We start from the raw sequence: 56,508 nt of genomic DNA on the forward strand, positions 1-56,508 counted from the left end.
GTGTGCACGTGCGGCAACGCACTGAGCTAACCGGTACTAATCGCTCGATAGAGCTCTATTGATCCCCGTCGCGCCCAGAACCGGGCCCGCGGGCCACACAGCTTGCATCACAGACACAAAATCAGACGATCTCGCGCACATACCCGACCGGGTGCCCCTGAACAGGGGCAAATCCCCGGGCGGTCGTCTTGTGCGGTTTCATGACCTGGTGGCTATGGCGGACGTGAACCACCCGATCCCATCCCGAACTCGGACGTGAAACCGTTCTGCGCCGATGGTACTTCGTCTTAAGACGCGGGAGAGTAGGTCGCTGCCAGGTCTTGTAACCGCACAACACGCCGGCCCAGCCGGGCAACACGAAAATACATGCGCGAGACATCTCATCTCAACAACACTGCCCAACGCACCACACCCGACGCGGGGTGGAGCAGCCCGGTAGCTCGTCAGGCTCATAACCTGAAGGTCGCAGGTTCAAATCCTGCCCCCGCAACCACGAAAAGCGCCGCTAGCTCAATCAGTTAGCGGCGCTTCGCTTTTTGCAAACCAACACGACGAAACACCCAAAGCTACCATATAGCTACCATCAGAAGTCCGATTTGCGGCGGTTTGCGCGCGTGCCATCCATCCGGACTTGCCGTCGCAAGTGGCTGATAGCGGTTCACGAGACTGGCCACACCGAATCGCCAAAAGTGGCTGTTGCACCTGATCAAACGACGATCTCGCCCCAGGTCTTTGCCTGCAACGCGCGCGTCGCGGCAGCCCTGATGGCTGTGCGCTCGGCGGCCGAGAGGTCGTCGGAGATCACGTTATTTGTGTTGGCAGGGTCCTGGATGCGCGCGGAAGAAAAGTCGGCACCAAGGTACTGGAACACCTTCCAGACATCCGCCGCCAGACCACTTTTATAGAATCCGGGCGCAAGCGCCTTGATGACCGCCAGTTCAAGGTAGAAAGACGGAAACTCCAGCCCTTTCTGGTTCCGCCAGAGCTTGAGAATGCGGGTCTCGGAAAGCCAGTTGGCCGCGACGACGTGATCGATGTGCGTCCTGACGTTCGTTTTCGTCCAGGTATCCGCGCGCCGGCGGTAAAGGCTGTGATCGTCGCCGGGATAGCCCTGGTGCTTTCCCGGCACGAGGTCAACGTCATAGGCTCCGACCCGGATGTTGATCGACACATTCTGGCGCTTCGGTGTGTAGCCGATCTCCTGCATGCGCGTGAACAGGCTCTCATAGATTTCCTTGAGCGTCTCGCGCGTCTCGGAGGAAAGCGAAATGAATAGGTCGATATCGGTCCCGCTCCTGTTGGCGGTGCCCTTGGCGAAGGAGCCGCTCGCGCTGACGCCGATCAGAAAGCGGTTCGCCCACTGCCGGATGGCAGGCTCCAGCGCCGCCTGCACGGCGCGGACCGGGGAGAAGATTCCGGTATCGACGGCTTCACGGTTCAGGATCTGTTGCAGGTAGGCGTCCGCGCTCATGGCCGGCGCGCCCGCGGCGCGGCGTCAGGCCAGACAAGGACGGATCGGTCACGCGCTGCGCTGGCCATGGCGCTTATCCCCCGACGGACAGGCCGAGGCTGTACCCGCCGCCTCTTTGCCCGTCGAAGTCCCATTCATAGGATGAGACAGGACCGAGCGCCTGCTGGTGCTGACCAAGGAAAAACGTGAAGGCATTCGGGCCGGCGACGAACAGGTGCGCCGGGCCCTTGGCGGCGCCGCTCTCGCGCAGGCGCCGGACCTGCTGCACCGCCGACTCGACGAGCATCCAGGCGTGGCGGCCGCAGACAACGGACTGCTGGCTGGCGCCGCCCCGGGGCCGGCAGTGCAGTATCCGGCCTATCGCGGGCGCATGGGCATTTGCGAAGGCCCGGACCCCGCCGGCCACATCGTGCGTCAGCCCTATTGCAAGCGCGGTTTCGTCGCCGCGGGAGTCAACGATTTCCTCGTCAAATTCAAATGGTGGCCAACCCTGATCGGCAGGCTGATCGTCCATCGACCAAAAGCGGCGCCCGCCGAAGCGTTGCTCGATCTCGATGCGCTTGCCCGATTTGACATTGAGAAGCGCTCCTGTCGCGAGGGCGAGCGACGCGTGGGCGTCGATAATCAAGCGCAAATGCTCCGATGCGCGGGCGGCGCCGAGCACGAACGCGGCAAGCGCAGGATGGACCTGCTCCTGCCAGTCCGCGTCGTTGCGGATATAGCGCCCGTCGAAATACGGGACAAGGTTGAGCATCTGCGCGCACCGATCCTCTATAGGATCGATCGGATGCATGAACGAGCGGATGCCGATAGCGAGCGCATCGGCCGGCCTGGCGGCGGGGTCGATTAGATTTTCACGCTCCGCCATTTTGCGGAAGCCGTCGCGGTCGAACTCGACGCGGCCCTGGGCAAGGAGCTTGGCGGCCAGGTCATCATAGAAAAAGCCGGCTTCGCCTGCCGGAACGCGCTTCATGCCGACGGCGGCGAACCTGTCGTCCAGGCGCTCCCGCAAGCTGGAGAGCGATTCCGGGAATTCCCCGACCGCGAGCGTCCGGGCAACCAGGGCAAGGCCGGCATGGTCCACACCGAGGTGATCGCACCAGAGTTTGCGGACCCGGCCCATGCGGCTGCCGTCCGTCTTGCCCTCGAACAGCCGGGCCAAGTCGAGCGCATCGCTTTCCTTTCGGACCAGTTCCAGCAATGGGTCGTCGGCCTTGATCCGCCAGTTGGTCAGAAGCTCGAAGCGGCAGCCGGTACCGTCCGGGGCGTGCTGCGCCTGCGCCCGATGCGCGCGCTGAAGCAGCGAGTATCGCTCGGCGTTGATGAACGTGGGATCGATGAGGTCCGCATGGCCGAACACGCCCGCCGTCGTATGCCATTTGCACTGGCTGTGCCTGCGCAAGATCGGTCTGCCCTCATGATCCTGCGGCGCCGCCTTCGGGTCGTACTCGACCATAACGTCGTCGAAGCTCTTCGGCCCGGTCTCGTAGGCGACCTTGATCACGTTGCTATGCGGATCCAGCAACGAGGCGGCCCGCAGCCAGAAGAGCCGTGCCTGAAAATCGTCACCGTGGCGGCGTGCTGCAATCGACCGTGCCATGCGCGTCAGCTCGTCGGAAAGTATTTGCCCATGATCTCCCGCCAGAGCGCGAGCGCCTCGCCGGTCTTGCCCTGCTGCTCCAGCCGGACGGCGCGGGTCGCCTTGACCTCGGCAGCGCGCAGCGCTTCGGCGGCTTTGGCCCGCTTGTCCGCCGTCATCTGATCGGAGACAGGCGGTCCGAAGCCAGCGGGGTCCGGCCAGTCCTTCATGATGCCGCTGAGCGCGGCGGCGAAGAAGCGCCGCACCTCGCCGGGATAGGTGGTGAACGGCGGATCGACAAGGTCCAGCGCCATCACCTCGATGAGAAAGGACGGCGCGATCGGCTTGTCCGCCGAGCGGTTCCACCGCTTGAGCATCTTGACGAGCGGCACCCACTTGCCGCCGCAATCCTTGTTCTTGGCGGTGGATTTCTCCTTATGGATGTCGGGATCGGTCTTGATCCACTTGCCAAGGTCGCGGTCGGGAATCTCGTAGCAGTCCTCCAGTTCGTAGGCCGGCACGGCGTCGTTGCTGAGCACCTTGCCTTCCTCGTCGGCCGTCGGGTTGCGCTTTTCGAACTCGACGGTCACGCAGCGCCGGCCCGGCTCCACGTTGTCCGCGTCGTATTTTTCGGCAAGGCACTTCTCGAAGGCGTTCAGGACCTCTGCGGGCGGTTTGCCCCGCCAGTGGCGATCCTTTTCGCCGAGGCAGAAGAATATATCGACGTCCTTGAGCGGCTTGGTCTTGGTGTGCCGGGCATAGGAGCCGGTCAGGAAGTCGCGCTCGATGTCGAAGCCGGCCCGGATGCACTCGCGCACGTCGTTGTGACGGCGGATCGCATCCTGCTTCTCCGTCTCGCTGAGCTCGAGGCGCTGGCGGAACTTCTCAAAGGCTTCTTCGACGGTGATCATCGGCGGTAGTACCTCGCGGAGGCCATGATGTCGGGGGTCGCAATGACGGTGCCGATCTCGCGGGAGGAGAGACCATTTATCGAACGCATCGTCGTTGAAGAGACGCCGGAAACATACGGCTCACCGGGTTTGTGGAAGAGCACGATCCGGTACAGGCACCCGGCCGGCGGTGCTTCAGCCTTGGCGAACGACTCTTCAAAGAAGAGGCGATCGACCCACATTTCGTCGACGCCGTTGCCGTCGTAGCGGATCGGGAAATCCCAGCGGGCGTCAGCGGTGTCATAGCCGGGGCGGTAGAACTCGATGACGATGGACTCAAGGTGGCCGGATTCGAGCCAGGTGCGGGCTGCGTGGTCCACCCAGTCGGACCAGGCGTCGACAACGCCTTGCGGATCGAGGCCGTAATGCCGGACCAGGAGCTTGAGGAAGTTGCGCAGCTTGTCCGACACATACACGGACGTGTGGCTGCGGGCATAGGCATGGACGGACACGGCGCTCATGGCTTGATCAGCGCTCCCCAGTCGATTTCGAAGGCCTCAGCGACCTGCCCGGATTCATCGGACTCTTCGTCCGCCGGCGGCTTGTCGGCGTTATGGACGCTGATGCGCTGCGCCCTGCTCTTGAGCGACTTGTTCATCCAGCCCACGTCCTCGGCTTCGCATGGCGCCGTCGCGCGCCAGTCGCCCGCCGTGGGGTTGGAGGCCAGCGCGTCGATATCGCGCCCCGCCTCCATGGCCTCTTCGTTGTAGAGGCAGTAGATGAGAACGCGCGGGCCAGCTCCTTTGAAGACGATCGGCACCTTGGCCGGGATCTCATCGGCGATGATGGACTCCAGAATGCTGGAGGCGGCATCGAGCTGCTGACGGTCTACGGAACCCTCGCCGGTCACCAGATCGATGATGGCGCGCCAGGTTTCCTTTGCCGAACGCACCGGCACGGAGGCGATGTCGCGGCGAACCCTCATGCCGCCTTCTCCGAGGGCATCGCCTTCGCCACAGCCTTGAGGGTAGCAAGGACGTGCTCGGCCTTGAGCTTGTTGATGTCGTGCGCCGTCTCGACAGAAGAGGCTGCGGCAGAGACAATGGTCTTGCGCAGCCTGCGGCCGTCCAGCCTCTCGGACGCGGTCACAAAAGCGCCGATATGCTTCTTCAGCTCGGCGACCCGCGGCCACGCGGATGCGAGCTGACCGAGCGTATCGGCGATGATTTCCGCGCGGGCCTCCGGACCCGGCAGCCCGATATCCTCGACCCAGTCGGCGCGGGACATGAGCGCCCGGTCCACGGCCTGCGGGAAGTTGGTCGTCGCTATGAGCAGGACGTTACGGTTCTTGCGCGTCAGCAAATCGATTCCGGCCAGTGCAGCATCAGTGGCCCGGTGCACGTCGATCGGGTTCGCCTCCAGGCTCATGCGCTGGCGGTCCGGGGCAAGTGTTTCCACCTCGTCGAGCAGGACGATGCACGGCCTGCCTCCGGCGAACTCCGGAATGGTCTGATGGAAAAGCTTGGCGACTTCCTTCTGGCTGCGCCCCAAGGCCGAACTCGTCAGGGCGTGAGGATCGATCTGGATGAAGCACGGCTTCGCGTCCTTGATGACTCCCGCGACCCGATTCGCAAGCCCCCGCGCGAGGGTGGTCTTGCCTGTTCCGGGCGGGCCGGACAGCACAATGAGGCCGTGAACGGGCATGATCTCAAAGGCGAAGCGCTGCCGTAGCTGAAGCGCCAACACCGCGTGGGCGAGAATCCGCTCGCGGACGGGTTCGGGGAGCTTGATCGCCGCCCACGCGGCCGCAAGGTCCGCGCGCGGCAGGTCAGCCTGATCGATAATCGTGTCCATAGTTCAAACTCCCCGTTCCGTTTTCAGTGTTTCTTGTCGCGCGGCGGGAACGGGTCCCGGCCCGGCGCTACGGTGTCCGAATCGCGCCACTTGCCATCCCGGCCCTGGATGCGGACCTCGCCGCCGCCGAGATCGCGGACCGTGCTCTTGGCGGCCCCCTGGGCCTGGCTCTGCTTGTGGTGCACGCTCTCCGGCGCGGCGGCCCCGCCCTTCTTCACGGCCCAGTCCTTCCCGTGCTTGACGACGTAGCGATCATTCTTGGCCATGATGCCCTCCGTTTCAGGTTGACCGCGATCCCTAGATGAGTTAAGAAACTATACGCGTCGCGTTACGATGTCAATATAGTTTCTATCCGTATCTGGAGCAACAGGAAGCATGGACAAAGGAGCGGCTGGTCTCCGTTGGGGTGTCGAGCAGCGGCTGGAATTCATCGAGTTCCGCCTCCTGTGGGAAGGCGGGGTCAATCGCTCGGACATCACGAAGCATTTCGGGGTTTCGGTGCCGCAGGCCTCGAAGGACCTGACGCAGTATCAGGCGATCGCCCCGGAGAACATCACCTATGACCGCAGCGAGAAGCGGTATTTCGCGGCACAGGCTTTCCAGCCGCGCTTCATGAGGCCGGATTCCGACCGCTATCTCTCTCAACTGCGCTCGGTCGCGGACGGCGCGCTGGCGCAAGAAGAGACGTGGCTCTCAAAGCCGCCACCCTTCGAATCCGTGCCCATGCCGAATCGGCATGTCGATCCCGGCATTCTACGCGCAGCGCTCGACGCGATTCGCGAGGGCCAGGCGCTGGAAATCCGCTACCAGTCGCTCAGCGGGAGCCGGCCTCTGCCGACATGGCGCTGGATATCGCCGCATGCCTTCGCCTTCGACGGCAACCGCTGGCATGTGCGGGCCTTCTGCCATATCGACTGGGGCTTCAAGGATTTCCTGCTGCCGCGCATCCTCAAGACCCGCGCCACGGCGAATGCCGAAGCCGGCCCGCGGGACGATTCGGACTGGAACGAGATCGTGAGCGTAGCCCTGAAGCCCCATCCCGGCCTGACGGATGATCAGAAGCGAGTCATCGCCCGGGATTTCGGCATGAAAGGCGAGCGGCTGGAAGTGAAGGTCCGGCTGGCGCTTCTCTATTACCTTCTGCGGCGCCTGGACCTGCATGATTTCAAGGGAGAGGAGCGCCCAGCGCGTGAGCAGCATGTCATTCTGGCGAGTCCTGAGGAGGTCAGGTGGGCGCTAAAACGGGCGCAGCGCGGATTAGGCAGTGAGGACGACAACAACGCGGTAGTAGCCAGCGCAGGACAAGACAGAAAAGCAGATTAAAAGCCAGGAACGATGATGACAAAATACGGCCCTCATAATCCCCACCCTCTTTCAACGATGCGCACCGAGCTGGTGTGGGAAGGGAAGTACGACGAGTTCGGCAATCGACGCGAGGTGGATAACGCCCGGCTTGCGATGCCGCTACAAAAGATCGAGACGATCGACGAGCCGCGCTCTCGGGCGGAAGCGCAGGGCACGCTGTTTGACGAGAAGCGGGAGCACCGGGACGATTTCCGGAACCGCCTGATCTGGGGAGATAACAAGCTCGTGCTGGCGTCCCTTCTGGAGGAATTCAGAGGCCGGCTCGAATTGATCTATATTGATCCGCCGTTCGATGTGGGGGCCGACTTCACGCTTGAAGTGCCGATTGGCGACACCAACGAAATGCTCGAAAAGGCACAATCGATTCTGGAGATGGTGGCCTATCGAGACATGTGGGGAACGGGAACCGACTCGTACCTGCACATACTCTATGAGCGGTTACTTCTGATGAAGGAGCTTTTGTCGGAGACAGGCAGCATTTACGTCCACTGCGACTCGCGGGTGAACAGCTATCTGCGGCTCATTCTGAATGATATTTTCGGCAGGGATAACTTCGTTAATCAGATTACTTGGCGGCGGACCGGGGCGCATAATGATCCGGGCCGGTACGGGATGATATCCGACACCATTCTGTTCTTCAGAAAGGGCGATGACTATACGTGGAATCAGCCTTACAGCGAGCGCTCGAACGATACTGTCGATAAGGTTTTTCGGTACGCGGAGAAGCCGGACGGGACATGGGTCACAGTTCGGCCCGGCGAGGAGATTCCTCGCAACTGGCGGCGTTTTCAGTCAGTCACCCTGCGCAGTCCGCATCCGCGGCCGAATCTTACATATGATTATAAGGGCTACAAACCCCATAAGAATGGCTGGTCAGTCAACATCGAGAGGATGAAGCGCTACGACGCGGAAAACCGTCTGCTATTCCCGAAGGACAACGACGGTGCCATCCGGCTGAAGATGTATCTGGACGAGTCGCCGGGGGTACCCGTTCAGGACTTATGGACCGACATCAACAAGGTCGAAGCGGCCTCATTAGAGAACCTGAACTACCAGACGCAAAAGCCCGAAGCGCTTCTTGCTCGGATCGTAAGCACATCATCCAGCGACGGCGATATCGTCGGCGACTTTTTCTGCGGCAGCGGGACAACCGGTATTGTGGCCGAGCGCCTCGGCCGGCGGTGGATCATGGCCGATCTTGGTCGTTTTGCAATCCATACGACGCGCAAGCGCCTGATCGGTCTGCAACGCGAGCTACACGAGGAGGCAAAGCCATATCGGTCGTTCGATGTTTACAACCTTGGGCGCTACGAACGTCAGTGGTGGCAGAAAGAAACGCTAAAGGGCGCCGACGACGAGCACCGGAAGATCGTACTCCGGTTCTTCCGCGCGGAAGAGCTGACGCAGACGCCCTCGCCCCTGCTTCACGGACGCAAAGGAAACGCCTTCGTGCACGTGGATGGCATCGACAGTATCTTCAGCCGCGGTGAGGTCGTCGCGGTGGCGGAGGCTGTCAAAGCCGCCGGAGGGGGCGAGATTCACTGCCTTGCCTGGGACTTCGAGATGGATATCCGGCAGGTTGTTGCCGCGGTCGACGCCGAGCATGGCGTGAAGGTGCGGCTGCACCGCATCCCGCGCGAAATCATGGAGCGCAATAGGACGGAGGTGCCGCCGTTCTTCGAGGTGGCACTGCTTGAAGCAGCCCCGGTCTACCGGACCAATGGCAAGGGCGGGAAGTGCGTCGATATTAAGCTCTTGAATTTCCTGCCCTCTCTGACCGAGGTACCTTCGAAAGAGCTTGAAGCATTGCAGGAGCGGGCAGTGGAGAGTGGGTTCGACTTCATCGATTTCTGGGCAGTCGATTTCAACTGGAAGCCGGGCCAGCCGTTCAATCACCATTGGCAGGAATACCGGACGCGCAAGGCCCGAAGCCTCAAGACAGTCAGCGACGCAAAATTCATCTATGAGCGCGTGGGCAAGCACACCGCATGCGTCAAGCTCGTCGATGTGTTCGGCTGCGATACGAGCATCATTGTAGAGGTCGAGACATGAGCGCGGAAGCTCCCTCCACGGAAGGGCTGGTTATCAATACGGCAGCCTTGGAGCCGCTGTTCGCGCCGTGGGAGGAGCCGGACAAGCACCGGGTCCGTGCGGCTAAGGCGGGACAGCCGCCCGAAATCAAGACCTACAGGCGGCGCTCGCCGGTCAGGCTCGTTAATTCCCTGCGCGAGGCGGTCAAGGAATGGCGCGAGCTGGGCTATCCCGGCGCCAGCGACACGACGCAGCAGCTTCTGGGCTATTGGTTCGAGCGCCCTCACCGGCAAGCTAACGGCAGCGGCGGCGAGATCGAGTTCCGCTACTACTTCTGCCAGCGCGAGGCGATCGAGACCTTCATCTATCTGATCGAAGTCCGGCAGATTCGCACGTTGTCCGGGATGCTCGCGGATTTCGGCGGCCCGACGGGGGAGCTGGAAGCCAGCGGCATCAATCCCGAAGACGAACTGTGGGCGCGTTACGCCTTCAAGCTCGCGACCGGGGCGGGCAAGACGAAGTGCATGAGCCTTGCCATCGTGTGGAGCTATTTCCATGCGCTGCGCGAGGGCTCCGACATGCCGCGCCATTTCGTCGTCATCGCGCCAAACCTCACGGTATTCGAGCGGCTCAAGGAGGACTTCCGGCCCGAAGGCGGCGGTCCCGACATCTTCGTGCGAGACCCGCTCATCCCGGCCGAATGGAAGGGCGACTGGAATTTCTCCGTCGTGCTCCAGGACGAGGCGAGCGGAGCAAGCTCGGGCGGCGTCCTCTACCTCACCAACATCCATCGTCTGTTTGATGCGCGCGAAGGCCGTGGCAAGGAAGCCGAAACCTTCGTATGGGCCGGACCGGCCGTCTCGAAAGCCAAAGCTCTCAATACCGGCGAAGAGCTGCGAGACCGGATCACGGCGCACCGGCGCGTGCTCATTCTGAACGATGAAGCGCACCATGTCTGGGACCCCGGTTCCGCGTGGAACCAGGCGATCCGTTCGCTTCACGAAACGCTCAAAAAGCGCGGAGGGGACGGCGTTGTCGCCCAACTGGATTTCTCGGCCACGCCCAAGAACGACAAGGGCGTGGTTTTTCCACATGTGGTCTGCGATACGCCGCTCGGCGAAGCCGTCGATGCGGGAATCATCAAGACCCCTGTGCTTGGCAAGAGCCGCCAGATCGTCGAACAGCCCCACGACGACGCGGCCTACCGATTCGAGGCTCATCTGCGCGTCGGCTACGAACGCTGGCGGCGCAGCCGCGATGAGTGGAGCAGGAGCGGCATGAAGCCTCTGCTGTTCGTCATGTGCGAGAACACGGACGCGGCGGACCAGATCACGGCGCGCCTGAACAGCGACGCAGTGTTCAAGGACTTGAATGGGAAGACGATCAACCTTCACACAAACCTAAAGGGCAAGATCAAGAAGCAGAAGATTGACGGCCGGACGATCGAGGTCTTTGTCGAGGATGAGAAGGCAATCTCGGACGAGGACCTGAAGGCGCTTCGGCGGATCAGCCGCGATCTCGACAGCGGCGCAAGCCAGTACACATGCATCGTCTCGGTGCTAATGCTGCGAGAAGGATGGGACGTGCGCAACGTCACGACCATCGTCCCTCTACGTCCCCTCACGGCACAGTCGAACATTCTTCCCGAGCAGACGCTCGGCCGCGGCCTGCGGCGCATGACGCCGCCGGGCCAAGCCAACGAGTTGGTGACCGTCGTCGAGCATCCGTCCTTCATCAATCTCTATGAGCAGGAACTTGAACAGGAAGGGCTGCCTATCACCATCGAGGAAGTCGAGAAGGTGCCGGCAACGACGGTCACCATCTTCCCCGACGAGACGAAGGACTTTGAGAAGCTCGATATCGTGCTGCCGGCGCTGACGGCTGCGCACGAAATCCAGCCCCGGCTCGAAGGGCTCACGATCGAGGACGTGCGCGCCGCCTTCAGGCCGTACAAGCCGCTGCCGCTCGGCAAGGCGAGCGCCGCCGACATTGAATATGAAGGCCGGGCGCTGATCACGGATGAGCTTGTCGAGTCGATGAGGATCAGCCTGCCGCTCTTGCAGAACGGAATCACGGCGATCTCATTCTTTGTGCGCGAACTCGAATCGGCATGCCGTGTCCAGAGCACGCACACCGTGCTCGCGCCCCTGCTGCAAGCTTTTCTCGGCGAGCTTCTGTTCGGCGAGAAAATCTCCCTCGTCGATCCGCGGCTCACAGGGCGCCTTTCGGATCAGGATGTGCGCGAGCATATCCGCGCGGTGTTCATCCCGCTGATCCGGGAGAGGACCGTCACGACAGAGAAGCGCCGGGTGAAAGGCTCCCCGCAAAGCCTGCGGCACTGGAAGCCGTATCAGGCGACGTTCTCGGAGAACCGGCCCGTCGAGAAGGCGGCAAGAACGCTCTTCAACCTGGTGCCCTGCAACCGCTCGCTCGAAGTCGCGACGACCAAGTTTCTGGACAAAGCGCCAGATGTCGCCGCCTTCGCGAAGAACGCGGGACCGCAGGCGGTGCGCATCGACTACCTGACGGCGGATCACCGACTCGCATTTTACACGCCTGATTTCTTCGCCCGCGACCCGGAGGGCGCTTACTCCCTGATCGAGACGAAGGGCCGGCAGGATCAGGACGTGCCGCGCAAGGCGAGCGCGGCAATCGAGTGGTGCAAGACGGCGTCGAAATCAGGAACGCGCTGGCATTACGTGTTCGTACCGCAGGCCATCATGGAAGGGCTGACGAGCAGCCGATTTGCCGATCTCACGCGAGCCTGCGCGCCAGCGCTGCAAAACCTGCTGAGTGAGACGACGGGGGCGCCCGAGCTGCCGCTCTTCGGCGAGCAGGCGCGCGAGAAGGCGCAGGCCTTCTACTCCGAAGAGACGCTTGGCAAGCTTACGGCCCGCGAGCGCAAGGCCGCGGAAGATGCGGCGGAGCTTTACAGGTATTTTGAGAAGAAAGGCGACGGGACGAACTTTGCGCCGGCCTTTAATGCCCTGCTCGGCCCGTTCGATGAAGCGGCAAGGGCCGTCATTCTGAAGCTGCTGCAGGGCAAGATGCCGGCAACCCGCGGCGATCAGGAGAACTGGTTCGAGCCGTATATGGGAAAGGTGGACCCCCATCTGCGCGACCGGTACCAGAAGGTGGCGAAGAATCTCAAGCGCGGCCTGGTGTTCGGGAACCCGCATTCGGTCATTGGCCTCCTGTGCGCGTGTTTCGACTTCGCGCTGAACGACAAAAGCGGCCTCGACGGCGTGTTCAAGGCGGTCCACGACTCGTTCCGCCTGCCGGGCTCGCGCAAACTTCTTGAGCGCCTGACGACGGTCAATGACTTCCGCAACACCTATGTCGCTCACCATGAGAAAGAGCTGAATGACAAGGCGCTTGCCGAACGCAATCTGAAGCACTGGGTCGAGACGCTGGTGCTGCTGCGGGTCTGATCGCACGGCAGGGCGACCCGCGCGGGAAGCGGTTTCCTCTGTCCACACCGCTATTATACCTTATTGGCGTTTCAGCGCTGGGGGTTGCGCGTCTGTCAACAGTTGCCGATAGCCCCGCTCCGTCATCCATTTGGCCCGCTTCAGGTGCGCCTCCCAGCAGCGTCGTGTCCGGTCGGGCTCGGTCGCCGGATTACGGTGCAGGACGATCCGCGCCACCTCTCGCCAGTCGGCCCCCTCGTTGTCTGCATCCAGCAGCCGCAGGTAGGTGACGAAGTGCTGCTCGTCGTAAGGAGTGACGCTGTCTGACCATGGCACGTCATCGGCAACGTCAGGGTCAAGCTCAGTCATAGTGGGTCTTCCTGAAGGTGTCCGTCTCCGCCGGGTGCAGACGGAAGCGCCGTCGTCGAAGTATATCCTGATATGGGATAATCCGAAATCAGGATTAGTGGAAGAACCGGCCTCACCATTTAGCCGGTCTTCATGTCCAAATCGCTCCGCACACCGCGGCAACAACGACTGCAAGCATTGTTAGCGGAAGTCCGGAAGGCCAGGAAGCTCACGCAATCCGATGTTGCCGAACGGCTCGATCGCCCGCAGTCCTTTGTCGCCAAGTATGAAGGCGGGGAGCGTAGGCTGGATGTCGTTGAATTCGTTGAGGTCGCCGAAGCGCTTGATACAGACCCCTGCGCATTGCTCTCGAACCTTCTTCACGCCGACGAGCCCTTGCCTCCACCGATTCAGGGTCGCCGCCCAAGGCGTGCCAGAGGATAGACCAGTTCGTCGTCCAGGCGAACCTCACAGGTCGGCGTAGGCGCGTCTCTCCACCACGCACTTACATCATTAACATATCACGTCGGGTGCGCATGAGGGATCGCTATCGTGACTGTCATGCAGTTCAGCTCCGGTCTATCCGGAAGCGGGACGGCGTCGTGCCTGTTAGCCTGCGGAAATTGTCGGTGAAGTGGCTGTGGCTGGCGAATCCAACGGAGATCGCGATCTCGGCAATCGACTGTTCGGCACCGAGCAACAGTTCCTTGGCCTGGCGGATGCGCCGTTCGACCAGATAGCGATGCGGCGATGTTCCGGTGGAGGCCTTGAAGGCCTCGCCGAAATGATGCGTGCTCAAGCCTGCCAGCGCCGCCAGATCGCGCAGGCTGATGTCCTCGGCGAGGTGCACTTCGATGTAGTCGACGACGCGCCGCAGGCGCAGCGCGCCGAGTCCGCCGATCACCGGCGGCGAACGGCTGAGCCCATCGCCATAGGCACGGAAGACGTGCACGGCGAGCGCCGCCCCCAGCCCCTCCGCATAGAGCCGGCCGCCCGCGCCGCGTTCGATCAGTTCGCGGCGCCACGCGGCAGCCATGCCCTCGATGACCGGATCGCGGACACCGATGTGGGTCCTCAACGCCGGTTCGTTCCCATCGAAGGCCTCGCTTACGATCTGCTTGATGAAGGCCTGTTCTATCGCGATGACGAGAATGCGCGGCGTGCTCGTCCAGCGTTGAAAGATCGGGCGGTCCCCGGGGTTGATGTGGAGATCGCCAGAGACGATCCGGCGACGCTCCGTTTCACGCATTTCCGGCAGGCGCCACTCCATTTGGAACGGCGTGTCATCGTGGATGGCGACCGTGAACTGCGTGGCGCCGATCTCCGTTCCCGGGTTTGGCTGCAATGTGCAGCGGCTGACACCGACACCGTCATGGACCACCCGCTCGGCGTAGGACAACCGAGGCGGAGGAGTTTCGGAGCCGAAGTCGATCAGCTCTATTTGCCTCTTGGGCTGCGAATCCGGCATCCTGCGAAGCCTCCATCCAATGATGGCGAGGTTGGCATCCGAATGCCGAGCATCCATATACTGTCTCGATCACTTCGAGCGCAGCCCCACGCAACAGAGGGATAAATAATACAAGACTAGGTCATGCACATGACAGGAATGTCAAAGACAACTCCGATAAAAGTTAATACGAAATTGACTATATTTGTTTGCATTTATCATCTGGTAGATTTCGACGCTGAGCGCAGGAAACGGAGGGATACCCGATGAGTCCGAACCGTAACCTGGTCATCTGGACCGCAGCGCTGTCGCTCTTGGCGGCATGCGATGATCCGCCGAAGGCGGATGACAGTAACTTCGAAACGACGCTGCAAGGCTATTACGACTCGCACCCCGTCTGCGCCGCGATTCCGCTGACGTTCCCCGTCGAGCTGCGCAGCGATGGAGACGCCGCCAGGAAGCAACAGCTGGAGCCGCTGGTCGCGGCCGGTCTGATCGCGGTCACGACGATTCAGAAGAACGAGTCCGCGGCGTCGGGACAAGGACAGGCGACCGACAATCTCCGCTACGCGCCGACCGCCGCCGGTGAGAAGGTCTTACGAAAGGGCGCGGATAGTTTTCTCGGCGGCACGGACATCTGCTTCGCTCGGCGGAAGGTCGTGAAGATCGAGTCCTTCACCGAGCCCGCCGACGCTGCCGGGGTCAAGGTCTCACGCGTCACTTACGATTATGAGCTGAAAGACGTCGAGCCCTGGGCCACGGGACCCGATATCGCGGGCGCCTTTCCGAAGATTGCAGCTCTGCTGGCCAAGCCTGGCAACCAAGCGACCGACGTTCTGGTTCAGACCGATAACGGCTGGAAGCACGAACGCGACGTACGCTGACGAAGAGTCTGTCGAAATCGAGGCCGAATTCGTGCTACATTGCCGTAGGCTGCAACCGTCCCCTGCGCTGCGGCACTATGCCAGTTCCGTTTCCTGACGATTGCCCCGATTTCTCGACAATCTCCGGTTGAACGCGGAAGCCATTCGTCTTCCACGCAGCGATATCAAAGGGTGTCGCTGGTGACTTCTTCCCGAGGTCCGTGCTGCATTCGAGCAACGGGCCACTCTCCCTAGCGACAGATCGTCGAACCGCGCCGCTCCGCGGCTTAATGCCAAGAGCGGCGCGACGGGAGGAGGCAGCGCCATGTCCAAGGAGAACTCTCAAGAACCCGGCGAACCGTCGCGCGCCAGTTGGCGCGATCCCACGCACTACAAATCGTTGCTGACTCTCGACCGCGCCGGCTGGGCTTGGAAATGGCTCCGCCGGAATCCCGACTACATCGCCCGATCGACCCAACTTCTTACGCCTACGCGACTCGAACGGCCCGGGACGAAACTGCGCGTCATCACCACATCGGATGCAGAGGAGGCGCGCGACTGGGGCTTGCACTTTCGCGGAGGCGGCAATCCGCCCGGTCACCGAGGCCTGCATCTTCTGGCGATCCGATTGGGATGCCTCGGTGCTGGCCGCAGAGACGCTACCGGCTCGTCGTGGCGATGGCGATGCTTTCGACCTCCACCACTTCGAGAGTCTGGCGACGGTCCTCCGGAGCCCTGACGGCCACGAGCATCTGCTCCTGAGTGATGGTGCACATCATCTCCATATAGACGTGACGGCGGGCAGCCTGCTCGATGGCCCCGTTCGCTTCCGCTACGAACTGTCCGGGTTCAAGCATATCGAGGCGAAGACGCTGACGCTGCGCCGCCTCATGCTGCTCCGCCGGCTCGGTCGATTTCCACGCGGACTCTATCCCCCGGAACGCCGCGCCCGCCGCTGGGCGATGGCGCTTCAGGCCTATGACGCGGTCCAGGCTGGTGCCAGTCATCGCGAGATTGCCGCGGCGCTCTTCGGCGAGAAGACCGTGCGGGAGGACTGGTGCGGTCGGTCCGATTATCTGCGCCTGCGGGTGCAACGGCTGGTCCGTATGGCGGAAAAGCTGGTGAACGGCGGCTACCGCGATCTCTTGCGATGAGCAGGACCGCAAATGGTGAAGCGGCCGGGAGCGGCCTAGTTCTGAGTGTCAGACGCCTGGTACCCGGTTCTCGGGGCTCGCACTTGACCCGATGCAGCCGTTGCGGTCCCGTCAGCCTTAAGTCCACTAAGAGTTCGGAGCGGCCCTTGGCTGCAGCGTTACGCAGTCTCCCTCTTGTCCGGCGCGGTATAGGTTGTCCCTACCAGGGCATGGGAAGTAATTCTCCTACGTTAGAGGGATGAGATCGCGTCAGCGCGTAGAAGCATACACGGCCTCAATCGAGCCTGCTATTTGTCCACGCGCCCGGATCGATTCAGAATGCGAATGTCTAGGGGTACCGAGTTCTGAATTCTTCCAGCGGAAGATCTCTTCCGACTTGAAATTTCCGCGCTAGTATTGGGGCATGAGCGATCCCATCGCCGCAAATGCCCGTGGTAAGTGGTCTCAACACGGTGTTCCGCATCGGGATTGGCAGTGCATCGCCACCCGCGACCTGCGCGAAGAGGGCGAGGAATACATGATCTGCGAAATGTGCGAGGTGCAGACCATCCGATTCGTGCATACCATGGTGCATCCCGACTACCCCGAGACGCTGGATTGCGGCTGCGACTGTGCGGGCTACATGGAAGGGAATAAGAGGCGCGCCAAAGAGCGCGACTCCGATATGCGGCGCAGGGCTGCTCGCCGCCAGAAGTTTCCCGACCGGAAGGGCTGGAAGGTTTCTGCCAAGGGGAATCCGCACGTCAAGGTTGATGGATATCACTGTATAGTGGCTCGCCGCTCCAATGGGTATTCGGTCGGCATAACCCCACCCTTGGCAGAGCGACCGACATGGGGAAGCAGGACTTACCGCACCTTGAGAGAGGCACAGGAAGGGTGCTTTGATGCTATAGAGCACATGAGGCCTGGAAAGCGCAGAACATGAGCGACGAAAGCGAATACGACTACTTCAAGCTGCGCAAACAGGCCAAGACCTATATCTCAAAGGTCTTCACCTTCAATCAGCGGAACCCGGAGCGCGTTCGCCAAGTCAGAATGGTAATCGAAGGGAGCGACCAAGTTCATCTTGGCGAGATGGAAGGCGCAATGTGCCTTCGCCTGACGGGGAACAGCCGCAAGACACAGATTTCCGCCCTTATCACCCAAGATGACAAGAAGATTAAGCGACTGGCCCTTCAAACCTTCAAGACTCGTGCAGGCGACTGGATTGAGTCGGTCGAGAAGGACGAATTCACCTTCCGCGACGACGAGTTCACCCGCCTTCTTGGTTTCCTGTCTCAGATTGAATTCATCAACCTGTCGAATGAAGAGAATTTCCAGATCGAAGACATATCCACGAAGGCCGGGCCGAAAGCGGTCATTGATGCCTCGGATCGCGGAATTATCGACCGCATCAAGAGTATGACAGAGGGACAAAGGAACGGCCTTCTGCACGCACTGCAACAGTCATTGACCGACGAGGAAATCAACATCCTTCTTGGACGCAGGCAGGGGCTGGAAGAGTATGAAGAGCACATGCGCCTCGGGGATTGGAGCGAAGCGCAGTGGCAGGACTTCTTTGAGCGCGAGCAGTGGGTTTTCGGGTATGGTCTCGATTATCGCGTGATGCGGCAGTTTGGCCGAGAAATGACGGTCGGGGGTGGAGGCACCGACAACCAGAACAAGCCTGCGATCGACTTCCTTATGAGTTTCACGGACTACACAGTGCTTGTTGAAATCAAGAGGCCTGACACCCCGATTTTCAGAGCAAGCCGTGGCGGACGGGCTGGAACATGGGAGTTCAGCCCGGAGTTCATGAGCGCCATTTCCCAGATCATCGAACAGAAGGCGGAATGGTTATCCTTCGCTCAAACTGGCGAGCACTATAACAAGGCAGGCACCGAGGTTCTGACGGCGCGCACCAGAAACGCAAAGTGCATCCTAGTCATCGGGTCACGGGACGAGTTCTCTCGTTCCGAGAACCCCAGAGCTGCGAACGTGATGCACGACACCTTTGAACTGTTCCGGCGCGAGACCCGCAGCATTGACATCGTGACGTTCGATGAACTGCTTGAACGCGCCCAGTTCATCACGCGGAGTCAATAGTGCCGTAGGCGTATTACTCGCGGTACAGACTTCAAGGCGGTCAAGCATTCGACCTACAGCGAACCAGTTTTGCCAAGCCTAGGGTTGTCCGCTGGGCTCTGCACGAACGTCGGCTTTCCCCACCACATCGCGGCAGCCGATTGCACCCGGGAATGTCGGCTCCTGACGCAACCCTGTCCTTCAGCTGTCTTGTCATAGCGACATATCCTGGCATGGGGTCGGGGGTGAAGCCTGCAGCAACCGCCGGGGGTCTCCACCAGGAGTGAGAGGGCGGTTGGGTTTTCCGTGACGGGTTGAGGAGGTGAGAGAGAGGCTCTCGCCGACCCGTCGCGGAGATCCGCGATGTCACGTTCAACCGCTCGCGCTCGCTCCGGTAGGGACCGGGCGAGCCTCTATCAGGAAATCACCGACAAAATCATCGCCGAGCTGGAGGCAGGCCGCGTGCCCTGGGTCCAGCCCTGGGGCACGGCGGCCGCGAGGGCATCCCTCGCCATGCCGCAGAATGCCGCGACCAGCCGCTGCTACTCTGGGATCAATGTGCTGATCCTGTGGAGTGCAGTCGTAGAGCGCGGCTTCTCCGGCCAGCGCTGGCTCACGTTTCGCCAGGCGCTTGGGCTCGGCGGCCATGTCCGCAAGGGCGAGACCGGCACGACCGTCGTCTATGCCGACCGCTTCGTTCCAGACGAGGAGCGCCGGCGGGCCGAACGCGATGGGGACGAGCCGGGGGCCATCCCCTTCCTGAAGCGCTTCACGGTGTTCAACACCGACCAATGCGAGGACCTGCCGGCGAAGCTCTCGACCGCGCCGCCGCCCGTGGCGGAGGGCATGATCCTGCCACAGGCCGAGGCCTTGATCGCGGCAACGGGTGCGGACTTCCGCATTGGCGGCGACCGCGCCTTCTACAGCCCCTCGCATGATTTTGTGCAGGTCCCTCGGCCCGATGCCTATTTCGAGCCGATCAACTGGCATCGCACGGCTCTGCACGAGCTCGGCCATTGGAGTGGCCATCCCTCGCGGCTCGGCCGTGACCTGTCGGGCGGGTTCGGTTCCGCGCTTTATGCTAAAGAAGAGCTCTGTGCCGAGATGACCAGCGCCTTCGTCTGCGCCACGCTCGGCATCGTGCCGACGGTACGGCACGCCGACTACATCGGATCCTGGCTCGAGGTGCTGCGCGAAGATGACCGCGCCATCGTTCGCGCGGCGAGCGCCGCGTCGAAAGCGGCCGACTATCTGCTCGCGTTCCGGTCCCATCCCGACGGGCCCGTCGAAATGACGGCCGACGAAGACGAGCGGGAGGTGGCGTGATGCGCTTCCGTCGCTGGTCGCGCGTGTCGGCCTATGAGGACACGCCCCGTAAACGCGCCGCCCTGGCTCGCGCCCAGAGGACTCAGCGCGACAAGTTCCCGCTGCTTGCCCCCCTTATCGCGCAAAGACAGTCGAGCGCCGACGCCGAGATGGCGCGCCGCGCCACATGGTGGCCAAGGGTGCAGCAGCGCGATCGCGACCGCCGCGCACGCGATTGGCAACGCGCCCGTATACGGCTCGCTGGCTATGGGGACAATCTGCGCCCGCTGCTGATCCAGCTCTGGCGTGACTGCCCGTATCCGGCTGATCCCGTCTATCTGCTCGACATGCTGCACAGCATCGCCACGGGACGGATCAACCCGGAGCGTCCGCCGTGGATTCCTCGACGCCCTGATTCCTCAGCCACGCTGGACCCGGCGGCGGCTCCAGAGGGAGAGGCGGGAGGGGGACTCTGTGACGGGTTTGGAGGTCGAGAGAGAGGCTCCCGGCCGGCCCGTCATGGAGAACCGACATGGCAACCGCCAATCCCAAGATCGTCCTGAGCCGGTCTCAGGACATTCCCTTCAACAAGCTGGTGCTGTCCCAGGCGAACGTCCGCCGGGTGAAGGCCGGCATCTCGGTCGAGGACCTGGCCGAGGATATCGCCCGCCGCACGCTCCTGCAGAGCCTGAGCGTGCGGCCGGTGCTGGACGCCGAGGGCGCCGAGACCGGCATGTACGAGGTCCCGGCCGGCGGGCGGCGCTTCCGGGCGCTCGAACTGCTCGTGAAGCAGAAGCGCATGGCCAAGACTCAGCCCGTGCCGTGCGTCGTGCGCGAGGGTGGGACGCCCGAGGAGGACAGCCTGGCCGAGAACGTCCAGCGCGTCGCCCTCCATCCGCTCGACCAGTTCCGCGCCTTTCAGACCCTTCGCGACTCCGGCCTGGGCGAGCAGGAGATCGCCGCGCGCTTCTTCGTCGGCCCCAGCGTCGTGAAGCAGCGCCTGAAGCTCGCTTCGGTCTCGCCGAAGCTCCTCGACCTCTATGCCGAAGACGAGATGACGCTCGAGCAGCTCATGGCCTTCACCGTCACCAATGACCATGAACGCCAGGAGCAGGTATGGGAGCAGCTCGCCCGCTCCTACAACAAGGAGCCCTATTACATCCGCCGCCAGCTTACCGAAGGCGCCATCCGTGCTTCCGACAAGCGGGCGCAGTTCGTCGGCATCGACGTCTACGAGGCGGCCGGCGGCGCCGTCATGCGCGATCTCTTCCAGCAGGACGACGGCGGGTGGCTGCAGGATCCGGTGCTGCTCGACCGGCTCGTCGTCGAGAAGCTGACCAGCGAGGCGGAGGCGCTCCGCGGCGAGGGCTGGAAATGGATCGAGGTCGCGGCGGAGTTTCCCTATGGCCATACCTCCGATCTGCGCCGCCTTGCCGGAGAGACGGCGTCGCTTAGCGACGAGGAGCAGACGAGCTATGACGCGCTGCGCGCCGAGTACGACAAGCTGGAGGCGGAGTACGCCGAGGCCGAAGAGCTCCCCGACGAGGTCGACCAGCGCCTCGGCGAGATCGAGACGGCGCTGGAGGCGTTCGACGATCGCCCTGTGATCTACGATCCGGCCGACATCGCCCGTGCCGGCGCCTTCGTCAGCATCGATGGCGACGGCGATCTGCGCATCGAACGCGGCTATGTCCGTCCCGAGGACGAAGCACCGGCCGAGCCGGACGCCGACGGCGAAGCGCCCGAAGGTTCCGAGGACGACGGCGATGTCCAGCGCACGGTGATCACCATCGGCAGCGATGGGTCGTCGGCAGGTGCCGAGACCGCCGAGGAGGAAGATGGCATCAAGCCGCTGCCCGACCGTCTGGTCACCGAGCTCACCGCTCATCGCACGCTGGCGCTGCGCGACGCGCTGGCGAACGATCCCGACACCGCCTTCGTCGCGGTCCTCCATGCGCTCTGCCTCAACGCCTTCTATCGCTATGCGTCTGAGACCTGTCTGGAGATCACGGCGAAGAGCGCGAGCTTCGGCACGCAGGCGCCAGGGCTCAACGACAGTGTGTCGGCCAAGGCGATCGAAGACCGGCACGCACAATGGGCCGGACAGTTGCCGAAGGACGCCGGCGACCTTTGGAACGCGCTGATCGCCTTCGACGGCGACAGCCGCGCATCGCTGTTCGCGCACTGCGCGTCGCTTTCGGTCAACGCAGTCCACGAGCCGTGGAACCGCAACCCGCGCCGCATCGTCCATGCGGGGCAGGTCGCCCGGGCCGTCGGTCTCGACATGGTCGCGGCTGGCTGGGCGCCGACCGTCGACAACTATCTCGGCCGGATCACCAAGGCACGCATCCTCGAAGCGGTGCGCGAGGCCAAGGGCGAAGGCTCGGCGCAGCTCATCGACCACCTCAAGAAGCCGGACATGGCAAAGGAGGCCGAGCGCCTGCTCGCCGGGTCCGGGTGGTTGCCCGAGCCGCTTCGCCTGCTTGACGCCGAGGAGGCCGTCGCCGAACCGGCCACAAGCGAAGATCTGCCGGCCTTCCTCGATGACAACGAGGGCGCCTCCGCGGACTCCAATCCGGAAGAGCCGCAGCCGCCCGCCATCGCGGCTGAATGACCTCGACCAGCGGGGCGGCCGCACTCGTCGCCCCGCACCCTCCTACACCAAGCCCGGCCTCCTGAGCACGTCGAGGGGGTGCCGGGCTTTCGCATTTCAGGAGACTTTCGATGGACTGGTACACCTCCTGCTCCTACGAGCCCGATCGGAAGCGCCGCTTCCATACTGTCGCCCGGGCGCGGCTTCGCCGTCTCGCCGCGGGACTCGGCTTTCCGCCCGCATCGTTCGATCTCCGCTCGAACCAGGGCGGCATCGCCGTGTCCGGCGAGATCACGCTCCACCATGAGCGCGTCTATGTGCAGGTCTGCCAGCCGGCGACCCGCGCCGACACCGGCATCCTCATCCGCATCTGCGAAGGCCGGCGCGACTATACCGGCGGCCGCAACCACTTCGCACCGCTGTCGATGCTCGACGACATCCCGGCATTGGCGGCCAGAGTCTGGACCGTGATGGCGGCAGGCGGCGGCGCGGTCCGTGTCGCCTGAGAGGAAGAGAAGGGCCGGGACGGGGTGAGCCGAGGGGCACAAGAGAGAGCGCCCTCGCGGCTCGTCCCGTTCCTCGCGCTCTCTCGGGAAACCTCAGCCATGAACGTCATGACCGCATCTTCCGCCGCGACCGCGGCGGCTAGCCAGCCTATTGTCCCTGCATCCGCGCTGTTCCGCGCCGCCGGGCATCTGCTCCCGGACTTAGCGCGGGGCCGGATCGTCGATGCGCGTACCCTGCGCGCTGCCATGGAACAGGCCTTCGGCGGCACCGACGCCGAAGGCGCATGGAGCTGGAAGGACGCCTACGAAGCCTGCGAAGCAGCACAGGTCTTGTTCCTGCGCAAGTTCGGCCCGGCCATGCGCGTTCGGGCCGAAACCCCGATCGCGTTCCTCGCGATGCTGGCCAAGCTCGCCGCCCTCCTGCCATCGCAGACACGCCGCTCGCAAGAAAGCCAAGCGCTTCAGCAGTTCTCCACGCCGATCGCCCTTGGGTATGTAGCCAGAATCGCCGCCGGCATCACGCCCCGCGACCTGGTGCTGGAACCATCGGCCGGCACGGGCCTGCTCGCCATCTTCGCCGAACAGGACGGCGCGTCGCTCGTTCTGAATGAATTGGCCGAGACGCGTGCCGGCCTCCTCTCGCATCTGTTCCCCGGCACGGCCGTCACCCGCCATGACGCGGCGCATATCCACGATCATCTCGACGCCGGTATCCGGCCGAGCGTTGTGCTGATGAACCCGCCCTTCTCGGTGGCAGCGCATGTGGACGGCAAGGTTGCCGACTCGGCTCTACGCCATGCCGCCTCCGCGTTGGCGCGCCTCGCCGAAGGCGGCCGCCTGGTCGCCATCACCGGCGCCAACCTCTCCCCCGACAATCCCGCCTGGCGCAACGGCTTCGTGCGGCTTCAGGAGCGGGGCCGTGTCATGTTTTCCGCCGCCATCGACGGCCACGTCTATGCCCGCCACGGCACCGGCGTCGAGACACGCCTGACGGTGATCGACCGCATCCCTGCCGACGATCCGACGAAGTTCCCACCGTCGCTGGGTGTCGCACCCGACGCCGCCACGCTGCTTGACTGGGTCATCCGTCATGTCCCGACGCGCGCCGCCATGGCGGCTTCCCGAGCTATACAGGCCGCGACGCTCGCAGGGCGTCCGGCATCGGCACGTTCGGTGCCGCGCGCGATCCCGACCCAGCCCATCGGACCCGCTCCGGAAGACGCCGTCGACGTCGCCTATGAGCCTTGCGACTGGGCGCCCGCCGGAGAGGGGCGCATCAGCGAGGCGCTCTATGAGGGCTATAGCCTCCAGTCGATCCGCATTCCGAATGCCAAGCCGCATCCGACGCGCTTGGTGCAGTCGGCGGCCATGGCGTCGGTGGCACCGCCCAAGCCGAGCTACCACCCACATCTGCCGGCCGCCGTCGTCACGGACGGCCTGCTGTCGGACGCCCAGCTCGAGAGTGTCATCTATACCGGCGAGGCCCATGCCGGCTTCCTCGCCGGGTCGTGGACCGTCGACGAGACCTTCGACATCGTCGCGGCGGCGCCCGACAATGCAGAGGCGGCCGTCCGCTTCCGGCGTGGCTGGATGCTCGGCGACGGCACCGGCGCCGGCAAGGGCCGCCAGGTCGCGGGCGTGCTGCTCGACAACTGGCTGCAAGGCCGCCGCCGCGCGGTCTGGGTGTCGAAGTCGGACAAGCTGATTGAGGACGCCCAGCGCGACTGGTCGGCGCTCGGGCAGGAGCGGCTGCTGATCACGCCGCTCGCCCGCTTCCGCCAAGGCACGTCGATCCGACTGGAGCACGGCATCCTCTTCACCACCTATGCAACCCTGCGCTCCGATGCGCGGGAGGCGAAGGCCTCGCGCGTTCAGCAGATCGTTGATTGGTTGGGCCGCGACTTCGATGGCGTCATCGTCTTCGACGAGAGCCACGCCATGCAGAATGCCGCGGGCGGAAAGGGCGAGCGCGGCGATCAGGCGCCGTCGCAGCAGGGCCGCGCCGGCCTTCGCTTGCAGCATGCGCTGCCCAACGCCCGCGTGCTCTATGTCTCGGCGACCGGTGCCACCACGGTCCACAACCTCGCCTATGCGCAGCGGCTTGGTCTGTGGGGCGGCGAGGATTTCCCCTTCGCCACGCGCGCCGAGTTCGTCCAGGCAATCGAGGCCGGCGGCGTGGCGGCGATGGAGGTGCTGGCCCGCGACCTGAAGGCGCTCGGCCTCTATGCGGCTCGCTCGCTCTCCTACGAAGGCGTCGAATACGAGCTGGTCGAGCATCCGCTCAGCCCGGAGCAGGTCCGCATCTACGACGCCTATGCCGGCGCGTTCCAGATCATCCACAACAATCTCACCGCGGCGCTCGAGGCCACGAACATCACGGGCGAAAGCGGCACCTTGAATGGACAGGCGAAGTCCGCCGCGCGCTCGGCGTTCGAGAGCGCCAAGCAGCGCTTCTTCAACCACCTCATCACGGCGATGAAGACGCCGACGCTGGTCGCCGCCGTCGACCGCGACCTCGACGCGGGCCACGCCGCCGTCATCCAGATCGTCTCGACCGGCGAGGCGCTGATGGGGCGGCGTCTGGCGGAGATTCCGACCGAGGAGTGGGGCGACGTGCAGGTCGACATCACACCTCGCGAATATGTCCTCGACTATCTCGCGCATTCCTTCCCGACGCAGCTCTACGAGCCCTTCACCGACAGCGAGGGCAATCTGTCGTCGCGCCCGGTGTTCCGCGACGGCCAGCCGGTCCAATGCCGCGACGCCATCGAACGGCGCGACCGCCTGATCGAGAAGCTCGCGGCGCTTCCGCCGGTGCAGGGTGCGCTCGATCAGATCGTCCAGCGCTTCGGCACCGACATGGTCGCCGAGGTCACCGGGCGCTCGCGGCGCATCGTCCGGCATGCAGATCGTCTGCGCGTCGAGAGCCGGGCCGGATCGGCCAATCTCGCCGAGACGCAAGCCTTCATGGACGACGAGAAGCGCATCCTCGTGTTCAGCGACGCGGGCGGCACGGGCCGAAGCTACCATGCTGATCTCGGCGCGAGGAACCGCCGCCTGCGCGTCCATTACCTCCTCGAAGCCGGCTGGAAGGCGGACACGGCAATCCAGGGCCTCGGGCGCTCCAACCGCACCAACCAGGCGCAGCCGCCGCTGTTCCGGCCGATCGCCACCGACGTGAAGGCGGAGAAGCGTTTCCTCTCGACCATCGCCCGCCGCCTCGACACGCTCGGCGCCATCACCAAAGGGCAGCGCCAGACCGGCGGGCAGGGGCTGTTCCGCGCCGACGACAACCTCGAGTCCGTCTATGGCCGTGCCGCGCTGCGCCAGCTCTACACGCTGCTCTACGCCGGCAAGGTCGAAGGCTGTTCCTTGCAGGCGTTCGAGGACGCCACCGGCCTGCGGTTGACCGATGGCGATGGCAGCCTGCGCGAGGAGCTGCCGCCGATCACCACCTTCCTCAACCGATTGCTGGCGCTCACCATCGACCTGCAGAACGTCCTGTTCGGCGTGTTCGAGGAATTGCTGCGGGCGAAGATCGAGGGCGCAGTTGCCTCGGGCACTTACGATCTCGGCGTCGAGACGGTTACGGCCGAATCGCTGCGCGTCACCGACCGCCGCACCATCTACGTCCATCCGGGCAGCGGCGCCGAGACGCAGGTCTTCACCGTGGCCCGCCGCGATCGCCACCGGCCGTTCAGCCTGGCCGAGGCGCTGCACCGCGCCGGCGATCCTCGCGCGACGCTGCTGGTCAACCGCCAGTCAGGCCGCGCCGCCGTCCAGGTCCCCGCACCCAGCCTGATGCTCGACGACGGCGAGGTCGAGCGCCGCGTCCGTCTCCTACGGCCGATGGAGCGCGCCGCCATCTCCTTGGCCATGATGGCGCAGACGCATTGGCGCGAGGCCGACCGCCACACCTTCGCAGCCGCCTGGAACGCCGAGCTCGCCGACCTGCCCGACTTCACCGACAGCCGGATCCATATCGTGACCGGCCTGCTCCTGCCGATCTGGAAACGGCTTCCCGACGAAGGCTGCCGCGTCTACCGGCTTCAGACCGACGAGGGTGAGCGCGTGATCGGCCGCCTCGTCTCGCCGGCCTGGGTCGCCCGGGCGGTCGCGATGGATACGCCGACGATCAGCCCTGCCGACGCCTGGACCGCCGTGCTCGACGGCCGGACCATGCTGGAACTCGCCGACAGTCTGCAGCTTCGCCGCGCCAGGATCATGGGCGCGTTCCGCGTCGAGCTCTCCGGTTTCTCCGACGGCATGGTCGACCGGCTGAAGGCGATGGGGCTCACCTCCGAGATCATCGCCTGGAAGCTCCGGCTGTTCGTTCCCACCGGCGTGGCTGGCCCCGCCATCCTCGGCACTCTCTTGGAGCGCCACCCGCTCGTGCGCATCGCCGACCGCAGCGCGGCGTGAGGGGAGGCGATCATGTCCAGCATCATGTCCAGCCGGGCCACCGACCTGGCGCGGCGCCTCGCGCGCGATGCCGAGGCCGTCTGCCGCCATTACCTTCCCAATGGCCGCCGCCACGGCCGCTACTGGCTGGTGGGCGATGTCCGGGACACGCCCGGCCGCAGCCTCTATGTCCGTCTCACGGGACCGGAGTCCGGTCCCGGCGCCGCCGGCAAATGGACCGACGCCGCCACCGGCGAGCACGGCGATCTTCTCGACCTGATCGCCCTCAACCGCGGGCTCGACGCCTTCCGCGACGTGCTCGACGAGGCGCGCCGCTTCCTCTGCCTGCCGCGTTCCGAGCCTGCGCATCCGACCCGCGAGCCGCCTGCGCCCGGCGGATCGCCCGAGGCCGCCCGCCGTCTGTTTCGCGCCGGCCGGCCCGTCGCCGGCACCCAAGCCGAAGCCTATCTGCGCGCGCGCGGCATCACCGCACGGCTCGACTGGACGTCGCTGCGCTTCCATCCCGCGCTCTGGTATCGCGCCGACCTCGATGCGGCCCGCGAGTCTTGGCCGGGGCTGCTCGCGGCCGTGACCGACGCCGACGGCCGCATCACCGGCGTCCACCGCACCTGGCTCGACCGGCAGCGTCCCGAAAAGGCGCCACTCGCCGATCCGCGCCGCGCGCTCGGCCAACTGCTGGGCAACGGCGTGCGCTTCGGCCATGCCACCGACGTGCTCGCCGCCGGGGAGGGTATCGAGACCATGCTCGGGCTCAAATCGGTGCTGCCCGACCTGCCGATGATCGCCGCGCTCTCGGCGAACCATCTCGCCGCCCTCGATCTCGCCCCGATGCTGGCCCGGCTCTATATCGCGCGTGACCGCGATGCGGCCGGCCGGATGGCGGCGGAACGGCTCCATGCGCGCGGACGCGACGCTGGTATCGAGGTCCGCGACCTCATGCCGGCCAGGAGCGATTTCAACGTCGATCTGCGCCGGCTCGGCCCGGACGCCATGCTGGCCCGGCTGGCGGACCAGCTCGTCCCGGCCGATGTCCTGCGGTTCGTGCGCCGTCGCGCCGCTGCCTGACCGGAAAGTCGAGCGCGGCTTCTCTTACGGTTCGGTGTCAAACCGGAAGGGGACGGGGGACACGTGCGGCGAGGCTTCCGCGCCGGCCAGGGGGCCGCGCCAGCGGCCTTCCCGAGCGGCGATCTGCCTGGGCCGGCCCCGGTCCTGCAATGGCGTCCGGCGGCTATTTTCCGCCGCCGGGCGGAAGGCCGCCCGGCTTTGCATCGCGAAACAAAATAGCCGCCTCCCGCCATCCTCCGCTCGCGCTCCGGCCCCTTGCCGGCAGGCCGGCGGCGGGGTGCAGGCCCGGCCCCGTCCCCGGCGGGCGATCGCCGTGAAGGCCGCGATGGGCGCGGCCAGACCGGCAACAGGAGCCCGCCATGACGCACGACCCCATGCCCTTCCTCACCCCCGACACCGAGCCCGCCGACGAGCTGCACGCTGCCTCGCCCACCGCGCATCTGCTCGACGAGCTGGCGCTCTATGGTCACCGCCCCGGCCGGGATGAGCCTGATCCGCGCCCGCTGCCCGAGGCGGATGCCGTCCGCGCCGAGCTCGGCGCGATCGTCGACGGCTTCGCCGCGATGCTGACCGACACGCGGCTCGAGGACGATCTCGACGACCTGCTCTGGTCCTTCGTCAACCTGTTCCACCGCAAGATCGGCCGCATCGAGCGCGATCTCGACACCAACGAGCAGGCGCAGCGCCGCTCGCAGCTGGAGCAGAACGGCTCCGAGGTCCGCTCGGTCGAGCTGGAGCGCTTCATCGACCAGGGCCTCGGCCTGATCGAGCGCCGCAACGCCTTCGAGTTCTGCCGCGACCATGCCGCCGAGCACTACGAGGCGGTCACCGGCTCGCTGTGGCGGCCCCGCTCGGGCTCGATGGTCAACCATCGCGCGCTCACCTCCGCGATGATCGACAGCCGCGAATTCATCGCCGCCGAGCGCCGCGCCGAGGCGCAGCTGCTCGTACCCACGGGCAGCCGCATCGCGTTCACCGGCGGCTCCGACTTCAACGATCACCAGCGCATCTGGGCCGCGCTCGACAAGGTCCACGCCAAGCATCCCGATATGGTGCTGCTGCACGGCGGCAGCCCGCGCGGCGCCGAGCGCATCGCCGCCTGCTGGGCCGACAACCGCAAGGTCGTCCAGGTCGCCTTCAAGCCCGACTGGACTCGCCACGGCAAGGCGGCGCCGTTCAAGCGCAACGACCAGATGCTCGACATCCTGCCGATCGGGGTCATGGTCTTCCCCGGCACCGGCATTCAGGAGAACCTCGCCGACAAGGCCAGGAAGCTCGGCATCCCGGTCTGGAAGTTCGGCAAAGGCGGCGCGTGAGCGCCGCTTCCCTCCGTCTTGGCACGAGGACGGCATAGTCGCGATGGCTGGTTCTCCTCGCCGTGCTTCTGCTCAAAGTAAGATCTGTCTCAGGGTCGATGGGTTCGCGACGAGCCAGTGCGCCCAGGAGTTTCGATCGTTCTCGTTTTCGGCCAGAGAGACTCAAAGAGAAGTGCTGCGACACCGCAGGTAATGGCGACGTCGGCGAGATTGAACGCAGGCCAATGATAGATGCCGAGATGGAAATCGAGGAAATCCGTCACCGCGCCGTCGTCGAGCCGATCGACAATGTTGCTGATCGCACCGCCAATGATGGCAGCCAGCGCCAGTCTCTGGACGCCGCTGCTGCTCCGTCCGAGCCATAGGGAAAGTCTTGTTACGATAGCGACTCCGACCAGGGCGAGAAGGTAGGGCGCGTATTGATGCCCCGAGCTCAGAAGGCCGAAGCTGACGCCGCGGTTGTGGACGAGCACGAGATTGAAGAACGGGGTCACCGGCGCAACGTGGCCCGCGTCGGCGAAGGTGATCTCGAAGAACCGCTTGGTCGCCTGGTCGAGCACGACGACGCCAATTGATAGGGCGATGGAGAATGCCAGTCGCATCGCTCCTCAGCTCCGCAGCATGCGCAAGCCCGAGGCGATGACGAGGAACTCGCTCACCTCGTGCGCCACCACCACGACCGGCAAGGAGAAGGCACCGGCCATGGCGCCGACGATCAGCGCGCCGATGACGACGGCGGACAGCGCGAGGTTCTGCCTGACAACCGTATGCGTGCGCCGCGCATGCCTCAGCGCATAGACGAGCTTCTCCAGGTCGTCCGCCATCAACGCCACGTCCGCCGTCTCCAAGGCGACATCGGTGCCGGCCGCGCCCATGGCGACGCCGACTGTCGCTTCGGCCAGTGCCGGCGCATCGTTGACGCCGTCGCCGACCATCGCGACATGACCGCGTTCCTGGGCAAGGGCGCGCACCTTGGCGACCTTGTCCTCCGGCTTGAGCGCGGCGAAGACCTCGTCGATGCCCGCCTCCTTGGCGATGGCGTGGGCCGTGCGCGGGTTGTCGCCGGTCAGCATGACGACGCTGCGGATGCCGGCTCGGTGCAGCGCGGCGATGGCCTGTCGGGCGTTCGGCCGGAGCGTGTCGCGCAGGGCGAGCAGTCCCCAGGCGGCTCGGTCGTCGCCGACCACGATGACCGTCTTGCCGTCGTCTTGGAGCCGCGCGATCTCGCCCTCGAGGCTCTCGAGCGGAATGCTGAGCCGGCTTTCGAACAGCGCCGGGCTGCCGATATAGAGGCGGCGCCCGTCCACGGACGCTTCGGCGCCGGCGCCGGTCAGGGCGCGGAAGCCGGCCACCTCGGGGACCGCGAGATCGGCTTCACGAGCGCGGCGCACGATTGCGCGGGCAAGCGGATGCTCGCTGTGGCGCTCGACGGCCGCAGCCATTGCGAGCAGCGCGTCCGCGTCCGCCGGGCTTCCGTCGTGCCGTCCTGCCAGCAGGATATCGGTGACCTGAGGCTCGCCGCTGGTCAGCGTCCCCGTCTTGTCGAGGGCGACGACGCTCACCTTGGCGAGTTCCTCAACATAGATGCCGCCCTTGACCAGCACGCCATTGCGGGCCGCTGTACCTAACGCCGCGACCATCGTGATGGGGATTGAGATCACCAGCGCGCAGGGTGCAGCAGCCACGATGAACACCGTCGCTCGCATCACCGCCTCCTGCCAGGACAGGCCAAGCACGAGCGGGAGGCCCAACGCGGCGAGGATGCCGAGCCCGAGCACGGCCGGGCTGTACCGGGCGCCGAAGCGCTCAATGAAGCGCTGGCTCCGGCCCCGCCGCTCCTGGGCTTCCTCGACCATCTGGATGATCCGGGCCAGCGTGTTGTCGGCGTGGGTACGTGTGGCGCGGACCTCAAGCGCCGCCTCGCCGTTGATCGTGCCTGCAAACACCTGCTCGCCCGGTGCCTTCTCGACGGGCACGCTCTCACCGGTGACCGGCGCCTCGTTCACGCTGGACGTACCGCTGAGGATTTCGCCGTCGGTCGGCATGGCCTGGCCGGGCCGCGCGATGAACACCTCCCCGACGCGCAGCTCCTCCACCGGGATCTCGACCTCCCCGCCGTCGCGGCGGACAAGGGCCACCTTCGGGGCGAGCGCCATGAGCGCCCTGATCGCCGAGCGCGTCTTTTCCTCGGTGTAGCCTTCGGCCGCCTCGGAGATCGAGTAGAGGAAGACCAGCATGGCGCCTTCCGCCGGCTGCCCCATGATTGCTGCAACGACGGCGGCCACGGACATCAGCAGCTCGATGCCGATCTGCCGCTCGAAGAGCAGCTCCTCCACGGCCTCGCGGCCGAAGAAATAGCCGCCGACCAGGATGGCCGCGACGTAGAGCGGCACGGCGGCGATTTCGGTCGCCGGCGCCAGGCTCGCGAGCCAGCCGGCAAGCAGAAGAAGGCCGGACGCGGCGGAGGTGAGAACCTTGGCGTTGCGCCACGGCCTCGGCAGCGCTGGCAGGTCGCGCCCTTCCTCAGCCGGGAAGCCGGCCTCGCCGAGCTGCCTTCGAACCTCTGCCGCCGACGTCGCCGCCGGATCGAAGCGGACGCGGACCTTGGCGGCCTTGGGATAGACGTCGATCTCTGCGATCCCCGGGCGATCCGCAAGGCCGCGTTTGAGCGCCGCGGCGTCGTGTTCGCAATCCAGATTGGCCACGCGCCACTCAGCGCTCTCGATCGTTCGGTTCATTGTTGATCCCGTCTCCGAATTGGTTCATCATATCATTAAGCGATGATACGATGAATTGCCAGAGGCGAAAGCTATGCTTGTGATGGACCGCATCGAGGCCTACGGCCTCCAGGCCAAGCTGTTCCGCGGCCTCTCCGACGAGTCGCGGCTCGCGATTCTCGAGGCGCTGCGCGACGGCCCCCTGCCGGTGGGCCGAATCGTCGAGGTCACCGGCCTCTCCCAATCCAATACGTCGAACCACCTGCGGTGCTTGAGCGAGTGCGGCCTCGTGTCGGCCGAGCAGCAGGGCCGGTTCGTCTACTATCGCCTCGCCGACGCGCGCATCGAGGCCCTGCTGCAGCTCGCCGACGACCTGCTCGCGGAGGTCGGACGCCGGATCTATGCGTGCACGAACTACCGCGGCTCGACCAAGACCGATACCCGGGCCACCGGCACGCCGGCGCACCGCCAGGGAAGGCGGTGATCATGATGCTCCGCCGTCGTCAAGCCGTTCTCGCACTGCTTGTCTTGGGCGCCGGAACACTCGGAGCGCCCGTGTCGCAGGGCATCGCGGCGGCGCAGAGAGGCGATTGCGGCCACCCGACCGTTGATGTCGTGTTCGACGATCCCGCCGAGCTCGACATGGCATGTCGGGCGCTGACCGATATCACGGCGTACTTCCGGGGCATGGGCTTCGAGGTGGCGCCCAGGGTTTCGCTGCGTTTCGCCGACCGTCCCGCGGATCGCTCCGCCGACGATGCCTCCAGACACGGCTATTTCGACAGGGGGCGATCGCAGATCGTCGCCTATCGAACATCGGACGTGAGCCCTTGGGGGCTGCCCTGGACGCCGCAACTGGCCGGCTCCTTTCTCCGCCACGAGCTGGCGCACATGGCGGTCTGGGAAGCGATCGATCGCGATCGCAGCCGCTTGCGGCGAGAGTGGCACGAGTTCATTGCCTATGCGGTGCAGCTCGATCTCATGGAGCCGCAACTCCGGGAGAAGATTCTTGCGGTGCAGGCGCAGGTCCGGCCCTTCGCCAACCTTGCGGGAGTCAACGAGTTCACATCCCGCATGGACCCTGACGTCTTCGCGGTCGCGGCGTACCGGACCTACCTCGCCAGAGGCTCGGCCAAGTTCGTGGCTTCGCTCCTGCGCGGGGAAGTCGTGCCTCCGCCTTTCTCCTATCCGTTCCCTGTGCTGCCGAGCGAGGTGCCATCCCAATGAGGCTCCCGGGCATCAAGGAAATCATTTCGTGGCGTCCGGTCGGCTTGACGCAGATCAATGTCCGGCTCCGCCCAGGATGCGAGAAATCCGGCACGATGCAAAGATACGTGAGAGGAGTGTGCGGTGAGTGCGACCGGCACGGAAGGGGCTGAGCGAGCGACGTACCACTTCTCGCGGGTACTAGTCGCGCCGTTCGAGGAAGCAATCGAACGTGTCATAGCGGCGCTTCAGCGCGAAGGCTTCGGTGTCCTGACCGACATCGACGTCCGGGAGACCTTGAAGAAGAAGCTGGACGTTGATTTCGGTAAGTACCGCATCCTCGGCGCCTGCAATCCGCCGCTTGCCCATCGGGCGCTCCAGGTCGAGAACAAGATAGGCACGATGCTGCCCTGCAATGTCGTCGTGCAGGAGCTTGAAGGCGGCGGAATCGAGGTCTCGGCTGTCGATCCGGTTGCCTCGATGCAGGCCGTCGGCAACCCGGCCCTGCTGGACGTCGCCCGTACCGTGCAGACCAAGCTCAGGGCTGTGATCTCGGCCCTCTAGGTCGGCCAAGATTCGTAGTCGCATAGGGACACACCGAACCGCAAAGGAGCATACGATGAGCATGAGAAATCACCTGTTGGCCGCCACGATGATTGCTGGTTTGGCCTTCGGTTCAGCCGCCCCGGCATCCGCGCACGGTCCTGGCGGAACCGGCTATGGCTCGGGATGGGGTTACGGCGGTTGTCCCGGCATGATGATGGGGCCCGGAATGATGGGGCAGGGCATGGGTCCCGGGATGATGGGCCAGGGCATGGGTCCCGGCATGATGGGCCCCGGGATGGGCCAGGGTATGGGCCCCGGGATGGGCCAGGGCATGGGCCCCGGCATGATGGGTCCCGGGATGATGGGTCCTGGGATGATGGGCCAGGGCATGGGACCTGGCATGATGGGCCAGGGCATGATGGGGCCAGGCGGAATGGCCGCTCTTCCCAAAGACCTCTCGATTGATGAGGTCCGCCACATGCTGGAGCATCAGCTTACCGCACAAGGCAACCCGAACCTGAAACTCGGAAAGGTGGAGGAAAAGGATGCTGACACGATCGTCGCCGAAATCGTGACCACCAATGGGTCGATCGTGCAGCGTTTTCAGGTCAATCGTCACACCGGCTGGATGCAGCCAACGCAATAGGAGTTGCACATGAGTCGGTTTGGACTGACGGCTATCGGCGCCGTGTTGGCATCAACCGCCGGAGTTTCGCCAGCGATCGCACAGCAATGGTCCTACGGCCCCTACATGATGTGGGATCACGGCTGGTGGGGAATGATTTTTGGACCGATCATGATGATCGCTCTGGTCGCGATCATTGTCGTTGCAGTCGCACTCCTCGTGCGATGGCTTGGTGGGGCGGGTCACCAGCAGGCGCCGCATCTGCCACCTGGTAAGACCGCCCTCGACATCCTGAAGGAGCGGTTCGCTAGGGGCGAGGTCGACAAGCAGGAGTTCGAAGAAAGGCGGCGAGCCCTCGGCGAATAGCATCGAAGTCGTCCCCGTACATCAGGGAGAAGCCGACACTGGTAGAATCGCCGGTCGGGCGCATTTGACGCGATTCATGCTCCCGGATCTTCTTTTCGACGAAGCGGCCTGCGGTTCGCGACTAGATCGAATCTCCGATTCAGGTCCAGAAATCGGTCAGTGGCGGTCGCATCTTTGCCTATGACCGCGGCGCCCGCGCGGGCGAGCCCGCACGCCGGGCTCTCGTGAACCGAGCCGCCTCGCGGCGTCTCGGCCCTGGCGGGCTTCGATCCCTGGCGCAGCGCTCACAGATTTCGGCTCCAAGAGGCATCAAGGCGAGCCGCGATGGTCTCCCATCGGAGCCGTTCCGATAGATCGGCGTCCAGACCTTCAGCATGCCCGGCGCGCTGATCCGCACCGCTTCTTGGCGGCTATTCGGTATCGCGTCCACCGCGCGCGATGAGCATGGATTGCGTCCGTCGTTGTTCCGATCATGAAGCCGGCACCGTTGCGCCCCAGCCCGATCATCGGCGCGTTCGCCATGAGAACCAGCCTGTCTCATCCCCCGACCGCATTGTCCTGCCAGCCCGTCACCGACTTCGCGCCGCCGTCTTGAAGGTACGTGTGAGAGAGCGCGCCGGACATCGTCGAAACGGGTCTGGAAGACGGCGGCGACGCGGATCAGGGGCGTCCGTTCCGGCACGGTCGAGACGAAGGTGAAGAAGCGCGGGTGCTTCAGCCAGCGTCTCCTTGCATGCTGAGATTCGCAGACCGTCCCTGCATGTCTCTCAAAGCGCTAGAGCCCGCGTCGCCCCTCTCCAACCTGTCCGGCGAAAGAATTTCCCCGGCCCGCAAGCGGGCCTCCTCGCGGACGCTTCGCTCCAAATTCTCCCGCCTCCCAGGTCCTCCACTGCGTTCCGGCCGCTGCGCTGCGCTGGCGGTGGGCAGGGGCGCCTTGCGGGCTCTCAGCGCCGAGCCATCGCAGGGCGGTCCTGCGACTCAAAGCGAAGGAGACCACATCATGGCCATCACCCTCGGGACCTTCACCAAGCTCGACGACGGCGTCTTCACCGGCACTCTCAAGACCCTCAATGTCGCCGCCGCGCTCACCATCGTCCCCATCGACAAGATGTCCGAGAACGCGCCCGACTACCGGGTCTATGCCGGCCAGCGCTACGAGGTCGGTGCCGCCTGGAGCCAGGTCGCGAAGTCGAGCGGCGAGACCTACCTGAACCTCAAGATCGGCGCACCCGAGTTCGGGCCGAACTGGGTCCGGGCCCGGCTGGTCAAGCTCGAAAACCCCAATGGGGACGGCGCCACGCACATCGCGCTATGGGAACCGCGCGACCGATAACGCCCCACGCCCCGTCGCGGATCGCCGCGGCGGGGCTTTTCTTCTGCGTGTGATTTCGCACGCCCGCTCGAATTCGCGGGGGGCTCGTTTTCGAGCGTCCCCGAACGCGCCCTGTCACGCCCATCCTCGCCTGGCGCCCGGCGACGTTCGCCGTCGCCGTCTGCGTCGGAGCCAGGGAGCGCCGAGCATGAACGACGAGATCATCCGGGCCGCCAACGCCAAGAGAGGCAGCCCGTTTCTGAACACCGACCAGGCCGCCCACTATGTCGGCTTGTCGCGCCGGACGCTCGAAAAGATGCGCACGGCTGGCGGCGGCCCGCGCTTCCGCAAGCATGGCCGCTACGTCCGCTATCACATCGACGACCTCGATGAATGGTCGGCGGAGCACGTCAAGACCTCGACCTCCGAGCCCGACCGTCGGCCGCCCGCTCGGCCAGAGAACAGCGGCGCGCGGCAATGATCGAGCGCACTCTCATATGCACCGAACGGCGCCGGTGCGGGCGTAGGCGCCCGCGTGCAGTCCTCGCCCTCGCTTCGCTCGGGCTCGGCCTCATCGGCCTCGCGACGCTCGCCCGACCGGCGCCGTGGCTGGTGTGGAACGCCAGTGCCAGCGCCCCCATTGGCTTCTATCGTGTCCTTCCGGGACACGCTGTGCGTGGCGATCTGGTGCTCGTCCACACACCGGCGTCCATCCGGAAGCTTGCCGCCGAACGGCGCTATCTTCCGTCAAATGTCCCGCTGGTAAAGCGTATCGTGGCGGCGGGCGGCGATGTCGTCTGCGCCGCCGGCGATGCGATCTCCATCAATGGCCGTGTCGTCGCCGAGCGGCTGGCGCGCGACCGGCTCGGCCGCCCGCTGCCCACCTGGACCGGCTGCCAAACTCTGGAACCGGACGATGTTTTCCTGCTGATGGAAGACGTCACCGGCTCCTTCGACAGTCGCTATTTCGGGCCGGTCCCGACGGCCGCGATCATCGGGAGGCTCGCTCCACTATGGGTCGAGTGATGCTCCTGATCGTCGGCACGTTGACTGTCGGCTCCATCCTGGGCGCCGCGCCCACCTACGCGGAACCCGCGGCCGCGACCGACGCTGGGCTCGATCGCTGGCAGGAATTCATCGCCGAGGCGTCGCGCCGGTTCGGTGTGTCCGAGGCTTGGATACGCGCGGTCATGCACGCCGAGAGCGGCGGCCGAACGATGCTCTACGGCCGCCCGATCACCTCGGGTGCCGGGGCGATGGGCCTGATGCAGGTGATGCCCGACACCTATGAAGAGATGCGGCATGCGCACGGTCTGGGCTCCGACCCATATGACCCGCGCGACAATATCTTGGCGGGTACAGGCTATCTACGCGCGATGTACGACCGCTTCGGTTATCCCGACCTGTTCGCCGCCTACAATGCCGGCCCGGAGCGTTACGACGAGTATCTGAGCCATGGCCGGTCTCTGCCGGCCGAAACGCGCGCCTTCCTCGCAACCATCGCTCAGATCGATCCAGGCTCGCGGCCATCACCGTCCGTCGCGTCGGGAACGCGGCTGTTCTTCACGCTGCAAACCACCGCCAATGCGCCGTCCGGTCGCGATGGGGTGGCGCCGTCGAGCGATCTGTTTGTCCCTCTGACCACCGTGCCGGATGGCCAGCGATGAACGGCGCTGCTGCCATTGCAACCCTCGCGGAGAGAGGGGCCTCGTCTCGGTATGCCCATCGTACCAGCCAGGACGAAACGCCCGTCAAGGATGCGCGGTCCCCCCAAAATGCTGGCGCATTTTGGCTCCCCCACGCCCCGCTGCGCGGCGCCTTCGGCGTCCTTGACCGGCGCTTCGCCGGCCGATGCCAGGGCCTGTCCTCGATGAGGAGGACATCAACCCTGGAGGTTCAGATGACCACGCTTCATATCCATTCGCACGCCGCATTCGACCGTTTCCCGAAGCTCGTCGAGAGCGTCAAAGACGAGTTCGGCACCGACGGACTCATGTCGAATGTCGAGCGTTTCATCGAAGCGGAACGCGCCGATTTCCACTGGGATGGGCGGCTCGCGGAGATGAATCTCGGCGCCTATGAGAGCCTCGACGACGAGGACGAAGCGTTCGAAGCCGTCGCGATCATCGGCTATTTCCGCAGCCGCTATTACGTCGCGACCTGCGTCGTGGATGCCGAACGGCACGTCCACTGGATGCTCCGTCTGCGCCATTTCGACAGCTTCGAGAGCGCCGAACAGGCGTTCCTGGCGGGCGGTGGTTGACCCCGCCGATCGCTTCGGGGGCGGCGTCGTCACGGCGTCGCTCCCATCATGTCAGGCGACGACTCCACCCGGTGCATGGGCATCGCCTTGAGCCGAGTCAGGGCAAGAGATCGTAGGTGAGCGCAGGACGGACGGAGAGCAGATCGGAAGTCGCGTAAGGCAAGATTAAAGGGGTGTCTCGCATGAGCCACTATGTCTTTGTCTGCACATCGTTATTCAGAGAGATAGAGGCTGCCCGCTTCGAGACTCGTTCTTGTAAGTCATTGATTCTCCGCATAGCGATAGAGACGCCTTGCAACGGGCAGGCGGGTGTTGCTTCGTCAGGTTGTCGCACACTTGAGATCGTCCGTGAGGCATGGTCATGACACGGGACGACGACTTCGAGCCGAAGCTCGGGAAGATCCGTTCGCGGGGCAGCAAACGCGGTCGCAAATATCTGCACCGGGTGCTGCAGGCGACGATGCTTGCCGGCGGGCGCCCGCGGATCGGACCGTCGGCACGCAAAGCAAAGTTCCACGGCAGCCAGATCGGTCGCGGCGCCAGTATCGGCCGCGTGCTCGCCACGCGCGATCGCTATGCGGCATTCCGCAGCCGCCGTGTCGTCGTCAAGTCCCGCATCGTCAGGCTCGCCGGCAACGGCATCAAGGGCGCGCGTGCGCATCTGCGCTATATCCAGCGCGACGGCGTGACCCGCGACGGCCACCCGGGTGAGCTCTATTCAGCCGAGCAGGATCGGGCTGACGGCAAGGCGTTCATCGTGCGCTCGACAGGCGACCGCCACCAGTTCCGCTTCATCGTCGCGCCCGAGGACGGCGTCGAATACGACGACCTGAGGCCGTTCGTCCGCCGCCTGATGACGCAGATGGAGGCAGACCTCGGCACAAAGCTCGAATGGGTCGCGGTCGATCACTACAACACCGGCCATCCGCACAGCCATATCATCCTCCGCGGCAAGGACGACCAGGGGCAGGATCTGGTCATTGCCCGCGAGTACATCACCAAGGGGCTGCGCGAGCGCGCCGCCGAACTGGTCACGCTGGACCTCGGGCCGCGCTCCGATCTGGAGATCGAGAACCGCCTGCGCAACGAGGTCGAACAGGAGCGACTCACCAGCATCGACCGGCGCCTGCTGCGCGACCGGGATGGGGAAGGGCTGGTCTGGTCTGCGGACAGGGACGCCTTCCAGCAGACCTTGCGGGCGGGCCGCCTGCAGAAGCTGAAGCATCTGGGACTGGCCGAGGAAGTGCGGCCGGGCGAGTGGCGCCTGGCGGGGGACCTCGAGGAGACGCTCAAGCGCATGGGCGAGCGCGGCGACATCATCAGGACGATGCATCGTGAGATGACGGCGAAGGGTGTGACGCGCGCCGCCGATTACGTGATCTTCGACCCGGCTGTGAAGCACAGCCGCCCGATCACCGGCCGGCTGGTCGCACGAGGTCTGTCCGACGAGATCAACGACCGCCATTACCTGATCGTCGACGCCCTCGACGGCCGCACCCACTATATCGACATCGGCAAAGGGGAAGCGACCGAGCCCATGCCCGAAGGCGCCGTCGTGCGCATCGATCCGAAGCACCCCGAGCCCCGGCAGGTCGATCGCACGGTGTCCGAAATCGCGGTCGCCAATGGCGGGCGGTATGACGTGGATATCCACCTGCGTCACGACCCGTCCGCCAGCGCTCGTTTTGCCGAAACTCATGTCCGCCGGCTGGAGGCGATCCGCCGCGTCACCGGCGGCGTCGAGCGCGAGCCCGATGGAACCTGGGTGATCGCGCGCGACCATCTGGAGCGGGCGGCGGCGTTCGAGCGGCGCCAGGCACAGGCCACACCCGTGGTGGTGCAAACGCTGTCGTCACTGCCGCTGGAGCGGCAGGTCGGCGCCGAGGGCGCGACCTGGCTCGACCGCGAGCTTGTCGCGGAGACCCCGGAAGCCGTGCGTGACGAGGGCTTTGGGCGGGACGTGCGCGCGGCGCAGGCGCGGCGGCGGCAGTGGCTGGTCGCGCAGGAGCTGGCCCGCGAGGAACAGGACCGGATCGTCTATCGCGCCAACCTGCTCGGCATCCTGCGTCGTCGTGAGCTTGCGCGCGTCGCCGGTCAACTATCGGGGGATCTGGGGCTGAACTATGTCGAGACAAAGTCGGGGGAGAAGGTCGAAGGCGTCTATCGCCAGCACGTCGATCTCGCCAGCGGCCGCTTCGCCGTCATCGAGAAAGCCCGCGAGTTCACGCTGGTGCCGTGGCGGCCCGTCCTGGAGCGCCATCTCGGCAAGCAGGTCTCCGGCATTGCGCGCGGCGACAGCATTTCCTGGACCATCGGAAGGCAGAGGGGCGGACCCTCAGTATCGTGAGGCGCGTTGCGGGAGTCCCCATATCGGCCGATCGTTTGGGAGAACGTCTACGCCGCCGACGTCATATCGACGAAGATGTGCTTCATCCGGATGGTATGGCCGTCTTTCTGGGCAAGGGCACCTTCGAGGATGGCGAGTGACAATGCGTGGGCGGTCCTCGGCGTCAGCTTGGCGAGTTCGCCGTAAGATTTTTGCAGGTGGTCGTCGATCGTTCGAACAACGGAATCGACGGGCAAGGCCAATACATATCCGAGCATGAAACCCCATTCGTGCCCGGCGGCATATTGGCCTGTCACGAAACGGTCGACGCCCTTGGAGACATAGCTCGAATTGAGCGCCGAACGCCTCGCGCCGACCCGCTTGCATTCGACGGCGACATAGGCGTCTTCGTCGCCGAACTGATGCAGGAACTTCAGGGTGATGTCGATCCGCCCGAGAATGGACGCATCCGTGATCGCCATATTCTCCAGCTCATGCTCGCCCCGGATTTCGAGGTTGGTGAGCGACAGGCTTTTCTTCACGCGCCGGATCGCCTTCCGGACAATCATCGTGGTCGGAACTTCGAGCATTCCGGGCGTGATGTCCCCCTGAGCTTCCTGTGCGCCGCGGCAAACGAGATCGATGACCGTGGCGATCTGATCGGACGAAAGCGAGAAGGCAGGCTGGCCGAATGGAATGTCAGGCGTAAGAAGCGGCATCTCGCCCTCTGAGCCAATGGTCGGCGAGAATGACGTCGGCGTCATTGAGCCCGACGGTGGCGGTCCAGTAGCGGGCTTCCGTCGGTTTCAGCATGAACAGATCGTCCGGACCGTATAGGCGCAGTTGCCGTCGTTCGTTCAGGTAAGGCGGAATGTCTACGTCGAAGCGGCCGCGCAGCAGTCCGCCGAGCGTCTCGAGATCAACCGGATCGCCCTCGCGAACGACAGCGTCTCGCTTCGGGGCTCCGGAGGCCATGACGAAACGTACAGCGGTGATGCCGGGAACGCCCGCGGCCAGGTTCCCCTTCGTGAGCCGCTTCGTGTAGACGATGGCTTCCAGGTGACGTTCTCCCCGCGCACGCAGGTAGGCGTCGACGGAGCGCGCGACCTGTTTGGCATACGCCTTCAGCAGATCGGACGTCGGCGGCTTGATCACGCCGATCCGTTCGGCGCGATTCTCGAAAATGAGATATCGCGCCCGCGCGACGCTGTCCCGGACCAGGATGCGCTCGTCGACTTCTAGGTCGTAGAGGTCGAATACCGCCTCATCGAGTTTGCGGAGATTGTCCCTGTGCTCCGGATCGGCCGCGGCTTGTTTCTCGGCGTCGACCACCGCAGCGATGAGCCGTTGGTCAGCAGAAGACAATGAGGGAATGCGCAGCGACAGTAGATCGTGCGGTTCGACCGTGGGACGTTCTAGTCCCCAAGTTGGTCCGCCAAGGGCGAACTGAAAGGCGGTGACGCTTGAGTTTAGGATGCCGGAGAGAACATAGGCGTAAATTGTGTCAGTCCCCCGGAATGACACACCGAAGAAATTCTGGGTGTAGAGGACATCGCCTGGATGAACGGCGGCACTGTATCGCCCACGTTCCGCACCGGAACTGTTTCCCACTTTCGAGCAGAGCAGTAACGGCCCCCGAAAGATAGATTCACGACGAGGTCGATGCAGCACCTTGTGAGTGAAGGCTGGAAGGGCGGACTCAGCAATCCTGAACGGCGTAAAGACTTTGGGCGCGACCACCTTGAGCGAGCGATAGCGCTTTGGCGGCTCATTGGCATCGCCGTGGACTTGAAAGCCCTGCCCCCGAAACTCGCCATCGGTTCGGCCAAGGCGATCCAAGACGGTCGCAAGCGTCGGCAAGGTATGCTCAAGTTTGTCGATCAGCCAACCATCTCGAACCGTCCCGAAAGTCGCTGCTTTCAGAACGGTCGGCGTTTCGAGGACGCGCGCCAAAGGCACGGCGCGTATCTCGGCCGGCCCGAAATGGAAAACGCCGGTGCGCTTGAAATCGGGCGTCCAAGGTATCGAGCCGACGAGCATCTGATCGGGCGTCGATGCCAACGCACAGCGTGCGAAGAAGAGCAGCGCCGGCCCGGTCGCATCGGGGAAGAGCCCCTCCTTTCGCAGGAAGGAGAGATTGACCAGGGCGACCGGTGCCAGGCGCTCCAGAAAGGCCGAGCGGGCAGCCACGGCATGAACGTCTTTGGAAAAGAACGGCGTGGCCTTCATCACCATGCCGATACGCCCGCACTTGCCCGCCAGTTCGGCTGCGACGCTCAGAAACGCTTGGTCCGGGCTCCGCCGCGGACGCAGCGTGTTGGTTTGACCCGATTGCCGTGGCCGGGATCCGCCGTCGCGCCGAACGAAGGTCCAGGGAGGATTGCCGACGACGGCATCGAAAGCGCGATCGGTCAGCTTTGCCGGGAGCGCGTCACCGATCGTGTCCGCCTCGAACAGGGTCGTGTCGATGAGATGGTCGAACTTCAGATCGCGAACGTCGCTGATCGACTGCTCGTCGAGTTCGAGCGCGGCGAGATAGAGACTGAACGCGGCAATGCCGAGCGCCGACCGGTTGATGTCGATCCCGAATAGTTGCGTATAGAGGATATTCCGGACGACATCCCGACTGGCCGGACGTCCTTGCGTCGCGCGCCACACGAGCCGACGAAACGCTTCCACCAAAAAGGCGCCGGACCCGCAGGTGGGATCGATAATCCGTGCGGTCGGCGGCAGTTGCTCGAAAACGGGATCGAGGGTCAGGTGGACGAGTTCGATCGGCGTATAGTGCAGCCCTTGCGAGGCTGCCTCGTCCTCTGCCGCCGATCGCGCAAACTGCTGATAGATCGAACTAATGAGGTCAACCGGGATCGCATCGAACCGGAACCTGAAGAGGCGCCCCTGGCCTCGGCGTGAGGCGACTAGGCTGCGTCCTTCGACGAAGTCCTGGAACAGCGCGAGGTGTTGGTCCGTCAGATGTTCACGCTCGGCGCCTGGATCGTCCATCGGGAACAGATCGCCGTTGAACGTCGTGCGCAGCCATTTGAACAAGGAAAAGGCGGTGGCCGTGGAGCCGAAGATCTTGCTCAAATCCGGAGGAAGCGATTTCGGTAGGAACGGCTGCGCGATTCCGCGGTCGAGCAGATACCAGGTAAAGATGCACCGACCGATGAAGCGTTGAGCGATTTCTCTCGGCATGTCGCCTGCGGCCGGTCCGTGTCGTGATTGCGATGCGGAGCCGGTAAGCAGATCCTCGAGGGCGCTGATCTCCTCCAAAAGGTCGCGGTCCACACGATGCTGGCGGTTGATCTTGGCTCCGATGGCGCTCGACCAGAAGGCGCCGGTCTCGGTCGCCAGGCGGCCGCACATCGAATCGAGGAGGCGAAGTCGGTCCTCGGACTGGAGCGGGAAGTTGTCGAGGGGGCTCGGCGCGGTCTCGTCGGGACGCTCCGCGCGCGATGCATAGCAATCGTAGAGGCGCACTTCCGTGGGCGTAATGATCCACAGAAGCGGTGCGACCCCCACGTTCCATGCCGCTTCGTGCCATCGCTTCAGATCGGCTGCGCTCGGCTCGTTCGTGCCGGCGTCCTTGAAGATGCTTGTGGCGGAGCTCTGCGCGGTGAACACGGCGTCGGCGTTCAAGCCGACCCGGTCATCGACGAAGACCTTCTTCAGGTTCGCCGAAGCAGGGTCGCCAGCGATGACCAATCCCGGCACCGACTTTCCGGCAGGGGTCAGATAGCCCGTCGCTTCCAGCGCCTTTTTGAATGCCGGGCTGCTCACGCCGACCTCCGGCGCTTTTGCGTCCCTTGCGCCTGATGCGGGGCCGGCTGAACGGAAACGGGAGCAGGAGGTGGCGGTGCGGCAACCGGCCGCGCCGGGAAGAGGTCGAGTTGACCCGGCGCGCTCGAAGGCCGAGGCAGTGCGAAGTCCTGCGAGAGCGCGTCGAGATGAGGCGATAGACGGACGAGAATCGCGTCGCCCACCACCCGGCCCCCGTCCGCATCGTCAATCCACGACCAGCATTGATCGGGATCGATGGCGAGCGATTTTCCCCAGAGAGAGACGAACGACGTGGCGCGCAGACTGCGGTGCAGGCTCGTAAGGACGTGGCGATGGGCTTGCAGTTCAAGGTGAAAGCGGTCGCGCAACGTGACGGCGATCCGGAGCAGCAGAATCGTTTGCCAGGAATACCGGGCCGGTGAACCCTGGCTCTTCGGGGGAACGTCAGCCGGGATGAGCGCGCGTCTGCTGGTCCACTCACGAAGCTTGTTCGTCGAGAGGCCCGTGAGGCGGGACGCTTGCCGTGTCGTGACCAGACGCATCTTCGAGCCCCAAGTTTGAGTCTCATACCCGAACTTTTCGAGATTGGGTATCATGCCCGATCTCGAAGGTAAAGAACGATAACTCCATCGCGGTGATCGGCTCGCCGCTTCCGACGAACCGCATACGTTTCTCTCCCCCTGAATGGCTGCTCGGCTGCTCAGGCGTAAACAAACGCAAGTGGGGATAAACAAAGGCGATTTCGCTTTCCGGCGATTTGCCGGATTCCTGTCTCCATGGCCGGGTGCACGGTCCCGCGCCCGGCGGGAGACGGCACATGACCCCCACCAAGCTCCTCGTTGGCCAGATTCTGATCGTCTTCGCGATCGTGATCGCGGGCGTCTGGGCGGCGACGCAGTGGGCGGCCTTCCAGCTCGGCTATCAGGCCCAGCTTGGCGAGTCCTGGGTCGTGCTGTTCGGCACTCCGGTCTATTGGCCCTGGAAGCTGTTCGAGTGGTGGTACCACTACGATGCCTACGCTCCGGATGTTTTCAATCGGGCCGGCATGCTGGCCGGGGCCAGCGGCATCATGGGCTGCTCCGCCGCCGTCATCGGCTCGCTGTGGCGCGCGCGCCAGAACCGGCTGGTCACCACCTATGGCTCCTCGCGATGGGCCAACAAGCGTGAGATCGATGATGCCGGGCTCTTCCGCGCAGCGGGCGTCTTCCTCGGCCGTCTCGGTGGCCAATATCTGCGTCATGACGGGCCCGAGCACGTCATGGCCTTCGCCCCGACGCGGTCCGGCAAGGGCGTCGGCCTCGTCATTCCGACGCTCTTGTCGTGGACCGGATCCGCCGTCGTTCACGATATCAAAGGGGAGAACTGGCAGCTGACTGCCGGTTGGAGGTCGAAGTTCTCGCACTGCCTGCTGTTCAATCCGACCGATCCGCGCTCTGCCCGCTACAACCCGCTGCTGGAGGTGCGGAAGGGACCGGACGAGGTCCGCGACGTCCAGAACATCGCCGACATCCTTGTCGATCCGGAAGGCGCGCTCGAACGCCGAAGCCATTGGGAGAAGACCAGCCACTCGCTGCTGGTCGGCGCCATCCTGCATGTCCTCTATGCGGAGGAAGAGAAGACACTCGCCCGCGTCGCCACCTTCCTCTCCGATCCGCAGCGGTCTTTTGCCCACACATTGCGCCGGATGATGGCGACCAATCATCTCGGCACCCCCGATCATCCTCAAGTCCATCCCGTCGTCGCGTCAGCCGCGCGCGAGGTGCTGAACAAGTCGGAGAACGAACGCTCCGGCGTGCTGTCCACGGCCATGTCGTTCCTCGGCCTCTATCGCGACCCGACGGTGGCGACGACGACCGCGGCCTGCGACTGGCGCATCGTCGACCTGGTCGACGCGGCGCGGCCGGTCTCGCTCTACCTCGTCATTCCGCCGTCGGACATTTCGCGGACCAAGCCGCTGGTGCGCCTGGTGTTGAACCAGATCGGCAGACGGCTCACGGAGCGGCTGGAAGGCGATCCGGGCAAGTGCCGCAAGCATCAGCTCCTGATGATGCTCGACGAGTTCCCGGCGCTCGGGCGGCTCGATTTCTTCGAGACGGCGCTCGCCTTCATGGCCGGGTACGGCATCCGCGCCTACCTGATCGCGCAGAGCCTAAACCAGATCTCCAAGGCCTATGGAGAGAACAACGCCATCCTCGACAACTGCCATGTCCGCATCGCCTTCTCGTCGAACGACGAGCGCACGGCCAAGCGCATTTCGGACGCGCTCGGCACGGCGACCGAGCTGCGCGCGCAGCGCAACTACGCCGGCCATCGTCTGGCGCCGTGGCTCAGCCACGTCATGGTCAGCCGCCAGGAGACCGCGCGGCCGCTGCTGACCCCGGGCGAAGTGATGCAGTTGCCTCCGGCCGACGAGCTGGTGCTGGTCTCCGGTCTCGCGCCGATCCGCGCCAAGAAGCTGCGCTACTACGAGGATCGGAACTTCACCGCGCGTGTCGCCGACGCGCCGCTGCTCTCCGACGGTGACTACCGGGACAAGCCGGCCCCGCGTCCCAACGATTGGGGCGGGCAGGTGCGCGGGCCGCATCTCCGGCTCGTCGCCGCTGCCGATGAGGCGGCCGGCATCGCGGAAGAAGAGGGCGGGCTGCAGCAGCAGCGCCATCCCGGCCTGCCCGAAGAGGGCGTCGCCAAGCCCACCGCGCCCGAGCGCGACAACCCGCTCGGTCTCGCCGACGACGAGTCCGATAGCGCCGCCGACAAGCGCGCCATGGACCGTCTGCGAGGTCTCAACACGGTCGCGCGTGCCCACGCCATGAACGAGGGCGCGGGTCGCGATGACGACTTGCTGCCGAACTTCTGATGGGGGCTATCCGATGAACCGTCCCACCAGACGCGCCAAGGCCCGCCACCAGCTCTTCCTCGATGCCGATCTCAGCGAGAAGCTGGAGGCGCTCGCGGCCAAGCCCGGGGCGTCGAAGTCCGCCATCCTGGCCGATGCGGTGGCGGCCTGGCTCAACCTCCGGGGCGCGCAGGAGCTCGACGACCGTTTCGGCCTGCGCCTCAACCGGATCAGTGCCCAGCTCAACCGGATCGAGCGCGACCAGCAGGTCCTGCTGGAAAGTCTGGCGCTTTTTGTCCGCTACCAGCTCACGGTCACCGCGCCGCTCCCTGAAGCCGACCAGGCCGCGCGCGCCGTCGGGCGCGACCGCTTCCAGGCCTTTGTCGACCAAGTCGGCCGCCAGCTTGCGGCCGGGGGCCGGACGCTGAGCCGGACCGGAGCCGGTAACGGAGAGGGGGAAGGTGCGCCATGAGCCTGCCCCATCCTGAGGCCCAAGACCGGCGGCGCACTATGCTGCGCACCGCCATGGGATCGGCGATCGCCGCCGCACTCGCCGATCCCGCCGTCATCGAGGTGATGGTCAATCCCGACGGTGTGCTGCGGCTCGACCGACTCGGCGAGGGCCGGATCGATACCGGCGCCCGGCTGGCGCCGGCCGAGGTCGAACGGATCATCCGCCTGGTCGCCAGCCACGTCCGCGCCGAAGCCCATGCCGGCAATCCGGTTGTCAGCGCCGAGCTGCCGCCGCGCGACGACGGCCTGGCAGGCGAACGGTTCGAAGGTCTGCTGCCGCCGGTGGCGACGGCGCCGTGCTTCGCGATCCGCAAGCCGGCGGCGAAGATCTACACGCTCGACGACTATGTCGCCGACCGCATCGTCATGCCGGTCCAGGCCGACGCGCTGCGCAAGGCCGTCCGGGACCGGCGCAACCTGCTGATCGCGGGCGGCACCAGCTCGGGTAAGACGACGCTCGCCAATGCGCTGCTGGCCGAGATCGCCGGGCTCGACGAGCGGGTCATCCTGATCGAGGACACCCGCGAACTGCAATGCGCGGCACGCGATTGTGTGGCGCTGCGCACCCGGCCGGGCGTCGTCTCCATGGCGGATCTGGTCCGCTCCACCCTGCGGCTGCGACCGGACCGGATCATCGTCGGCGAGGTCCGCGGCGCGGAGGCCCTCGACATGCTCAAGGCCTGGAACACCGGTCATCCCGGCGGCATCGCCACGGTCCACGCCAACTCCGCGCGGTCCGCGCTCTACCGGCTCGAGCAGCTCGTGCAGGAAAGCGTCGTCACCGTCCCCCGGCGGCTGATCGCCGAGGCGATCGACCTCGTCGTCTTCATCCAGGGCCGCGGCACGGGCCGCCGCATCGAGACGATCGCCGAGGTCGCCGGCCTCGATGGCGACGGCGATTACGCCGTCACCGACTTCGCAGCCCATCGGCTTCATGCCCTGTGAAAAGGAGCGACTACCATGTGTCCGTCCACGTCCCTTCCGGCTTCCCACGCTTCGACAAGGTGTTTCCTGCGGTCGCTTGCCGGCGCCGTGGCCGTCACGCTGCTGCTTTGCGGGACGGCGCACGCCGCCGGCTCGGGCATGCCCTGGGAGCAGCCACTGGAGCAGGTGCTGCTGTCCGTCCAGGGGCCGGTCGCCAGGATCGTCGCGGTGATCATCATCATCATTACCGGCCTGACGCTCGCCTTCGGCGAGACCAGCGGCGGCTTCCGGCGGCTGATCCAGATCGTGTTCGGCCTCACCATCGCGTTCGCGGCCAGCTCGTTCTTCCTCAGCTTCTTCAGCTTCGGCGGCGGAGCGCTGGTCTGATGCCGGACGGCGTCCACCATATCGAGGGGTTCGAGGCGCCGCTGCACCGGGCGCTGACCGAGCCGATCCTGCTCGGCGGCGCGCCGCGCGCCATCGCCATCGTCAACGGGACCGTGGCGGCTGCCATGGGGCTCGGCCTGCAGCAATGGATCGCCGGCCTGGTGCTGTGGATCGTCGGTCACACGCTGGCGGTGTTCGCCGCCAAGCGCGATCCCGACTTCGCCTCCGTGCTCGCCCGCCATCTTCGCCAGAAGGGGTGGTGGCCATGCTGAACCTCGCCGAATACCGCCAGACCGCCGACCGGCTGGCCGATCATCTGCCCTGGGCGGCGCTGGTGGCGCCCGGCGTCGTCCTCAACAAGGACGGCAGCTTCCAGCGGACCCTGCGCTTCCGCGGTCCCGACCTGGAAAGCGCCACCGAGGCCGAGTTGGTCGGCGCGTGCGCGCGGGCGAACAATGTCCTGCGCCGTTTCGGCTCCGGCTGGGCGCTGTTCTTCGAGGCCGATCGGATCGAAGCGCTCGGCTATCCCGACGCACGCTTCCCCGATCCGGCCTCCTGGCTGGTCGACGAGGAACGCCGCGCCGCCTTCGATGGGCGGCGCGGCCAGCACCTCGAGAGCCGCTATCACCTGACCCTGGTCTACCTGCCGCCGGCCGACCAGGTCGCCAGGGCCGAACGCGCGCTGATGGAGCGGGACACGCCCGAGACGGGGCGGGACTGGCGGCAGGAGCTTGTGGGCTTCATCGCCGAGACCGATCGCGTGCTTGACCTCTTGTCCGGCTTCATGCCGGAGGTGCGGGCGCTCGACGATGCCGAGACCCTGACCTACCTCCACGGCACCGTTTCCACGCGGCGCCATCCGGTCGCCGTCCCCGAGACCCCGCTCTATCTTGACGCCATCCTGGTCGACACGCCGCTCAGCGGCGGCATCGAGCCGATGCTCGGAGACCAGCATCTCCGCACACTGACCATCCTGGGCTTCCCGAGCCTGACCCGGCCGGGGCTTCTCGACGCGCTCAACCATCAGGACTTCGCCTATCGCTGGGTGACGCGCTTCCTCGCCCTCGACAAGACCGAGGCGGCCAAGGCGCTCACCCGGATCCGGCGCCAGTGGTTCAACAAGCGCAAGTCGATCGCCGTGCTGCTGCGCGAGGTCATCCACAACGAGCCGGTCCAGCTGCTCGACTCCGACGCCGACAACAAGGTCGTGGACGCGGACCTGGCGCTTCAGGCGCTCGGCGGCGACCATGTCGCCTTCGGTTATCTCACGACGACCATCACGGTTTCGGACACCGATCGGCATCGGGCGGACGAGAAGGTCCGCGCCGTCGAGCGGATCGTCAACGGCCTCGGTTTCACCTGCCTGCGTGAAAGCGTCAATGCGGTCGAGGCCTGGCTCGGCAGCCTGCCGGGCCACGTCTACGCCAATGTCCGCCAGCCGCTGGTCCACACGCTGAACCTCGCCCACCTGGTGCCGCTGTCCTCGGTGTGGGCCGGACCGGCACGGAATGCTCACCTGGACGGCCCGCCGCTGCTCTACGCCGAGACCAGCGGCTCGACGCCGTTCCGGCTCTCCACGCATGTCGGCGATGTCGGCCACATGCTCATCGTTGGGCCGACCGGCGCCGGCAAGTCCGTGCTGCTGGCGATGCTGGCACTCCAGTTCCGCCGCTATGCCGGCTCCCAGGTCTATATTTTCGACAAGGGGTATTCCGCGCGTGCCGCCGTGCTCGCCATGGGCGGCGAGCATCATGCGCTGGGCTCCGACGGCTCGCTCGCCTTCCAGCCGCTGCGCGGCATCGACGATCCGGCCGAGCGAAGCTGGGCCGCCGAATGGATCGGCGCGCTGCTGGCGCACGAGAAGGTCGTCGTGACTCCGGAGGTCAAGGAGGCCGTCTGGTCGACGTTGACCAGTCTGGCTTCCGCGCCGGTCGAGGAGCGCACGCTCACCGGCCTCTCGGTGCTGCTGCAATCGAACGCGCTCAAGGCCGCGCTCATGCCCTACACGCTGGACGGCCCGTTCGGCCGGCTGCTCGACGCCGCCGAGAACCGGCTCGCATTGGCGGACGTCCAGTGCTTCGAGACCGAGGAGCTGATGTCGCAAGCCGGCGTGGTCCTGCCGGTGCTGACCTATCTCTTCCATCGGTTGGAGGAGCGCTTCGCCAGCCTGTCGGAGACAGGAGAGAAAGGTCGGCCCACCCTGCTGATCCTGGACGAGGCGTGGGTCTATCTCGACAACCCGGTCTTCGCCGCGCGCATCCGCGAATGGCTGAAGGTGCTGCGCAAGAAGAACGTCAGCGTCGTCTTCGCCACCCAGTCGCTCGCCGATATCGCCGACAGCGCCATCGCGCCGGCCATCGTCGAGAGCTGTCCGCAGCGCATCTTCCTGCCCAACGACCGGGCGATCGAGCCACAGGCGCGGGCCGCCTATGAGCGCTTCGGCCTCAACGAGCGGCAGGTCGAGCTGATCGCCCGCGCCACCCCGAAGCGCCACTACTACCTGCAATCGCGGCGCGGCAACCGGCTGTTCGAGCTCGGGCTCGGCCCCATGGCGCTCGCGCTCTGCGGCGCGTCCGATCCGGCCGCCCAGACTCTCATCGACCAGGTCCTCGCCGAGAGGGGGGCGGAGGGCTTCGCCGCCGCTTTCCTCGATGCGCGCGGCCTCGATTGGGCCGCTGGCCTGCTGACCGATTTTCCCACCCCTGAGGAGACATCATCATGATGCGCAAGACGCTCGCGGCCCTGGCCGTCGCAACCTCGCTCGGTGCCGGCTTGGCGGTGGTGCCGTCCGGTCCGGCCGCCGCCATCACCGTGTTCGATCCCTCGAACTTCGCCCAGAACATCCTTCAGGCCGCCCGCGCGCTGGAGCAGATCAACAACCAGATCCAATCGCTTCAGAACGAAACGACCATGCTGCAGAACATGGCGAAGAACCTTCAGCGCCTCGACTATTCTTCGCTTGGCCAGATCACCGGGGCGCTTCAGCGCATCGACGGGCTGATGATCCAGGCGCAGGGCATCGCTTTCGAGGTCGGCGCCACCGATGCCGCCTTCCGGCAGCAATTCCCCGAACAGTATGACGCCACGGTGACCACCGACCGGTTCGTGGCCGACGCCCGGATCAGCTGGCGCAACTCGATGAGCGCTTACCACCAGACCATGCGGATACAGGCGCAGGTGGTCGAGAACGTCCAGGCCGATGGCGCCACCTTGTCGGAACTAGTGACGGCCTCGCAGGGCGCGGTGGGAAGCCTGCAGGCGCAGCAGGCCACCAACCAGCTGCTCGCCCTTTCCACCAAGCAGCAGCTCCAGATCCAGAACCTGATGGCGGCGCAGTACCGCTCGGAAGCGCTGGACCAGGCGCGCAAGGCGCAGGCGGAAGAAGCGGCCCGCGCGGCGACAGCTCGCTTCCTCGGCTCGGGGACCGCCTACACGCCGCGCTAGCGACTGAGCGTCAGGAAGAAACGCGATATGGGCGACCTCAACGTCATCGACCGCTTCATGGAGACCTTCATCCGCTACATCGATAGCGGGTTCGGGCTGCTGACCGGCGACGTCGCCTTCCTGACCACCATCCTCATCGCCATCGACATCACCCTGGCCGGCCTGTTCTGGGCCATGGACGGCGAGTCCAACATCTTCGGCCGCCTCATCAAGAAAATCCTCTACGTCGGCGTCTTCGCGCTCATCCTCAATAACTTCTCGATGCTGGCCGACATCGTCTACCGCTCATTCGCGGGTCTCGGGCTCGAAGCGACCGCTAACGGCCTGGCGGCCGACGACCTGCTCGAACCCGGTCGGCTCGCCGGAACCGGGTTCGAGGCAGCCTGGCCGCTGCTCCGCCAGGTCAGCGAGTTGATGGGTTTCACCAGCTTCTTCGACAACTTCCTGACCATCACCGTCCTGTTGATCGCGTGGGCCATCGTGATCCTGGCGTTCTTCATCCTGGCGGTGCAGCTCTTCATCACCATCCTGGAGTTCAAGCTGACGACGCTGGCCGGTTTCGTGCTGGTGCCCTTCGCGCTCTGGAACAAGACCTCGTTCCTTGCCGAACGCGTGCTCGGCAATGTCGTCTCGTCCGGCATCAAGGTGATGGTGCTGGCGGTCATCGTCGGCATCGGCTCGAGCTTCTTCGGCGAGTTCATCACCGCGCTGCAAGGGCAGGAGCCGGACATCGGCCAGGCCATGTCGCTGGTGCTGGCGGCGCTCTCGCTGTTCGGTCTCGGCATCTTCGGTCCGGGCATCGCGTCCGGCCTTGTTTCCGGCGCGCCGCAGCTCGGCGCCGGCGCGGCCATCGGCACCGCCGGTGCCGTCGCCGGCGCCGCGATGCTGACGGGAGGCGCTGCCATCGCCGGCATGCGCGGCCTCGGTGCGACGGGATCTGGCGGCATGGCCGCGATCCGCGCCGGCACGTCGGTCGGCGCCGCGGCATCCACCGCTTACGGACTCGGTCAGGCGACGTCGGGCGCAAGCGGCATGGCCGGCGTGGCCGCCGGACTGGGCGGGGTGGCGCGCGCGGGCGGCGGCGCCGTCGCGCAAGGGGCGCGTTCCGCGGCGAGCAGAACCGGCAACTCGCTGTCCCAGAGCGCGAGAACCGGACGGGAAGCAGCCTGGCGCGCCACCGGCGGCGGCCCGGTCTCCGGTGGGTCTCCAACGAGCGTCGCCGAGGGCCAGCCATCCGCCACCGCCGACAGCGCCCCGCAATGGGCAAGGCGCCTGCGCGCCGAGCAGGCCTCCCGCGCGCACCGCCATGCCACCGCGCAGGCGATCAGGGACGGCGACCGTCCCGGCGGCGCGGCCAACCCGGACCTCAAGGAGGACTGATCCGCGATGAAGTTCAAACGCACCCTCCAGCGCTACGGTCAGACGCCCGAGCCGGTGACGCCCTACCAGAAGGCGGCTCAAGCCTGGGATGAACGCATCGGCTCGGCGCGCGTCCAGGCACGCAACTGGCGGCTGATGGCGTTCTGCTGCCTGATGCTCAGCCTCGGTCTTGCCGGCGGCATGGTCTGGCAGTCCACACAGAGCCGCGTGACGCCCTATGTCGTCGAGGTCGACAGGCTGGGGGAGGTCCGCGCGGTCGGTCCGGCGATCGAGTCCTATCAGCCGACCGACGCGCAGATCGCGTGGCATCTGGGCCGCTTCATCGCCGGCGTGCGCGGGGTATCGGTCGATCCGGTGCTGGTGCGCCGGAACTGGCTCGACGCCTACGACTTCGCCACCGACCGGGCGGCGGCCTTCCTCAACGACTACGCGCGCACCAACGACCCGTTCGCCGCCATCGGCACGCGCAGCGTCTCGGTCCAGGTGACGAGCGTGGTGCGCGCCTCGGACTCGTCGTTCCAGGTGAAGTGGACCGAGCAGGTCTACGAGCGCGGCAGCCTCGCCCGCACCGAGCGCTGGACCGCCATCCTCACGACCGTCATCCAGCCGCCGCGCAGCGCCGAGGTGCTCCGCAAGAACCCGCTCGGCCTCTACGTCAACGCCATCGCCTGGTCGCGCGAGCTCGATCCCGCGACCGCGCCCGAAGGGAGGATCCCCCAATGACCCGCTCCTTATCGATCGGCGCGATCCCGATCCCGGTCGGTCCGATCCGCGCCACTCTGATCGCCTCCGTGTCGAGCCTGGCGCTGGCCGCCTGCGCGGGCCGGACGCCGCCGCCCTCCATCGCCTACGACGGCGCGGAATTCCAGGCGGCGGTCATCGAGACGGAACCGCCCAGACCGGTCGAGGTCGTGACCATCGCCGAGCCCCTGCCGCTGCCCGGCCAGCTCCTGCCGCCGCCATCGACCCGACGCCGGGCCGACAACCGGCCGCCGACCGAGCAGGTCGACGCCGCCAACAAGGCGGCGCTCCAGGAGCCCAGCACCCACGGCTATATCAATGCCGTCCAGGTCTATCCCTATACGCAAGGCGCGCTCTACCGCCTCTACGCCGCGCCCGAGCGGGTCAGCGACATCGCGCTGCAGCCGGGCGAAACGCTGACCGCCGTTTCCGCCGGCGACACGGTGCGCTGGGTGATCGGCGACACCACCAGCGGCTCGGGCGAGGCGCGCCGCGTCCATGTGCTGGTCAAGCCCTTCGCGCCGGGTCTCGCTACCAACCTCGTCATCGCCACCGACCGGCGCACCTACCATCTCCAGCTCGAGAGCACCGACGACACCGCGATGGCGGCGATCTCCTGGACCTATCCGCAAGACCAGCTTCTGGCGCTGCAGCGGCGGAACGAGACCGCCGATGCCGCGACGCCGGTCGCCAGCGGCGTCACCCTGGAGAACCTGCGGTTCCGCTACGCCATCTCCGGCGACAGCCCGCCCTGGCGGCCGGTGCGCGCCTTCGACGACGGCTCCAAGGTCTTCATCGAATTCCCCGGACGGATCGACCAGGGCGAGGCACCGCCACTCTTCGTGGTCGGTCCCGCAGGCGACAACCAGCTCGTCAACTACCGGGTCCGGCGCAACTACTACATCGTCGACCGCCTGTTCGCCGCCGCCGAGCTGCGCCTGGGGACCGATCCGCAGCAGGTCGTCCGCATCAGCCGCACCGACAGCGAGTCCGGCGTCGCGTCCGGCGCCGGACCGCGACCGCGGCCGGACCGCTAGGGGAGGGCGACATGTCGGACACCGCCGCCCCGCGGCCGGAGGCTCCCAAGCATGACCCGGAGACCCTGGTCCTCAAGGCCACACCGCGCCGCACCGTTCGCTTCAAGCGCAAGCTGCTGATCGGCATCGCCGCGGTCGCCTGCGGCGGGGTGCTCGGCGTGACCTGGCTGGCGCTCCAGGGACCGGGGATGCGGATTGGCCAGCAAGGCCAGGAGCTTTACAGCACCGAGCGCAAGCCGACGCCCGAGGGTCTCGCCGGCCTGCCCGGCGACTATGGGCAGATGCGTCCCGGCACGCCGCAGCTCGGCCCGCCGCTGCCGGGCGATCTCGGCGGACCCATCCTGGAGCGCCAGCGCCAGCTCGGGATCGTGCCGGGCGCCAGCATGGACGACCAGGCCGCCCTGGCCGAGCGTCAGCGCCTC

51 protein-coding genes, 1 tRNA gene and 1 rRNA gene (1 of these 53 only partly in view) are annotated in these 56,508 nt (G+C 65.5%); 39 read left to right on the plus strand and 14 right to left on the minus strand.

Features of this window, described 5'->3' with window-relative positions; genetic code table 11:
* Positions 1-204 precede the first annotated feature (204 nt).
* Positions 205-319: ribosomal RNA gene (gene rrf, locus WG924_RS24930) — 5S ribosomal RNA — on the plus strand.
* A gap of 97 nt (positions 320-416) precedes the next feature.
* Positions 417-493: transfer RNA gene (locus tag WG924_RS24935), tRNA-Met, on the plus strand.
* A 213-nt stretch (positions 494-706) separates the two neighbouring features.
* Here the strand turns inward: WG924_RS24935 and WG924_RS24940 are convergent.
* From WG924_RS24940 to WG924_RS24970, 7 genes are all read right to left on the minus strand, one after another.
* Complete coding sequence (locus tag WG924_RS24940; protein WP_345935755.1) at positions 707-1,471, minus strand: nucleotidyltransferase domain-containing protein; 765 nt, start codon at positions 1,469-1,471, stop codon at positions 707-709.
* A gap of 73 nt (positions 1,472-1,544) precedes the next feature.
* Positions 1,545-3,071 (minus strand): SAVED domain-containing protein, encoded by a 1,527-nt coding sequence (locus WG924_RS24945; RefSeq protein ID WP_345935756.1) that lies wholly within the window; start codon positions 3,069-3,071, stop codon positions 1,545-1,547.
* 5 nt (positions 3,072-3,076) lie between these two features.
* Positions 3,077-3,961 carry a CBASS oligonucleotide cyclase gene (locus tag WG924_RS24950; protein WP_345935757.1) on the minus strand — a complete coding sequence of 295 codons (885 nt, stop codon included), beginning with the start codon at positions 3,959-3,961 and terminating at the stop codon, positions 3,077-3,079.
* Entirely contained in the window at positions 3,958-4,461 is a 504-nt protein-coding gene (locus WG924_RS24955; protein WP_345935758.1) for a hypothetical protein, read from the minus strand. Before WG924_RS24955 ends, WG924_RS24950 begins: the two co-directional genes overlap by 4 nt.
* Positions 4,458-4,925: a hypothetical protein gene (locus tag WG924_RS24960; protein WP_345935759.1), complete on the minus strand. Its 468-nt coding sequence runs from the start codon at positions 4,923-4,925 to the stop codon at positions 4,458-4,460. Before WG924_RS24960 ends, WG924_RS24955 begins: the two co-directional genes overlap by 4 nt.
* Complete coding sequence (locus WG924_RS24965; RefSeq protein ID WP_345935760.1) at positions 4,922-5,794, minus strand: AAA family ATPase; 873 nt, start codon at positions 5,792-5,794, stop codon at positions 4,922-4,924. Before WG924_RS24965 ends, WG924_RS24960 begins: the two co-directional genes overlap by 4 nt.
* 23 nt (positions 5,795-5,817) lie before the next feature.
* Positions 5,818-6,060, minus strand: coding sequence for a DUF2188 domain-containing protein (locus WG924_RS24970; RefSeq protein ID WP_345935761.1), 243 nt, complete (start codon positions 6,058-6,060; stop codon positions 5,818-5,820).
* Between the two features lie 109 nt (positions 6,061-6,169).
* Between WG924_RS24970 and WG924_RS24975 the strand changes: the two genes are divergently transcribed.
* The 3 genes from WG924_RS24975 to WG924_RS24985 are packed head-to-tail and all read left to right on the plus strand — an operon-like array spanning position 6,170 to position 12,621.
* Complete coding sequence (locus WG924_RS24975; RefSeq protein WP_345935762.1) at positions 6,170-7,117, plus strand: helix-turn-helix transcriptional regulator; 948 nt, start codon at positions 6,170-6,172, stop codon at positions 7,115-7,117.
* Positions 7,118-7,129: 12 nt separating this feature from the next.
* Positions 7,130-9,211, plus strand: coding sequence for a site-specific DNA-methyltransferase (locus WG924_RS24980; RefSeq protein ID WP_345935763.1), 2,082 nt, complete (start codon positions 7,130-7,132; stop codon positions 9,209-9,211).
* Positions 9,208-12,621: a DEAD/DEAH box helicase family protein gene (locus tag WG924_RS24985; RefSeq protein WP_345935764.1), complete on the plus strand. Its 3,414-nt coding sequence runs from the start codon at positions 9,208-9,210 to the stop codon at positions 12,619-12,621. The genes WG924_RS24980 and WG924_RS24985 overlap by 4 nt, the downstream gene beginning before the upstream one ends.
* Before the next feature lie 60 nt (positions 12,622-12,681).
* Here the strand turns inward: WG924_RS24985 and WG924_RS24990 are convergent, their stop codons facing one another.
* Complete coding sequence (locus WG924_RS24990; RefSeq protein WP_345935765.1) at positions 12,682-12,969, minus strand: DNA -binding domain-containing protein; 288 nt, start codon at positions 12,967-12,969, stop codon at positions 12,682-12,684.
* A 132-nt stretch (positions 12,970-13,101) separates the two neighbouring features.
* On the opposite strand from WG924_RS24990, the gene WG924_RS24995 reads away from it, so the two are divergent.
* On the plus strand, positions 13,102-13,392 hold the full coding sequence (locus WG924_RS24995) for a helix-turn-helix domain-containing protein (protein WP_345935766.1): 291 nt from the start codon (positions 13,102-13,104) through the stop codon (positions 13,390-13,392).
* Between the two features lie 124 nt (positions 13,393-13,516).
* Here WG924_RS24995 and WG924_RS25000 read toward each other — a convergent pair whose 3' ends face one another.
* Positions 13,517-14,416, minus strand: a complete 900-nt coding sequence (locus WG924_RS25000; protein ID WP_345935767.1) for a helix-turn-helix domain-containing protein — start codon at positions 14,414-14,416, stop codon at positions 13,517-13,519.
* 245 nt (positions 14,417-14,661) lie between these two features.
* On the opposite strand from WG924_RS25000, the gene WG924_RS25005 reads away from it, so the two are divergent.
* The 11 genes from WG924_RS25005 (at position 14,662) to WG924_RS25055 (ending at position 29,683) form a co-directional block, all read left to right on the plus strand.
* Positions 14,662-15,279 carry a hypothetical protein gene (locus WG924_RS25005; RefSeq protein WP_345935768.1) on the plus strand — a complete coding sequence of 206 codons (618 nt, stop codon included), beginning with the start codon at positions 14,662-14,664 and terminating at the stop codon, positions 15,277-15,279.
* 304 nt (positions 15,280-15,583) lie between these two features.
* Positions 15,584-15,997 carry a transcriptional regulator domain-containing protein gene (locus tag WG924_RS25010; protein ID WP_345935769.1) on the plus strand — a complete coding sequence of 138 codons (414 nt, stop codon included), beginning with the start codon at positions 15,584-15,586 and terminating at the stop codon, positions 15,995-15,997.
* Positions 15,900-16,412 carry a DUF2285 domain-containing protein gene (locus WG924_RS25015; protein ID WP_345935770.1) on the plus strand — a complete coding sequence of 171 codons (513 nt, stop codon included), beginning with the start codon at positions 15,900-15,902 and terminating at the stop codon, positions 16,410-16,412. Before WG924_RS25010 ends, WG924_RS25015 begins: the two co-directional genes overlap by 98 nt.
* A 403-nt stretch (positions 16,413-16,815) precedes the next feature.
* A complete protein-coding gene (locus WG924_RS25020; protein WP_345935771.1) occupies positions 16,816-17,337 on the plus strand; it encodes a hypothetical protein in 522 nt (173 codons plus the stop codon).
* Positions 17,334-18,497, plus strand: coding sequence for a Shedu immune nuclease family protein (locus tag WG924_RS25025; RefSeq protein WP_345935772.1), 1,164 nt, complete (start codon positions 17,334-17,336; stop codon positions 18,495-18,497). The genes WG924_RS25020 and WG924_RS25025 overlap by 4 nt, the downstream gene beginning before the upstream one ends.
* 342 nt (positions 18,498-18,839) lie before the next feature.
* Positions 18,840-19,802, plus strand: coding sequence for an ArdC family protein (locus WG924_RS25030; RefSeq protein ID WP_345935773.1), 963 nt, complete (start codon positions 18,840-18,842; stop codon positions 19,800-19,802).
* Positions 19,803-20,313: 511 nt separating this feature from the next.
* Positions 20,314-22,395: a ParB/RepB/Spo0J family partition protein gene (locus WG924_RS25035; protein WP_345935774.1), complete on the plus strand. Its 2,082-nt coding sequence runs from the start codon at positions 20,314-20,316 to the stop codon at positions 22,393-22,395.
* A 110-nt stretch (positions 22,396-22,505) separates the two neighbouring features.
* Positions 22,506-22,880 carry a hypothetical protein gene (locus WG924_RS25040; RefSeq protein ID WP_345935775.1) on the plus strand — a complete coding sequence of 125 codons (375 nt, stop codon included), beginning with the start codon at positions 22,506-22,508 and terminating at the stop codon, positions 22,878-22,880.
* 108 nt (positions 22,881-22,988) lie between these two features.
* Complete coding sequence (locus WG924_RS25045; protein WP_372045129.1) at positions 22,989-27,302, plus strand: strawberry notch-like NTP hydrolase domain-containing protein; 4,314 nt, start codon at positions 22,989-22,991, stop codon at positions 27,300-27,302.
* Positions 27,303-27,314: 12 nt separating this feature from the next.
* The gene (locus WG924_RS25050) at positions 27,315-28,367 is read left to right on the plus strand and encodes a DUF7146 domain-containing protein (protein WP_345935777.1); all 1,053 of its coding nucleotides are present in this window, start codon (positions 27,315-27,317) and stop codon (positions 28,365-28,367) included.
* A gap of 359 nt (positions 28,368-28,726) precedes the next feature.
* Positions 28,727-29,683 (plus strand): DUF2493 domain-containing protein, encoded by a 957-nt coding sequence (locus WG924_RS25055; protein ID WP_345935778.1) that lies wholly within the window; start codon positions 28,727-28,729, stop codon positions 29,681-29,683.
* 89 nt (positions 29,684-29,772) lie between these two features.
* Here the strand turns inward: WG924_RS25055 and lspA are convergent, their stop codons facing one another.
* Entirely contained in the window at positions 29,773-30,285 is a 513-nt protein-coding gene (gene lspA, locus WG924_RS25060) for a signal peptidase II (RefSeq protein ID WP_345935779.1), read from the minus strand.
* A 6-nt stretch (positions 30,286-30,291) separates the two neighbouring features.
* Entirely contained in the window at positions 30,292-32,421 is a 2,130-nt protein-coding gene (locus WG924_RS25065) for a heavy metal translocating P-type ATPase (RefSeq protein WP_345935780.1), read from the minus strand.
* A 73-nt stretch (positions 32,422-32,494) separates the two neighbouring features.
* Between WG924_RS25065 and WG924_RS25070 the strand changes: the two genes are divergently transcribed.
* The 11 genes from WG924_RS25070 (at position 32,495) to rlxS (ending at position 41,065) form a co-directional block, all read left to right on the plus strand.
* Positions 32,495-32,884, plus strand: coding sequence for an ArsR/SmtB family transcription factor (locus WG924_RS25070; protein ID WP_345935781.1), 390 nt, complete (start codon positions 32,495-32,497; stop codon positions 32,882-32,884).
* Positions 32,885-32,886: 2 nt separating this feature from the next.
* Positions 32,887-33,627 (plus strand): DUF6639 family protein, encoded by a 741-nt coding sequence (locus WG924_RS25075; protein WP_345935782.1) that lies wholly within the window; start codon positions 32,887-32,889, stop codon positions 33,625-33,627.
* A gap of 123 nt (positions 33,628-33,750) precedes the next feature.
* Positions 33,751-34,170, plus strand: coding sequence for a DUF302 domain-containing protein (locus WG924_RS25080; protein WP_345935783.1), 420 nt, complete (start codon positions 33,751-33,753; stop codon positions 34,168-34,170).
* Positions 34,171-34,225: 55 nt separating this feature from the next.
* The gene (locus tag WG924_RS25085; RefSeq protein WP_345935784.1) at positions 34,226-34,798 is read left to right on the plus strand and encodes a hypothetical protein; all 573 of its coding nucleotides are present in this window, start codon (positions 34,226-34,228) and stop codon (positions 34,796-34,798) included.
* 9 nt (positions 34,799-34,807) lie between these two features.
* Positions 34,808-35,143: an SHOCT domain-containing protein gene (locus WG924_RS25090; RefSeq protein ID WP_345935785.1), complete on the plus strand. Its 336-nt coding sequence runs from the start codon at positions 34,808-34,810 to the stop codon at positions 35,141-35,143.
* Between the two features lie 1,000 nt (positions 35,144-36,143).
* Positions 36,144-36,476 (plus strand): DUF736 domain-containing protein, encoded by a 333-nt coding sequence (locus WG924_RS25095; protein ID WP_319328593.1) that lies wholly within the window; start codon positions 36,144-36,146, stop codon positions 36,474-36,476.
* 187 nt (positions 36,477-36,663) lie between these two features.
* The gene (locus tag WG924_RS25100; protein WP_345935786.1) at positions 36,664-36,936 is read left to right on the plus strand and encodes a helix-turn-helix transcriptional regulator; all 273 of its coding nucleotides are present in this window, start codon (positions 36,664-36,666) and stop codon (positions 36,934-36,936) included.
* A complete protein-coding gene (locus WG924_RS25105) occupies positions 36,933-37,481 on the plus strand; it encodes a S26 family signal peptidase (protein ID WP_345935787.1) in 549 nt (182 codons plus the stop codon). Before WG924_RS25100 ends, WG924_RS25105 begins: the two co-directional genes overlap by 4 nt.
* Positions 37,481-38,122 carry a lytic transglycosylase domain-containing protein gene (locus tag WG924_RS25110; protein ID WP_372044897.1) on the plus strand — a complete coding sequence of 214 codons (642 nt, stop codon included), beginning with the start codon at positions 37,481-37,483 and terminating at the stop codon, positions 38,120-38,122. The genes WG924_RS25105 and WG924_RS25110 overlap by 1 nt, the downstream gene beginning before the upstream one ends.
* 233 nt (positions 38,123-38,355) lie before the next feature.
* Entirely contained in the window at positions 38,356-38,718 is a 363-nt protein-coding gene (locus WG924_RS25115) for a hypothetical protein (RefSeq protein ID WP_345935789.1), read from the plus strand.
* Between the two features lie 361 nt (positions 38,719-39,079).
* Positions 39,080-41,065 carry a relaxase/mobilization nuclease RlxS gene (rlxS, locus tag WG924_RS25120; protein WP_345935790.1) on the plus strand — a complete coding sequence of 662 codons (1,986 nt, stop codon included), beginning with the start codon at positions 39,080-39,082 and terminating at the stop codon, positions 41,063-41,065.
* Positions 41,066-41,112: 47 nt separating this feature from the next.
* Here the strand turns inward: rlxS and WG924_RS25125 are convergent, their stop codons facing one another.
* From WG924_RS25125 to WG924_RS25135, 3 genes are read right to left on the minus strand one after another with little or no spacing between them, the layout of a single operon-like run.
* Positions 41,113-41,763: a hypothetical protein gene (locus tag WG924_RS25125; RefSeq protein WP_345935791.1), complete on the minus strand. Its 651-nt coding sequence runs from the start codon at positions 41,761-41,763 to the stop codon at positions 41,113-41,115.
* Positions 41,744-44,824, minus strand: a complete 3,081-nt coding sequence (locus WG924_RS25130; RefSeq protein WP_345935792.1) for an HsdM family class I SAM-dependent methyltransferase — start codon at positions 44,822-44,824, stop codon at positions 41,744-41,746. The genes WG924_RS25125 and WG924_RS25130 overlap by 20 nt, the downstream gene beginning before the upstream one ends.
* Positions 44,821-45,420, minus strand: a complete 600-nt coding sequence (locus WG924_RS25135; protein ID WP_345935793.1) for a MerR family transcriptional regulator — start codon at positions 45,418-45,420, stop codon at positions 44,821-44,823. Before WG924_RS25135 ends, WG924_RS25130 begins: the two co-directional genes overlap by 4 nt.
* 221 nt (positions 45,421-45,641) lie before the next feature.
* Here WG924_RS25135 and WG924_RS25140 point away from each other — a divergent pair, with 221 nt between their 5' ends.
* The 11 genes in view from WG924_RS25140 to WG924_RS25190 are tightly spaced (at most 27 nt apart) and all read left to right on the plus strand, a layout consistent with a single transcriptional unit that may run on beyond the window.
* Positions 45,642-47,681: a conjugal transfer protein TraG gene (locus WG924_RS25140; RefSeq protein WP_345935794.1), complete on the plus strand. Its 2,040-nt coding sequence runs from the start codon at positions 45,642-45,644 to the stop codon at positions 47,679-47,681.
* A 13-nt stretch (positions 47,682-47,694) separates the two neighbouring features.
* Positions 47,695-48,132, plus strand: a complete 438-nt coding sequence (locus WG924_RS25145; RefSeq protein WP_345935795.1) for a CopG family transcriptional regulator — start codon at positions 47,695-47,697, stop codon at positions 48,130-48,132.
* The gene (gene trbB, locus WG924_RS25150) at positions 48,129-49,118 is read left to right on the plus strand and encodes a P-type conjugative transfer ATPase TrbB (RefSeq protein ID WP_345935796.1); all 990 of its coding nucleotides are present in this window, start codon (positions 48,129-48,131) and stop codon (positions 49,116-49,118) included. Before WG924_RS25145 ends, trbB begins: the two co-directional genes overlap by 4 nt.
* A 15-nt stretch (positions 49,119-49,133) precedes the next feature.
* The gene (locus WG924_RS25155; protein ID WP_345935797.1) at positions 49,134-49,484 is read left to right on the plus strand and encodes a TrbC/VirB2 family type IV secretion system protein; all 351 of its coding nucleotides are present in this window, start codon (positions 49,134-49,136) and stop codon (positions 49,482-49,484) included.
* A complete protein-coding gene (locus WG924_RS25160; protein ID WP_345935798.1) occupies positions 49,484-49,756 on the plus strand; it encodes a VirB3 family type IV secretion system protein in 273 nt (90 codons plus the stop codon). Before WG924_RS25155 ends, WG924_RS25160 begins: the two co-directional genes overlap by 1 nt.
* Entirely contained in the window at positions 49,750-52,206 is a 2,457-nt protein-coding gene (gene trbE / locus WG924_RS25165) for a conjugal transfer protein TrbE (RefSeq protein WP_345935799.1), read from the plus strand. Before WG924_RS25160 ends, trbE begins: the two co-directional genes overlap by 7 nt.
* Positions 52,203-52,928, plus strand: a complete 726-nt coding sequence (gene trbJ / locus WG924_RS25170; RefSeq protein ID WP_345935800.1) for a P-type conjugative transfer protein TrbJ — start codon at positions 52,203-52,205, stop codon at positions 52,926-52,928. The genes trbE and trbJ overlap by 4 nt, the downstream gene beginning before the upstream one ends.
* A gap of 27 nt (positions 52,929-52,955) precedes the next feature.
* On the plus strand, positions 52,956-54,308 hold the full coding sequence (gene trbL, locus WG924_RS25175; RefSeq protein WP_345935801.1) for a P-type conjugative transfer protein TrbL: 1,353 nt from the start codon (positions 52,956-52,958) through the stop codon (positions 54,306-54,308).
* A 6-nt stretch (positions 54,309-54,314) separates the two neighbouring features.
* Positions 54,315-55,031: a conjugal transfer protein TrbF gene (gene trbF, locus WG924_RS25180; RefSeq protein WP_345935802.1), complete on the plus strand. Its 717-nt coding sequence runs from the start codon at positions 54,315-54,317 to the stop codon at positions 55,029-55,031.
* Positions 55,028-56,086, plus strand: coding sequence for a P-type conjugative transfer protein TrbG (gene trbG / locus WG924_RS25185; protein ID WP_345935803.1), 1,059 nt, complete (start codon positions 55,028-55,030; stop codon positions 56,084-56,086). The genes trbF and trbG overlap by 4 nt, the downstream gene beginning before the upstream one ends.
* An 11-nt stretch (positions 56,087-56,097) precedes the next feature.
* Positions 56,098-56,508 carry the 5' portion of a TraB/TrbI/VirB10 family type IV secretion system protein gene (locus tag WG924_RS25190; protein WP_345935804.1) on the plus strand. It continues 819 nt past the right edge of the window, so only the first 411 of its 1,230 coding nucleotides appear in the window; it begins with the start codon at positions 56,098-56,100; the stop codon falls past the right edge of the window.

Origin of the sequence: Tistrella arctica, assembly GCF_039630945.1 — a bacterium.
Classification (GTDB): domain Bacteria; phylum Pseudomonadota; class Alphaproteobacteria; order Tistrellales; family Tistrellaceae; genus Tistrella; species Tistrella bauzanensis.

What these genes read in the sequence shown, in the direction of transcription:
- WG924_RS25005 (WP_345935768.1), top strand. Translation starts at nt 14,662, where the DNA reads ATGAGTCCGAACCGTAACCTGGTCATCTGGACCGCAGCGCTGTCGCTC.
- WG924_RS25105 (WP_345935787.1), top strand. Translation starts at nt 36,933, where the DNA reads ATGATCGAGCGCACTCTCATATGCACCGAACGGCGCCGGTGCGGGCGT.
- WG924_RS24940 (WP_345935755.1), bottom strand. Translation starts at nt 1,471, where the DNA reads ATGAGCGCGGACGCCTACCTGCAACAGATCCTGAACCGTGAAGCCGTC.
- WG924_RS25090 (WP_345935785.1), top strand. Translation starts at nt 34,808, where the DNA reads ATGAGTCGGTTTGGACTGACGGCTATCGGCGCCGTGTTGGCATCAACC.
- trbL (WP_345935801.1), top strand. Translation starts at nt 52,956, where the DNA reads ATGGGCGACCTCAACGTCATCGACCGCTTCATGGAGACCTTCATCCGC.
- WG924_RS24950 (WP_345935757.1), bottom strand. Translation starts at nt 3,961, where the DNA reads ATGATCACCGTCGAAGAAGCCTTTGAGAAGTTCCGCCAGCGCCTCGAG.
- WG924_RS25000 (WP_345935767.1), bottom strand. Translation starts at nt 14,416, where the DNA reads ATGCCGGATTCGCAGCCCAAGAGGCAAATAGAGCTGATCGACTTCGGC.
- WG924_RS24995 (WP_345935766.1), top strand. Translation starts at nt 13,102, where the DNA reads ATGTCCAAATCGCTCCGCACACCGCGGCAACAACGACTGCAAGCATTG.
- WG924_RS25115 (WP_345935789.1), top strand. Translation starts at nt 38,356, where the DNA reads ATGACCACGCTTCATATCCATTCGCACGCCGCATTCGACCGTTTCCCG.
- WG924_RS25135 (WP_345935793.1), bottom strand. Translation starts at nt 45,420, where the DNA reads ATGATACCCAATCTCGAAAAGTTCGGGTATGAGACTCAAACTTGGGGC.
- WG924_RS25045 (WP_372045129.1), top strand. Translation starts at nt 22,989, where the DNA reads ATGACCGCATCTTCCGCCGCGACCGCGGCGGCTAGCCAGCCTATTGTC.
- WG924_RS25050 (WP_345935777.1), top strand. Translation starts at nt 27,315, where the DNA reads ATGTCCAGCATCATGTCCAGCCGGGCCACCGACCTGGCGCGGCGCCTC.
- WG924_RS24955 (WP_345935758.1), bottom strand. Translation starts at nt 4,461, where the DNA reads ATGAGCGCCGTGTCCGTCCATGCCTATGCCCGCAGCCACACGTCCGTG.
- WG924_RS25140 (WP_345935794.1), top strand. Translation starts at nt 45,642, where the DNA reads ATGACCCCCACCAAGCTCCTCGTTGGCCAGATTCTGATCGTCTTCGCG.
- WG924_RS25020 (WP_345935771.1), top strand. Translation starts at nt 16,816, where the DNA reads ATGAGCGATCCCATCGCCGCAAATGCCCGTGGTAAGTGGTCTCAACAC.
- WG924_RS25085 (WP_345935784.1), top strand. Translation starts at nt 34,226, where the DNA reads ATGAGCATGAGAAATCACCTGTTGGCCGCCACGATGATTGCTGGTTTG.
- trbB (WP_345935796.1), top strand. Translation starts at nt 48,129, where the DNA reads ATGAGCCTGCCCCATCCTGAGGCCCAAGACCGGCGGCGCACTATGCTG.
- WG924_RS24965 (WP_345935760.1), bottom strand. Translation starts at nt 5,794, where the DNA reads ATGGACACGATTATCGATCAGGCTGACCTGCCGCGCGCGGACCTTGCG.
- rlxS (WP_345935790.1), top strand. Translation starts at nt 39,080, where the DNA reads ATGACACGGGACGACGACTTCGAGCCGAAGCTCGGGAAGATCCGTTCG.
- trbJ (WP_345935800.1), top strand. Translation starts at nt 52,203, where the DNA reads ATGATGCGCAAGACGCTCGCGGCCCTGGCCGTCGCAACCTCGCTCGGT.
- WG924_RS24980 (WP_345935763.1), top strand. Translation starts at nt 7,130, where the DNA reads ATGATGACAAAATACGGCCCTCATAATCCCCACCCTCTTTCAACGATG.
- WG924_RS24985 (WP_345935764.1), top strand. Translation starts at nt 9,208, where the DNA reads ATGAGCGCGGAAGCTCCCTCCACGGAAGGGCTGGTTATCAATACGGCA.
- trbF (WP_345935802.1), top strand. Translation starts at nt 54,315, where the DNA reads ATGAAGTTCAAACGCACCCTCCAGCGCTACGGTCAGACGCCCGAGCCG.
- trbE (WP_345935799.1), top strand. Translation starts at nt 49,750, where the DNA reads ATGCTGAACCTCGCCGAATACCGCCAGACCGCCGACCGGCTGGCCGAT.
- WG924_RS24960 (WP_345935759.1), bottom strand. Translation starts at nt 4,925, where the DNA reads ATGAGGGTTCGCCGCGACATCGCCTCCGTGCCGGTGCGTTCGGCAAAG.
- WG924_RS25160 (WP_345935798.1), top strand. Translation starts at nt 49,484, where the DNA reads ATGCCGGACGGCGTCCACCATATCGAGGGGTTCGAGGCGCCGCTGCAC.
- WG924_RS25025 (WP_345935772.1), top strand. Translation starts at nt 17,334, where the DNA reads ATGAGCGACGAAAGCGAATACGACTACTTCAAGCTGCGCAAACAGGCC.
- WG924_RS25070 (WP_345935781.1), top strand. Translation starts at nt 32,495, where the DNA reads ATGCTTGTGATGGACCGCATCGAGGCCTACGGCCTCCAGGCCAAGCTG.
- WG924_RS25065 (WP_345935780.1), bottom strand. Translation starts at nt 32,421, where the DNA reads ATGAACCGAACGATCGAGAGCGCTGAGTGGCGCGTGGCCAATCTGGAT.
- WG924_RS24975 (WP_345935762.1), top strand. Translation starts at nt 6,170, where the DNA reads ATGGACAAAGGAGCGGCTGGTCTCCGTTGGGGTGTCGAGCAGCGGCTG.
- WG924_RS25155 (WP_345935797.1), top strand. Translation starts at nt 49,134, where the DNA reads ATGTGTCCGTCCACGTCCCTTCCGGCTTCCCACGCTTCGACAAGGTGT.
- WG924_RS25145 (WP_345935795.1), top strand. Translation starts at nt 47,695, where the DNA reads ATGAACCGTCCCACCAGACGCGCCAAGGCCCGCCACCAGCTCTTCCTC.
- WG924_RS25095 (WP_319328593.1), top strand. Translation starts at nt 36,144, where the DNA reads ATGGCCATCACCCTCGGGACCTTCACCAAGCTCGACGACGGCGTCTTC.
- lspA (WP_345935779.1), bottom strand. Translation starts at nt 30,285, where the DNA reads ATGCGACTGGCATTCTCCATCGCCCTATCAATTGGCGTCGTCGTGCTC.
- WG924_RS24945 (WP_345935756.1), bottom strand. Translation starts at nt 3,071, where the DNA reads ATGGCACGGTCGATTGCAGCACGCCGCCACGGTGACGATTTTCAGGCA.
- WG924_RS25035 (WP_345935774.1), top strand. Translation starts at nt 20,314, where the DNA reads ATGGCAACCGCCAATCCCAAGATCGTCCTGAGCCGGTCTCAGGACATT.
- WG924_RS25075 (WP_345935782.1), top strand. Translation starts at nt 32,887, where the DNA reads ATGATGCTCCGCCGTCGTCAAGCCGTTCTCGCACTGCTTGTCTTGGGC.
- WG924_RS24990 (WP_345935765.1), bottom strand. Translation starts at nt 12,969, where the DNA reads ATGACTGAGCTTGACCCTGACGTTGCCGATGACGTGCCATGGTCAGAC.
- WG924_RS25010 (WP_345935769.1), top strand. Translation starts at nt 15,584, where the DNA reads ATGTCCAAGGAGAACTCTCAAGAACCCGGCGAACCGTCGCGCGCCAGT.
- WG924_RS25030 (WP_345935773.1), top strand. Translation starts at nt 18,840, where the DNA reads ATGTCACGTTCAACCGCTCGCGCTCGCTCCGGTAGGGACCGGGCGAGC.
- WG924_RS25125 (WP_345935791.1), bottom strand. Translation starts at nt 41,763, where the DNA reads ATGCCGCTTCTTACGCCTGACATTCCATTCGGCCAGCCTGCCTTCTCG.
- WG924_RS25055 (WP_345935778.1), top strand. Translation starts at nt 28,727, where the DNA reads ATGACGCACGACCCCATGCCCTTCCTCACCCCCGACACCGAGCCCGCC.
- WG924_RS25040 (WP_345935775.1), top strand. Translation starts at nt 22,506, where the DNA reads ATGGACTGGTACACCTCCTGCTCCTACGAGCCCGATCGGAAGCGCCGC.
- WG924_RS24970 (WP_345935761.1), bottom strand. Translation starts at nt 6,060, where the DNA reads ATGGCCAAGAATGATCGCTACGTCGTCAAGCACGGGAAGGACTGGGCC.
- WG924_RS25100 (WP_345935786.1), top strand. Translation starts at nt 36,664, where the DNA reads ATGAACGACGAGATCATCCGGGCCGCCAACGCCAAGAGAGGCAGCCCG.
- trbG (WP_345935803.1), top strand. Translation starts at nt 55,028, where the DNA reads ATGACCCGCTCCTTATCGATCGGCGCGATCCCGATCCCGGTCGGTCCG.
- WG924_RS25110 (WP_372044897.1), top strand. Translation starts at nt 37,481, where the DNA reads ATGCTCCTGATCGTCGGCACGTTGACTGTCGGCTCCATCCTGGGCGCC.